Annotated in this window: 53 protein-coding genes (1 of these 53 running past the window's edge); 31 read left to right on the top strand and 22 right to left on the bottom strand. The window is 64.7% G+C overall.

Features of this window, described 5'->3' with window-relative positions; translation table 11 throughout:
- Positions 1-39, bottom strand: partial view of a hypothetical protein gene (locus BMY71_RS21625; RefSeq protein ID WP_092686119.1) — the 5' portion only. It extends 585 nt beyond the left edge of the window; the window shows 39 of its 624 coding nt (coding positions 1-39); the start codon lies at positions 37-39; its stop codon lies off the left edge, out of view.
- Between the two features lie 381 nt (positions 40-420).
- Here BMY71_RS21625 and BMY71_RS21620 point away from each other — a divergent pair, with 381 nt between their 5' ends.
- From BMY71_RS21620 to BMY71_RS21605, 5 genes are all read left to right on the top strand, one after another.
- Complete coding sequence (locus BMY71_RS21620) at positions 421-1,515, top strand: cyclic nucleotide-gated ion channel (protein ID WP_175557749.1); 1,095 nt, start codon at positions 421-423, stop codon at positions 1,513-1,515.
- A 41-nt stretch (positions 1,516-1,556) separates the two neighbouring features.
- On the top strand, positions 1,557-2,576 hold the full coding sequence (locus BMY71_RS21615) for a CBS domain-containing protein (protein WP_092686117.1): 1,020 nt from the start codon (positions 1,557-1,559) through the stop codon (positions 2,574-2,576).
- Positions 2,577-3,248: 672 nt separating this feature from the next.
- A complete protein-coding gene (locus BMY71_RS24570) occupies positions 3,249-3,524 on the top strand; it encodes a hypothetical protein (RefSeq protein ID WP_139202708.1) in 276 nt (91 codons plus the stop codon).
- Between the two features lie 228 nt (positions 3,525-3,752).
- Positions 3,753-4,418, top strand: a complete 666-nt coding sequence (locus BMY71_RS21610) for a hypothetical protein (protein ID WP_092686116.1) — start codon at positions 3,753-3,755, stop codon at positions 4,416-4,418.
- 87 nt (positions 4,419-4,505) lie between these two features.
- A complete protein-coding gene (locus BMY71_RS21605; protein ID WP_175557750.1) occupies positions 4,506-6,602 on the top strand; it encodes an adenylate/guanylate cyclase domain-containing protein in 2,097 nt (698 codons plus the stop codon).
- A 21-nt stretch (positions 6,603-6,623) separates the two neighbouring features.
- On the opposite strand, the gene BMY71_RS21600 is transcribed toward BMY71_RS21605, so the two are convergent.
- The 3 genes from BMY71_RS21600 to BMY71_RS21590 all read right to left on the bottom strand — a co-directional run bounded on the left by BMY71_RS21600 (position 6,624) and on the right by BMY71_RS21590 (position 8,806).
- On the bottom strand, positions 6,624-7,412 hold the full coding sequence (locus BMY71_RS21600; protein WP_041806116.1) for a hypothetical protein: 789 nt from the start codon (positions 7,410-7,412) through the stop codon (positions 6,624-6,626).
- A gap of 28 nt (positions 7,413-7,440) precedes the next feature.
- Positions 7,441-8,343 (bottom strand): CHAD domain-containing protein, encoded by a 903-nt coding sequence (locus BMY71_RS21595; protein WP_244526133.1) that lies wholly within the window; start codon positions 8,341-8,343, stop codon positions 7,441-7,443.
- A gap of 196 nt (positions 8,344-8,539) precedes the next feature.
- Positions 8,540-8,806: a hypothetical protein gene (locus BMY71_RS21590; protein ID WP_011504394.1), complete on the bottom strand. Its 267-nt coding sequence runs from the start codon at positions 8,804-8,806 to the stop codon at positions 8,540-8,542.
- A gap of 263 nt (positions 8,807-9,069) precedes the next feature.
- Here BMY71_RS21590 and iorA point away from each other — a divergent pair, with 263 nt between their 5' ends.
- The 6 genes from iorA to BMY71_RS21560 are packed head-to-tail and all read left to right on the top strand — an operon-like array spanning position 9,070 to position 15,751.
- Positions 9,070-10,893, top strand: a complete 1,824-nt coding sequence (gene iorA, locus BMY71_RS21585; RefSeq protein ID WP_011504393.1) for an indolepyruvate ferredoxin oxidoreductase subunit alpha — start codon at positions 9,070-9,072, stop codon at positions 10,891-10,893.
- Complete coding sequence (locus BMY71_RS21580; RefSeq protein ID WP_011504392.1) at positions 10,890-11,837, top strand: 2-oxoacid:acceptor oxidoreductase family protein; 948 nt, start codon at positions 10,890-10,892, stop codon at positions 11,835-11,837. Before iorA ends, BMY71_RS21580 begins: the two co-directional genes overlap by 4 nt.
- On the top strand, positions 11,834-12,994 hold the full coding sequence (locus BMY71_RS21575; RefSeq protein ID WP_092686115.1) for a 2-oxoacid:acceptor oxidoreductase subunit alpha: 1,161 nt from the start codon (positions 11,834-11,836) through the stop codon (positions 12,992-12,994). Before BMY71_RS21580 ends, BMY71_RS21575 begins: the two co-directional genes overlap by 4 nt.
- The gene (locus tag BMY71_RS21570) at positions 12,994-13,824 is read left to right on the top strand and encodes a thiamine pyrophosphate-dependent enzyme (RefSeq protein WP_011504390.1); all 831 of its coding nucleotides are present in this window, start codon (positions 12,994-12,996) and stop codon (positions 13,822-13,824) included. The genes BMY71_RS21575 and BMY71_RS21570 overlap by 1 nt, the downstream gene beginning before the upstream one ends.
- Positions 13,825-13,838: 14 nt before the next feature.
- A complete protein-coding gene (locus tag BMY71_RS21565) occupies positions 13,839-14,396 on the top strand; it encodes a 2-oxoacid:acceptor oxidoreductase family protein (protein ID WP_092686114.1) in 558 nt (185 codons plus the stop codon).
- A gap of 20 nt (positions 14,397-14,416) precedes the next feature.
- Positions 14,417-15,751, top strand: a complete 1,335-nt coding sequence (locus BMY71_RS21560) for a phenylacetate--CoA ligase family protein (protein ID WP_092686113.1) — start codon at positions 14,417-14,419, stop codon at positions 15,749-15,751.
- Positions 15,752-15,949: 198 nt separating this feature from the next.
- On the opposite strand, the gene BMY71_RS21555 is transcribed toward BMY71_RS21560, so the two are convergent.
- Genes BMY71_RS21555 through BMY71_RS21545 form a run of 3 tightly spaced genes read right to left on the bottom strand, consistent with a single transcriptional unit; the run spans position 15,950 to position 19,156 of the window.
- Positions 15,950-17,146 carry an acyl-CoA dehydrogenase family protein gene (locus BMY71_RS21555; RefSeq protein ID WP_092686112.1) on the bottom strand — a complete coding sequence of 399 codons (1,197 nt, stop codon included), beginning with the start codon at positions 17,144-17,146 and terminating at the stop codon, positions 15,950-15,952.
- Between the two features lie 15 nt (positions 17,147-17,161).
- Positions 17,162-18,304, bottom strand: coding sequence for an acyl-CoA dehydrogenase family protein (locus BMY71_RS21550; RefSeq protein ID WP_092686111.1), 1,143 nt, complete (start codon positions 18,302-18,304; stop codon positions 17,162-17,164).
- Positions 18,305-18,307: 3 nt separating this feature from the next.
- Complete coding sequence (locus BMY71_RS21545; RefSeq protein WP_092686110.1) at positions 18,308-19,156, bottom strand: enoyl-CoA hydratase; 849 nt, start codon at positions 19,154-19,156, stop codon at positions 18,308-18,310.
- A gap of 615 nt (positions 19,157-19,771) precedes the next feature.
- Between BMY71_RS21545 and exbB the strand changes: the two genes are divergently transcribed.
- The 6 genes from exbB to ychF all read left to right on the top strand — a co-directional run bounded on the left by exbB (position 19,772) and on the right by ychF (position 24,615).
- A complete protein-coding gene (gene exbB / locus BMY71_RS21540; protein WP_244526132.1) occupies positions 19,772-20,548 on the top strand; it encodes a tonB-system energizer ExbB in 777 nt (258 codons plus the stop codon).
- A 3-nt stretch (positions 20,549-20,551) separates the two neighbouring features.
- A complete protein-coding gene (gene exbD, locus BMY71_RS21535) occupies positions 20,552-20,989 on the top strand; it encodes a TonB system transport protein ExbD (protein WP_011504383.1) in 438 nt (145 codons plus the stop codon).
- A complete protein-coding gene (locus BMY71_RS21530) occupies positions 20,986-21,864 on the top strand; it encodes an energy transducer TonB family protein (RefSeq protein ID WP_092686108.1) in 879 nt (292 codons plus the stop codon). The genes exbD and BMY71_RS21530 overlap by 4 nt, the downstream gene beginning before the upstream one ends.
- 177 nt (positions 21,865-22,041) lie before the next feature.
- Positions 22,042-22,746 (top strand): 50S ribosomal protein L25/general stress protein Ctc, encoded by a 705-nt coding sequence (locus tag BMY71_RS21525; protein WP_011504381.1) that lies wholly within the window; start codon positions 22,042-22,044, stop codon positions 22,744-22,746.
- Between the two features lie 18 nt (positions 22,747-22,764).
- A complete protein-coding gene (gene pth / locus BMY71_RS21520; RefSeq protein ID WP_092686107.1) occupies positions 22,765-23,388 on the top strand; it encodes an aminoacyl-tRNA hydrolase in 624 nt (207 codons plus the stop codon).
- Positions 23,389-23,517: 129 nt separating this feature from the next.
- On the top strand, positions 23,518-24,615 hold the full coding sequence (gene ychF, locus BMY71_RS21515; protein WP_011504379.1) for a redox-regulated ATPase YchF: 1,098 nt from the start codon (positions 23,518-23,520) through the stop codon (positions 24,613-24,615).
- A 195-nt stretch (positions 24,616-24,810) separates the two neighbouring features.
- On the opposite strand, the gene BMY71_RS21510 is transcribed toward ychF, so the two are convergent.
- A complete protein-coding gene (locus BMY71_RS21510; RefSeq protein WP_092686106.1) occupies positions 24,811-25,104 on the bottom strand; it encodes a DUF4282 domain-containing protein in 294 nt (97 codons plus the stop codon).
- Between the two features lie 82 nt (positions 25,105-25,186).
- Here BMY71_RS21510 and BMY71_RS21505 point away from each other — a divergent pair, with 82 nt between their 5' ends.
- From BMY71_RS21505 to BMY71_RS25055, 3 genes are all read left to right on the top strand, one after another.
- Complete coding sequence (locus BMY71_RS21505) at positions 25,187-25,654, top strand: MaoC family dehydratase (protein WP_092686105.1); 468 nt, start codon at positions 25,187-25,189, stop codon at positions 25,652-25,654.
- Between the two features lie 119 nt (positions 25,655-25,773).
- Complete coding sequence (locus BMY71_RS21500) at positions 25,774-26,256, top strand: MaoC family dehydratase (RefSeq protein ID WP_011504376.1); 483 nt, start codon at positions 25,774-25,776, stop codon at positions 26,254-26,256.
- A gap of 145 nt (positions 26,257-26,401) precedes the next feature.
- A complete protein-coding gene (locus BMY71_RS25055; RefSeq protein ID WP_011504375.1) occupies positions 26,402-26,554 on the top strand; it encodes a hypothetical protein in 153 nt (50 codons plus the stop codon).
- Positions 26,555-26,821: 267 nt separating this feature from the next.
- On the opposite strand, the gene BMY71_RS21490 is transcribed toward BMY71_RS25055, so the two are convergent.
- The 3 genes from BMY71_RS21490 to BMY71_RS21480 all read right to left on the bottom strand — a co-directional run bounded on the left by BMY71_RS21490 (position 26,822) and on the right by BMY71_RS21480 (position 28,757).
- Positions 26,822-27,271: a hypothetical protein gene (locus BMY71_RS21490; RefSeq protein WP_011504374.1), complete on the bottom strand. Its 450-nt coding sequence runs from the start codon at positions 27,269-27,271 to the stop codon at positions 26,822-26,824.
- Positions 27,272-27,451: 180 nt separating this feature from the next.
- Positions 27,452-27,883 (bottom strand): nuclear transport factor 2 family protein, encoded by a 432-nt coding sequence (locus BMY71_RS21485; RefSeq protein ID WP_011504373.1) that lies wholly within the window; start codon positions 27,881-27,883, stop codon positions 27,452-27,454.
- Between the two features lie 475 nt (positions 27,884-28,358).
- Positions 28,359-28,757, bottom strand: a complete 399-nt coding sequence (locus tag BMY71_RS21480; protein ID WP_092686103.1) for a hypothetical protein — start codon at positions 28,755-28,757, stop codon at positions 28,359-28,361.
- A gap of 168 nt (positions 28,758-28,925) precedes the next feature.
- Between BMY71_RS21480 and BMY71_RS21475 the strand changes: the two genes are divergently transcribed.
- Both BMY71_RS21475 and BMY71_RS21470 read left to right on the top strand, forming a co-directional pair.
- Complete coding sequence (locus BMY71_RS21475) at positions 28,926-30,179, top strand: acetyl-CoA C-acetyltransferase (RefSeq protein ID WP_092686102.1); 1,254 nt, start codon at positions 28,926-28,928, stop codon at positions 30,177-30,179.
- Between the two features lie 433 nt (positions 30,180-30,612).
- Positions 30,613-30,939, top strand: a complete 327-nt coding sequence (locus BMY71_RS21470; protein WP_175557748.1) for a (2Fe-2S) ferredoxin domain-containing protein — start codon at positions 30,613-30,615, stop codon at positions 30,937-30,939.
- Positions 30,940-30,967: 28 nt separating this feature from the next.
- Here BMY71_RS21470 and BMY71_RS21465 read toward each other — a convergent pair whose 3' ends face one another.
- The 4 genes from BMY71_RS21465 to carA all read right to left on the bottom strand — a co-directional run bounded on the left by BMY71_RS21465 (position 30,968) and on the right by carA (position 36,270).
- Entirely contained in the window at positions 30,968-31,279 is a 312-nt protein-coding gene (locus BMY71_RS21465; protein ID WP_092686100.1) for an addiction module antidote protein, read from the bottom strand.
- A 2-nt stretch (positions 31,280-31,281) separates the two neighbouring features.
- Complete coding sequence (locus tag BMY71_RS21460; protein ID WP_092686099.1) at positions 31,282-31,578, bottom strand: type II toxin-antitoxin system RelE/ParE family toxin; 297 nt, start codon at positions 31,576-31,578, stop codon at positions 31,282-31,284.
- A 54-nt stretch (positions 31,579-31,632) separates the two neighbouring features.
- Positions 31,633-34,776 carry an excinuclease ABC subunit UvrB gene (gene uvrB / locus BMY71_RS21455; RefSeq protein WP_092686098.1) on the bottom strand — a complete coding sequence of 1,048 codons (3,144 nt, stop codon included), beginning with the start codon at positions 34,774-34,776 and terminating at the stop codon, positions 31,633-31,635.
- Positions 34,777-35,076: 300 nt separating this feature from the next.
- Positions 35,077-36,270, bottom strand: a complete 1,194-nt coding sequence (gene carA, locus BMY71_RS21450; protein ID WP_092686097.1) for a glutamine-hydrolyzing carbamoyl-phosphate synthase small subunit — start codon at positions 36,268-36,270, stop codon at positions 35,077-35,079.
- A 434-nt stretch (positions 36,271-36,704) separates the two neighbouring features.
- On the opposite strand from carA, the gene BMY71_RS21440 reads away from it, so the two are divergent.
- From BMY71_RS21440 to BMY71_RS21425, 4 genes are all read left to right on the top strand, one after another.
- Entirely contained in the window at positions 36,705-37,160 is a 456-nt protein-coding gene (locus tag BMY71_RS21440; protein ID WP_011504365.1) for a GatB/YqeY domain-containing protein, read from the top strand.
- An 86-nt stretch (positions 37,161-37,246) separates the two neighbouring features.
- Complete coding sequence (locus tag BMY71_RS21435; protein WP_092686095.1) at positions 37,247-38,854, top strand: acyl-CoA synthetase; 1,608 nt, start codon at positions 37,247-37,249, stop codon at positions 38,852-38,854.
- A 407-nt stretch (positions 38,855-39,261) separates the two neighbouring features.
- Positions 39,262-40,110, top strand: a complete 849-nt coding sequence (locus BMY71_RS21430; RefSeq protein ID WP_011504363.1) for a DUF2189 domain-containing protein — start codon at positions 39,262-39,264, stop codon at positions 40,108-40,110.
- A gap of 110 nt (positions 40,111-40,220) precedes the next feature.
- Positions 40,221-40,838 (top strand): LysE family translocator, encoded by a 618-nt coding sequence (locus tag BMY71_RS21425; RefSeq protein ID WP_092686164.1) that lies wholly within the window; start codon positions 40,221-40,223, stop codon positions 40,836-40,838.
- Positions 40,839-40,974: 136 nt separating this feature from the next.
- Here BMY71_RS21425 and BMY71_RS21420 read toward each other — a convergent pair whose 3' ends face one another.
- Positions 40,975-41,769, bottom strand: coding sequence for an N-formylglutamate amidohydrolase (locus tag BMY71_RS21420; RefSeq protein WP_092686094.1), 795 nt, complete (start codon positions 41,767-41,769; stop codon positions 40,975-40,977).
- 87 nt (positions 41,770-41,856) lie between these two features.
- On the opposite strand from BMY71_RS21420, the gene BMY71_RS21415 reads away from it, so the two are divergent.
- Together BMY71_RS21415 and BMY71_RS21410 are read left to right on the top strand one after the other, a co-directional pair.
- Positions 41,857-42,771 (top strand): transglutaminase family protein, encoded by a 915-nt coding sequence (locus BMY71_RS21415; protein WP_092686093.1) that lies wholly within the window; start codon positions 41,857-41,859, stop codon positions 42,769-42,771.
- A gap of 16 nt (positions 42,772-42,787) precedes the next feature.
- On the top strand, positions 42,788-43,195 hold the full coding sequence (locus BMY71_RS21410) for a gamma-glutamylcyclotransferase family protein (protein WP_092686092.1): 408 nt from the start codon (positions 42,788-42,790) through the stop codon (positions 43,193-43,195).
- 82 nt (positions 43,196-43,277) lie between these two features.
- Here BMY71_RS21410 and BMY71_RS21405 read toward each other — a convergent pair whose 3' ends face one another.
- Positions 43,278-43,520: a hypothetical protein gene (locus BMY71_RS21405; protein ID WP_011504356.1), complete on the bottom strand. Its 243-nt coding sequence runs from the start codon at positions 43,518-43,520 to the stop codon at positions 43,278-43,280.
- A gap of 431 nt (positions 43,521-43,951) precedes the next feature.
- Here BMY71_RS21405 and dnaG point away from each other — a divergent pair, with 431 nt between their 5' ends.
- Entirely contained in the window at positions 43,952-46,009 is a 2,058-nt protein-coding gene (dnaG, locus tag BMY71_RS21400; RefSeq protein ID WP_092686091.1) for a DNA primase, read from the top strand.
- 258 nt (positions 46,010-46,267) lie between these two features.
- Positions 46,268-48,403 carry an RNA polymerase sigma factor RpoD gene (gene rpoD / locus BMY71_RS21395; protein WP_092686090.1) on the top strand — a complete coding sequence of 712 codons (2,136 nt, stop codon included), beginning with the start codon at positions 46,268-46,270 and terminating at the stop codon, positions 48,401-48,403.
- Positions 48,404-49,559: 1,156 nt separating this feature from the next.
- Here the strand turns inward: rpoD and BMY71_RS25115 are convergent.
- The 5 genes from BMY71_RS25115 to BMY71_RS21370 all read right to left on the bottom strand — a co-directional run bounded on the left by BMY71_RS25115 (position 49,560) and on the right by BMY71_RS21370 (position 55,468).
- Entirely contained in the window at positions 49,560-49,865 is a 306-nt protein-coding gene (locus BMY71_RS25115; RefSeq protein ID WP_210185070.1) for a hypothetical protein, read from the bottom strand.
- Positions 49,862-50,101, bottom strand: a complete 240-nt coding sequence (locus BMY71_RS21385) for a hypothetical protein (RefSeq protein ID WP_049760784.1) — start codon at positions 50,099-50,101, stop codon at positions 49,862-49,864. Before BMY71_RS21385 ends, BMY71_RS25115 begins: the two co-directional genes overlap by 4 nt.
- 956 nt (positions 50,102-51,057) lie before the next feature.
- Positions 51,058-52,545 carry a hypothetical protein gene (locus tag BMY71_RS21380; protein ID WP_175557747.1) on the bottom strand — a complete coding sequence of 496 codons (1,488 nt, stop codon included), beginning with the start codon at positions 52,543-52,545 and terminating at the stop codon, positions 51,058-51,060.
- A gap of 147 nt (positions 52,546-52,692) precedes the next feature.
- Positions 52,693-53,496: a TIGR02391 family protein gene (locus BMY71_RS21375; protein WP_092686089.1), complete on the bottom strand. Its 804-nt coding sequence runs from the start codon at positions 53,494-53,496 to the stop codon at positions 52,693-52,695.
- Between the two features lie 856 nt (positions 53,497-54,352).
- Positions 54,353-55,468, bottom strand: a complete 1,116-nt coding sequence (locus BMY71_RS21370; RefSeq protein ID WP_092686088.1) for a beta-ketoacyl-ACP synthase III — start codon at positions 55,466-55,468, stop codon at positions 54,353-54,355.
- A gap of 250 nt (positions 55,469-55,718) precedes the next feature.
- Between BMY71_RS21370 and BMY71_RS21365 the strand changes: the two genes are divergently transcribed.
- Positions 55,719-56,045: a cupin domain-containing protein gene (locus BMY71_RS21365; RefSeq protein WP_092686087.1), complete on the top strand. Its 327-nt coding sequence runs from the start codon at positions 55,719-55,721 to the stop codon at positions 56,043-56,045.
- The last annotated feature ends 177 nt before the right edge of the window (positions 56,046-56,222 follow it).

Here is a 56,222-nt window from a genome sequence, read left to right as displayed (position 1 = left end):
AAGTATCAGAAGCGGCCCGATCGCGGAGAGATACTCCATGTCAATGTCTTTCCATCCGTACCATGCGCGGCGCGCGTGTATAGTGGGCGCTCGCAGCAAACTGCATTGTCGAAAATCAAAAGAACACGTAACTGTCAGTCAGCGTTGAGGTAAATCAAAACCGTTCCCTAACTGACGAGTGATATGTAGCATAAGCAATCCCCTTTCGTCATCGCACGCCGGCGCCGCACGAGCGGGTATGGTTTATGCTCCCTCCCATCGCGCTCCGCGCGCCCGCGCTCAGTCGATGATGATCGATCCCACGTCACCCGGGCTTGGTTCCGGCGGCGTGATCCAGATCAAGGGATACTGCGCCGCAGAGAGGTTAACGTTCCCTCACAAGCCACAACGGCATGGGCCTCGACCGCCCCGATGACATCGATGAATTCGATCCGATCCCGCCGCTGGCGATGGTTGTCGTGGCTGCTGCCGAATACGCTCACTACGGTCGGCGTACTGGCCATGGTGCTGGGCACATCGCCGGGCGTCGATGCTCAATTCGACGGCATCCTGCTCGCCATTGTCATCGCCGTCGCCGCTGCCCTCGCGATCGAGTTCCTGGTCTGCCTGTGGATCGCCCCGTCGCGGCGCGGCCGGCGCGCTTATCTGTCGTCGAGCAAGGGAATGGTCGACCTCGCCTGCGCGTTGGCGCTGCCGCTCGGATGGTTGCTGGCGCCGGATGTGCACGACGCGCGGCTGTTCGCGCTGGTCTGGACGCTGCGCTATATCAGCCATTCCACCGGGCTGACGCTGATCTGGCGGGTGATGATTCGCAGTCGCGTCGCGCTGCTCAGCATCGCCGGCCTGTTCCTGGTCGTCACGCTGACCGGCGCCACGCTGGCGCATGTGTTCGAGCGCGAGACTCAGCCGCAAATGTTCGGCAGCGTCGGCCGGGCGTTGTGGTGGGCGATCGTGACGCTCACCACCACCGGCTATGGCGATGTGGTGCCGACCACGATCTGGGGCCGTCTGCTGGCCGGCTGGGTGATGGTCGGTGGCATCGTGATGTTCGCGCTGCAGGCCGGCATCATCGCCACCGCTTTTGCCGAAGAGCTGCAGCGGCGGCACTTTCTGCGCACCTGGGAGCTGGTCATCAGCGTGCCGTTCTTTCGCGATCTCGGCGCCGCGGCGGTCGCCGATATCGTACGGCTGCTGCAGGCGCGCGACGTCAATGCCGGTACGGTCGTAGTCCGTGAGGGCGAGCCGGGCGATGCGATGTACTTCATCGTCTCCGGCGAGGCGACCGTCCGCGTCGCGCCGAAGCCGGTGGTGCTCGGCCCCGGCAGTTTCTTCGGCGAAATGGCGTTGCTGTTCAACACGCCGCGCTCCGCCACCGTGGTCGCGACCCAGCCCAGCGTGCTGCTGGTGCTGGATATCGCCGATTTCCACCAACTCGCCGGCCGCCGGCCGGAATTCGTCAATCTGATCGAAACGGAAGGTAGACTGCGGCGCGATCAGAACGTCACAGCGGGATGACGTTGGGTACGCTCACGGTGAATCGATAGCGGGGAATGAGCATGAATGCAGCAGACGTGATGACCACCAACGTCGTGACGGTTCGGCCGGATGCGCCGGTACGGGCGGTTGCAGAGACGCTGTTGAAGCACGGCGTCAGCGCGGTGCCGGTGGTCGACGAGCACGGAGCGCCGCTCGGCGTCATCAGCGAAGGCGATCTGATGCCGCGCAATGAGACCGCCCGCGAAGCGCGCCGCGACTGGTGGCTGCAGCTCCTGTCCCAAGGCGGCGAGGTGCATCCCGACTATCTCCAGTTTCTGAAGTCCGATCATCGTACCGCGGGGCAGATCATGGTGTCGCCGGTCGTGACCGTTGATGAAGCCGTCCCGCTCGCGGAAATCGCCGACATCCTGTTCGAGAACAAGATCAAGCGCGTGCCGGTGCTGCGTGAGGGTCGGGTGGTCGGCATCGTCAGCCGAGCCGATCTGCTCAAGACCCTCGTGAAGCCGGGCCACGTCCATGCGCGGGATCCGGTCCATGACGACGGCAGCGCGATTCCGATTGCGTCCGCCGAGCTCGAGGCGTTGACCCATCGGCGCCAGGACGCCCTCCCGCTGTCGCACGATCCCGCGGCCGATGAACTATCGGCATCGGCGTTCCTGGCGCTCGGCGTCGAGCACGAGCAACATGAAGAGGAGCAGCGCCGCGAGGCGAAGCGCATCGCCGACGAGAAGCATCACCGCCAGGCCAGTCAGATGCTGGCGTCGCATCTGACCGACGACTCCTGGGAGCAAATGATGCGCAACGCCCGCGCCACCGCAAAGAAGGGCGAGGAAGATCACCTGTTGCTCCGCTTCCCCGCGGAGCTGTGCAGCGATCATGGCCGCGCGGTGAACGCGCCGGACCCGGAATGGCCGTCGACATTACGCGGCATGGCCGCCGATATCTATCTGCGCTGGAAGGCCGAGCTGCGGCCGCACGGCTTCATGCTACATGCCCGCGTGGTGGAGTTTCCGGACGGCATTCCCGGCGATATCGGCCTGTATCTGAGCTGGGGCAAGCACGACGCCGCCGCGCACTGACTCCGCACCGCCCGGAAGTCGGTCGCTTCTGGTCCGATGACTTTCAGGTGGTTTCCTCCGCATCGACGTGAGTCTCGGATTTCGCTGCGCGCCGTCCGGCCTAGCTTGCAGCAGCTCCTGCCCAAGGCAGTGAGGTGCACCCGGACGACCTCCAGTTTCTGAAGTCCGACCATCGTGCCGCGGCGCAGATCATGATGTTATTGTCCGACATCGCAGTATTTCTAGCTGTGGCTATTTGTTTACGATGCGGGAAAGCTTGATGTTTGTAGCAATATGAATTTCACAACGATCTCATCATAGTCTTTCCCGAAAGCGACCCATTTGGCGAGCTATCTGCAAAGAAGGCGCAACTTGGATGACGTTTAGAAAACGATTAGATGCCGTTTCGACAGACCTCAGATTTTTCATATTTCCTGTTTTTTCGAATGGCGCTGCTAGCAAGAACGGGGGATTCGCCAATAATTTCGGCCATAGATTGGACTCTTGTTTTTGTCGGTTCGATGATTGTTTTGAATTTTGTGTTTGAGCGAGAGCGACCATCTGAATAAAAGAACGCTATGCATTCTTGCACTCACAAATTGACAGGCGGGTCAAGCAAGGTTTTGCGTCCCCGGAGAGTATCTGGCACGGCCTCGCTATGAGTCGGCCCCGGAAATCTGCACAGGACGATAAGTGGATTTCCAAGTGTTGGCGCGCTTCGACCTTGGAGATGGCGACCCAGGCCCGTTTCCGATTTATCAGAACGATCTCAAGACGCCAATCGAAGGCAGGCTCTATTACCTGAATTCGAGCGCCGGAAAACGAACCATCGTTCCAAACGAAAGCAGGAATGTTGAGTTGGTCGCATCGAATAGCGCTGCCGGTGTCGTGATCTGGAAAGTGAACCCCCGGACCGAGAACGGCGATGTCGCTCTTTCCGCCTCGGCTTTGGCCGGAGCGGACCTATGAGTCGAGGAGATCTTCCGCGACGGGCGTTTCTCGAGCGAGGCGTTGGTCACCGCGCTACGTGAAGCGAAGGTGAAGATTGATTTCGGCCCTAAAGAATGTCGTATTCTGGGGGATGCGGTGAGGCTGTGTGATCCAGGTCGCATTCCCGGATCGCCGAGGCGTGTTTGAGCCGACATGCTGCGACCCGCAGGCAACTCGCCGGCGGGCGATGATCAAAGGAGTGATCCCATGCGAACCTTGATAGTGGCGGCGATCGGTTGCGTCGCGCTGGCGTCGCCGGCGGCGGCTCAGCTCTCCGCCCCGGCGGCGATCGTCGAAGAGGTCAAGGGTGACGTCCCGGGCATCGAATTCATGGACTACGTGCTGCCGGGCAAGGTGATCAAGCTCGGCGCCAACGGTGCGATCGTGCTGAACTATCTGCAGTCCTGCATCCGCGAGACCATCACCGGAGGCGTCGTGGTGGTGGGGACCGATCAGAGCAAGGTTTCGCTCGCCGATATTCAGACCGCCAAGGTCGATTGCGCCGCGTCGAAAGCGCAACTCTCTGAATCCGAGGCGAGCCAGAGTGCGGCGACCGCGTTCCGGAGCATCAATCAGACCGGGCCTGCGCCGAAGATCGCATCGGTCTATGGCGTGTCCCCGGTGTTCGATGTCGCGGGCAGCGGAAAGCTTATCATTGAGCGCTCCGACGTCGCCGGCGACCGACGGGAGGTCACGGTCGACAAGAAAACCCTGATCAAGGGCCGGTTCTACGATATGGCCAAGGCCGGCACCGCGCTGATGCCCGGCGCCTCCTACGCCGCGACCTTCGGCGCCCGCAAGATCGCGTTCCGGGTCGACCCAGCGGCGCGGCCGGGGGATGTTCCGGTGGTCAGCCGCTTGCTGCGGTTCTGATCCGCACCGCGTCCGCGAGCCGCATTGAAACACCACATCACCAGAGCCGACGCTCTCGCAGCCCTGGTGATCGCGGTCGTGGCCGGTATGCTCGCGGCCTGGCCGGCGTTGGATATCGCGCGCGGACTATCACTCGACATTCTCACCGCGACGCGCTGGCAGGCGTTCGGACCGCGCTCCGACGCGTTGGCGCGGCCGGCCGTGGTGGTTGCAATCGACGAGGAGAGTTACCAGACGCCGCCCTTCAAGGGCTCGCCGACGCTGACCTGGACGCGCGAGATCGGACGTGTGGTGACCGCGATCCTCGACGGCGGCGCCAAGGTGGTCGGCTTCGACATCGTGTTCCCGACCTCGATCGAGCAGTCGCAGATCCCGTTCGGCGATGAGCCGCTCGGTGCGCGGATGCGCGGTTTTGATCGCGATTTCCTGCGCGCGCTGGCGGCCGGCGCCGCGTCCGGCAAGGTGGTGCTCGGAGAGATCGGCCAGCGCGGCGAAGCGATCGGGCCGTCGCCGGCGCAGCGCGTCGCGGTGCGCCAGCAGAGCAACATTCGCGCGCTCAACGTCTATCTCGACCGCGACGACGTGGTGCGGCGGTTACCGCTGTCGTTCGCGTCCGAGTCCGGGACGCTGCCGTCGCTGGCCGTCGAACTCGCCGCGCGGGCCCGCGGCGTCACGCCGACGTTCAAGGACGGCCGTCTCGACTTCGACGGCCACACTGTTGCGGGCAGTGTGCCGAACACATTGACGCTGAATTTCGATGGCGGCGCCGACGATATCGCAACCTACTCGTTGGCCGATCTGCGCGCCTGCGTGGAGGCTGGCGACCGCGATTTCTTCGCGCGGCAATTCGACGGCAAGGTCGTGTTGCTCGGCACGGTGCTGAATGTCGAAGACAGAAAACTGACCTCGAAGCGGTTCGCGACCGGGCTCGAGGGCGCGCGCGGGCCGCGCTGCGCGCTGCCGCGGCCGGCGGCGTCGGCCGATCAGTTCAAACGCAGCAGCATCGCCGGGGTCTATATCCACGCCACGGCGGTCAACAATCTGCTCGAGGACGAGCCGCTGGTGGAATTCGATCGCTGGACGGTGACTGCGACGGCGGTCGGCTTCGCGGCGCTGGTGGCGTTCGCGGCGCTACTGCTGAGCCCGCTCGCGGCGGCCTTCGCCTATCTCGGGCTGGTGGCCGCGCTGCTGGCGGTCGCGACGATCGCGTTCGCCCGATCGATCGCGCTGCCGCTGAGCGAACCCGCGGTGGCCGGATTCGCGGCCCTGGTGCTGATGGTCGGCTATCGCTTCGTCGTCGTCGACAAGGCCGAGCGGTTCCTGCGCGCGAGCTTCGGCCTGTATCTCGCGCCGCAGGTGATCGACCAGATGTTGAATGCGCGGAAGCTACCGAAGCTCGGCGGCGAAATGCGCCACGTCACCGTGTTCTTCTCCGACGTCGCCGGTTTCTCGACCATCGCCGAGCAGCTCGCGCCAGATGCGTTGGTCGAACTGACGAACGAATATCTGTCGGCGATGACCGACATCATCGAGCGATACGGCGGCTATGTCGACAAATACATCGGCGACTCGATCGTCGCGGTGTTCGGCGCGCCGGTCGACGACCCCGATCATGCCGTCCACGCGGTGCGTGCGGCGCTGTCGTGCCGCGAGCGTCTCGAACAGCTCAACACCAGCGCCGCAGCCTTCCGCGGCCACAGGTTGAGCCACCGCATTGGCCTCAACTCCGGCGAGGCGCTGGTCGGCAATATCGGCTCGCGCCGCCGCTTCAATTACACGGTGATGAGCGACACCGTGAACCTCGCCTCGCGGCTCGAAGGCGCCAACAAATATTTCGCGACGTCGATCCTGGCGTCGGAGACGACGATGTCGCTGACCGGCGCCGCGTTCGACTGGCGCGAACTGGATGCGATCCGGGTCAAGGGACGGTTGCAGCCGGTCGAGATCTACGAACCGATCGCCGAGGCCGGCCGAACGACGCCGGAGCAGGCGCAGATCGCGAAGATCTATGCGGAGGGGCTGACGTGCTGGCGGGCGCGCGATTTCGAAGCGGCCGCACGGGCCTTCGCCGAGATCGCGCCGCGCGATCCGCCCGCGGCGCTGTTTCACGAGCGCGCCGGCCGCCACGTCCAGCATCCGCCGGGTGAGGCCTGGGAGCCGGTGCATACGCTCGAAGGCAAATGAAGCGAGCGGGCGCGGCGGCGCTCAGATCTTGAGATTGCGATACACCGAGACTTCGCGCTCGCGCGCCAGCCGGGCGTCGTCGCCGGCGCGGATGCCGCGCCAGCCGTCGAAGAACATCACGATGGTGGTCACCAGCCCGGTGATCTTGCCGATCAGGAATCCGAACGGAAAGATCAGACGCTCCGGCGGCAGGATGAATTGCGAGCCGAGGAAGATCGCCGCGGCGTTGAAGAAATACGCGCTGCGATACAGCGTCATTTCCTTCCACGCGCTGCGCGCATAGGGCTTCGAGCTCTTCTTCACCGCCTTGTTGTAGCGCGGGTTCGACAACAGCCCCCACATCCGCCGCTTCTTCGGCAGCGCGCGCGGACCGGCGAGCAACGCGCGAAAATTCTCGCGCATCTGCAGATGTGCCACCAGCGCCAGCAGCAGATTGAGCGCCACCAGCGCCAGTTTCAGTTCGGTCAGCGACAGCAACAGCTGCGCCGCGAGGTCGACGAACAGCAGATGCGTGACGGCGTTCAGCGCGAAAGCCGAGCGGTGGAACGCAGCGCGGTTGATGTTGGCGACCTTCTCGTCGATGAAGGCCGCGCCGGGTTTGGTGGCGCCGAGCTGCAGCAGCGCGGCGCGGTGCTCCGCGGTCAGTTCCCAGCTCTTGCCGAGTTCCTCGATCGTCACCGCCGGCGGCCCGCGCTTGATCCGGAACGTCGCCTTCGCCGACCAGCCGGAGACGCGCGCCAGCCATCGCCGGGTGACGGCGAAACGCGAGGTCGTCGCGGCGTCGACGAGGGGGTGCGGGTCTGGCTGCATCGGCTCCATCAGCGTTGTCGCTGCGTGGTCAATCACCGAAACGCGGGGCGTCCGCAAGCCTGCTGGCGGCCTTGACTGCGGCTTTCAGCTGTTTCCGGGTCGCCGCGTCGTCGACGGTCACCAGTTCCTTCGCGGCCGCGGCGCTGGCCGCCTTGTGTTGCGAATGGCTCGCGATTCGGGCGGCCAGTTCGCGCTGCACCGCAGCGTCGTTGAGGGCGCCCAGCGCGTCGAGCAGTTCCTTCAATTGCGTGCGGAAGCTGGTCAGCCGCTTGCCGCTGCGGGGGCCGGTGAACAGGCTCTCGAAGAAGCCCGCAGCGTAGTACAGTTTCTTGGCGGCGATCCGAACCCGGTGGCGCTGCTCGTCGTCCAGCTCGTCCAGTCTGTCGAGCTTCTTGATCAGTCTGTTCGCGCGATTGGCCAGCGTTTGTTTGGCGAATGTCTTGGCGGACTCGGGAATGTCTTTCGAAGTCTGCCCCCAGTCGCCTGCCGCGATCCAGGATCGCAGGTCGTCGAGCAGCTTTTCGAAACGCTTGTAGGCGACGGTCCGGCTCGCAATGTCGAAAGCGCGGCTGCGATCGGCCGCCACCTGCTTGCGCAACGTGTCCGAGCCGCCCTTGCTCGTCTCCTGCAGCCTTAAATCCATCAGATGCAGGTCGCGGGCCGGACCCAATCGTCCGGTGAGCCACTTCAATTGCCGCTTGATGCGCTCGGCCTCGGGGCCGTCGACCAGATCGGCGAAAACCGAGATCGCGGCGCGCGTTCGGCGCAGCGCGATCCGCATCTGGTGGACGCCCGTGGGATCGCGCTTCGACACGGCGGCTCGTTGGGCTTCGATCAGCCCGACCAGTGTGCCGGCGATTGTCTTGAACGCGTCGGTTGTGCTGATGCCCGGCGCGAGCACGATATCGTCCGTCGCGGGAGCTTTACGCACAGCCGGAGCAGCACGAGGCGCAGCCGTCTTGCGCTCCGCAACACCCGGCGCGGCCACAGTATTTCCGAGAACTCGACGCATGTTGTCCCGCAGCGGCGTCCATCCGCCCGGACATTGTAGCAGCATTCTGGCCGAAATGGGCCCTGCGGCCGAGGCTGCGCAGCCGTGAAAAATCGTCGCGCGGCGCGGACCGCTGTTACGCGCGCTTGAGAACTTGTAGCGGATAGCCGATCAGCTTCGCTGCGGCGAAGGCGATCGCCATGCCGATCAGCGCCGCGATCGCCTGTCCGCCGAAGAACCAGGCGGCCGACTCCGGATCGGGATTGATCCGGACCGCGAGATCGAGACACCACAGGATGGCCACGACGCCGACCACGACCACGATGACGAGTTGCATACGCTGCACCGCCGCTTCGATCCGGGCCATCCGCGCTTCGACATGCTTGTCCGGAGTCGTTGTCATTTCGTCCTCATTCTAAGTCTAAAGTTCAACTAATCTGCGACCGCGTTGCGATCCATTCCCGCGTAGCTGTAGCTCGCACGGCACTGCACTGAATTGACTCAGCACAAAACCCCGCCATCAGCCGATTAGTCCGGTCGTCGTAGTCATGATGACGATCTGCCGCACCCGTTGACTTATCGCAAATACGAGGGGTGGTAAAACTGGGAAACAGGGCCCCTTGAAAGCTAATCGCCGGAGTGGCGTGCGCTTGGGGGGAGCTCATCATGCACACACCATGGCAAGCCGCTGCGGCGCTGAAAAGCGACGCGAAGGAGCTTCGCCCGCTGACTGGAAACGAAGCGATCGCGCGCGCCGCCTGGGAGGCGGGGGTGCGGGTCGCCGCCGCCTATCCGGGCACGCCGAGCACCGAAATTCTCGAGAATCTCGCGAACTATCCAGCCGAAGATATTCATGCGCAGTGGTCGACCAACGAAAAGGTCGCGCTCGACGTTGCGATCGGCGCATCGTTCGCAGGTAGCCGCGCGCTGTGCGCGATGAAACATGTCGGCCTCAACGTCGCCGCCGACGCGCTGATGTCGTTTACTTACATCGGGGTCAATGGCGGGCTGGTGCTGATCGTCTGCGACGATCCCGGTATCCATTCGTCTCAGAACGAGCAGGACAGCCGGATCTACGCACAGCTTGCGACCTTGCCGGTCCTCGAGCCGAGCGATGCGCAGGAGGCCTACGATCTCACCAGGCTGGCGTTCGAGATTTCCGAACAGTTCGACACGCCGGTGATCGTGCGCAGCACGACGCGGTTGTCGCATACCCGCAGCACCGTCACGGTCGGCGTCCGCGAGGAGGTCGCCTCGCGCGGCTTTCTGGAGAAGCCGTCGAAGAACGTGATGATCCCGGCCCATGCCCGCGGCCGCCATCTCGTGCTGCTGGAGCGCGAGGGCAAGCTGAAGGACTATTTGGCGGAGTCGCCGATCACCCAATGGGAAAAGGGTAACACCAGCTTCGGCATCGTCACCGCCGGCACCTGCTACCCTTACGTCCGCGAGGTGCTGCCGAACGCCACCGTGCTGAAGCTCGGCGCATCGTGGCCGCTGCCGGAGCAGTTGCTGCGAGATTTCTGCGCCTCGGTTGATCGCGTCTTCGTGGTCGAGGAGCTGGAGCCGATCATCGAGAAGGAGATCGCAGCGCTCGGCATCAAGGTCGACGGCAAGCGGTTCTTCCCGCGCGCCGGCGAGTTTTCGCCGGAGGTGGTGCGCGCCGGTCTGGTGCAGGCCGGCATTCTTCCCGCGCCGGTGCAGCACAATGCCTGGACGCCGGAGCCGGTGGTGCGTCCGCCGGTGCTATGCGCCGGCTGCCCCCATACCTCGACCTTCATGGCGGTGCGCGCCTCCGGCGCCCGCGTCGCCGGCGACATCGGCTGCTACACGCTAGCCTGCCTCGATCCGTTGCGCGGTCTCGACACCTGCGTGTCGATGGGCTCCTCGATCGGCAATGCGGTGGGCATGGCGAAAGCCGGCGAGACGAAACCGATCGTCGCGACGATCGGCGACAGCACCTTCCTGCATGCCGGCCTGCCGGCCTTGATCGACGCCGTCTACAACCAGGCCAACATCGCGGTGCTGTTGCTCGACAACCACATCACCGCCATGACCGGCGGTCAGGAGCATCCGGGCACGGGCAAGACGCTACGCGGCGAGCCGGCGCCGCAGGTCGACTACGAGGCGCTGGCGCGCGCTTGCGGCGTCCAATGGATCAAGAAGGTGGATTCCTACGATCTCGCGGCGGTGCATCAGTTGCTGCGCGAGGCGATCGCCTATCGGGGCGTCGCGATGCTGATCTCGAACCGGCCCTGCGTGCTCGATCCGATCAAGATCAAGGGGCCGCCGCTTCAGATCAACGCCAGCCAGTGCACCGCCTGTCAGTCCTGCATGAATCTCGGCTGCCCGGCGCTGACCTGGAGCGACGAATGGTTCGAAGGCCGCCACCGGGTCAAGATCGATCCGGCGTCGTGCATCGGCTGCACGCTGTGCGCCCAGGTCTGCACCATCGATTGCATCAAGATCGCAACGCCCCCGGTGACGCAATGAACGAGCAGAGCAAGGTCACCGCCCTCAACGCGGACAGCGAGCCGGTCGCCTTCAACGCGGCGCTGGCCGAGCCCACCAACGTGCTGATCGTCGGCGTCGGCGGCCAGGGCGTGATCATGGTCTCGAAGGTGCTGGCGTCGCTGGCGCAGGCGCACGGCTTCGAGGTCAAGCAGAGCGAAGTTCACGGCATGGCGAAGCGCGGCGGCGCGGTGTTCAGCCACGTCCGCTTCGGTCAACGGGTGTGGTCGCCGACCATCGCCAAGGGTGAAGCCGACGTGCTGATCGCGCTGGAATGGGCCGAGGGCCTGCGCTGGCTGCCGCATCTGAAGCGCGACACCGGCGTGTTCATCTGCGACACCAAGCGGATCGTGCCGCCCTTCGCCTGCCTCAACCGCCGCCTCGGCGCGCCGTTGCGCTATTCGACCGAGACCGCCGAACAGGTGTCGGCCTACGTCTCCGAAGCCTATGCGATCGACGCGACACGGATGGCGGAAGACCTCGGCAACGAACGCGCCGCCAATGTCGTGCTGCTCGGGGCGCTGTCGACGGTGCTCGAATTCTCGCTGCCGGAGTGGGAGAAGACCGTCACCAGCTTCGTGCCGAAAAAGACCATCGCGGTGAACACCGCGGCGTTCGAACTCGGCCGCAACTGGATTTCGGAGGCCAAGAGCCCGCCGCCCGCCGCCGACGAAGCCGCCAGGCCGGCTTCGACACACGCGCATTATTCGGCGCGGCTCGAGATCACCGACGCCTGGTGCAAGAGCTGCGAGATCTGCGTCAAGCTCTGCCCCGAGCGCTGTCTCACGCTCAACGCCGAACGCATCGTCGAAATGACCGCGCCGGAGAAATGCACCGGATGCCGGCTGTGCGAATGGCTCTGTCCGGATTTCGCCATCCGCGTCCATCTGGATGCCGAGCAGCCCGCGATGGAGGCGGTGCGATGAATGTGATCGACCGATCGCACGCCAAGCCCGCGGCGAAACTTCTTTCCGGTAACGCCGCCTGCGCGCAGGGCGCCATCGACGCCGGCTGCACCTTCTTCGCCGGCTATCCGATCACGCCGTCCTCGGAGATCGCCGAGCGGCTGTCGACCATGCTGCCGCGGGCCGGCGGCGTGTTCATTCAGATGGAAGACGAGATCGCGGCGATGGCCGCGGTGATCGGCGCCTCGATGGGCGGCGTCAAGGCGCTGACCGCGACGTCGGGTCCCGGCTTCTCGCTGAAACAGGAGAACATCGGCTACGCCGCGGGCGCGGAGATTCCCTGCGTCATCGTCAATGTGATGCGCGGCGGCCCCTCGACCGGAATGCCGACGCGGCCGTCTCAGGCCGACATCATGCAGAGCCGCTACGGTAGCCACGGCGACTATCCGATGATCGTGCTGGCGCCGGCCTCCGCGCGGGAGATCTATGACGAGACCATCCGCGCCTTCGATCTTGCCGAGATCTGCCGCACGCCGGTCGTGCTGCTGTACGATCAGGTGATCGCGCAGTCTTCGGAGACGGTCTCGCTCGGCGGTCGTCCGCCGGCGCATGCGACGCGCAAATGGGCCAGCGGTCCGCGCGAGAGCTACAAGCCGTTCGCCGTCGGCGACGATCTGGTGCCGCCGATGGCGCGGCCCGGCGACGGCTATCGCATCCACACCACCGGCCTGACCCACAGCGAGAGCGGCTTCCCGAGCCAGGATCCGGAGACGGTCAACCGCAATCTCGGCCGGCTGTTCGCCAAGCTCGATCAGCATCGCGACCTGATCGACAGTTTCGAGGCGGTGCGCTGCGAGGACGCCGAGGTGGTGATCGTCGCGATCGGCATCAGCGCCCGCGCCGCCCGCCGCGCGGTCGATCTGTGCCGCGCGCATGGCAAGAAGGTCGGCCTGTTCCGTCCGATCACGCTGTGGCCGTTCCCGGAGATCGCGCTACGCGAAGCCACCAAGAACGCCCGCGCCATCCTGGTGCCCGAACTCAACATCGGCCAGCTCCGGCTTGAGATCGAACGCCAACTGCGCGACCGCCGCGTCGAAGGCCTGCATCTGATCAGCGGCGAGCCGATCACGCCGGCGCAGATCGCCAGCGCCGCAACCAAACTCGCTTCGGAGGTCTGATGTTCAGGGACGCGCCGCATTTCGACGTCCGCGATTATCTCCGCAAGGAGATGATGCCGCATTTCCTCTGCCCCGGCTGCGGCCACGGCATGGCGCTGCGCGCGCTGCTGTGGGCGCTGCACGAATTGCAGATCGACCGCGACAGGCTGGCGGTCGTCTCCGGCATCGGCTGCGCCGGACGGCTGTCGGCCTATATCGACGCCAATACCTTCCACACCACCCACGGTCGGCCGCTGGCCTACGCCACCGGTCTGGCGCTGGCGCGGCCGGATCTGCACGTCGTGGTCATCACCGGCGACGGCGACTGTCTGGCGATCGGCGGCAATCATCTGATCCACGCCTGCCGGCGCAACCTCAAGCTGACCTGCCTGATGCTCAACAACGAGATCTACGGCATGACCGGCGGCCAGGTGTCGCCGACCACTTCGGAGACGCGGCTGACCACCACCACGCCGCACGGCAACACCGAGCCGAATTTCGACGCCTGCGCGCTGGCGACCGCCGCCGGCGCCGGCTTCGTCGGCCGCGAGATGACGCGCCACGTCCCGAAGATGAAAGAGCTGCTGAAGGAAGGCCTGCAACATCCCGGCTTCGCCTTCATCGAGGTACTGTCCGACTGCACCGAGGTCTATGGCCGCAAGAACGACATGGGCTCGTCGTCCGAAATGGTGATGCGGCAGAAGAGCGAGATCCGGCCGTCCGCCTATCGCGACAGCGTCGACGAGCCGTTCCGCTCGACCGATCTGCCGACCGGCATTCTCGCCCGCAACAACCGGCCGGAATACGGCGCGGCCTTGCGCGCCGCCGCCGCCGCGCGCGCCGGCAAGTAACAGGGAGCGAGACCATGCCGAAATCCCGGATCGAACTGCGTTTCGGCGGCACCGGCGGGCAGGGGCTCCTGCTCAGCGCCAAGCTGCTCGCGGATGCGCTGGCGCTCGAAGGCCGCCACGTCGCGCAATCGCAAACCTACGAGCCGACCTCGCGCGGCGGTTTCTGCAACGCCGATCTGGTGGTGGCCAGCGGCGAGGTCGACTATCCGCTGCCGATGGAATTCGATCATCTGGTGCTACTCGACAAGATCGCGATCAAGCCGTCCTGGCCGCGGCTGAAGGCCGGCGCGCTGGTGATCGCCGATACGCGGCTGTGCCCGGAGCTGCCGGAGGGCGCGGGCCAGCGGCATCAGCTTCCGCTCAGCCGCACCGCGATCGAACTCGGTAGCGAACGCGTCACCAACATCGTCGCCCTCGCTGTGCTGGTCGCGATGACCGACATCTGCAAGCGCAAATCGGTCGAGCAGGTGATCCGCGCTTCGTCGCCGCGCGGCTTCCTCGATCTCAACATGGACGCGCTGGCCGCCGGCTATGCGCTGGCGTCGGCGCCCGCCGTTCTCGCCGCGTCCTGATACTTCAAAGGATCATCGTCATGGGTGCGCAGACCGCTCTCCGCGAAACGCCGATTTATATGCACGACCGTGCCATCGAGACGATGCCGCGGCCGCAGCTCGCGGCGTTGCAGCTCGAGCGGCTGCGCAAAATCGTCGAGCGCGCCTATCGCGACGTCCCGCATTATCGCCGGACGTTCGACGCCGCCGGCGTCAAGCCGTCCGAGCTGACGTCGCTCGCCGATCTCGCGAAGTTTCCGTTCACCAAGAAGACCGATCTGCGCGACAATTATCCGTTCGACATGTTCGCGGTGCCGCGCAATCAGTTGCCGCGAATTCACGCATCATCCGGCACCACCGGAAAGCCGACCGTGGTCGGCTACACCCGGAACGATCTCGATAATTGGGCCGACCTGATGGCGCGGTCGCTGGTCAGCGCCGGCGCCTCGCCGGACGACATCGTTCACAACGCCTATGGCTACGGCCTGTTCACCGGCGGTCTCGGCGCGCATTACGGTGCCGAGCGGCTCGGCTGCACGGTGGTGCCGATCTCCGGCGGCGGCACCGAGCGTCAGGTCACGCTGATGATGGATTTCGGCGCCGACGTGCTGTGCAGCACGCCGTCCTACGCCCTCAACATCGCCGAAGTCGCCGAGCAGATGGGCGTCGATCTGCGCAAGGCGCCGCTGCGCGTCGGGCTGTTCGGCGCCGAGCCGTGGAGCGACGCGATGCGGCGCGACCTCGAGGCGCGGCTCGGCATCAAGGCGATCGACATCTACGGCCTGTCGGAGATCATGGGCCCCGGCGTCGCCTGCGAATGCCACGTCGCGCAGAACGGCCTGCACGGCTGGGAGGATCACTTCCTGTTCGAGACCATCGATCCGGAAACGCTGCAGCCGCTGCCGCTCGGCTCGACCGGCGAACTGGTGATCACCACGCTCACCAAGGAAGCGCTGCCGATGATCCGGTATCGCACCCGCGACATCACCAGCCTCTCGACCGAGCCCTGCGCCTGCGGTCGCACCCATCTGCGGATCATGCGCGTCACCGGCCGCGACGACGACATGCTGATCATCCGCGGCGTCAACGTCTATCCGTCGCAGGTGGAGTCGGTGCTGGTCGGCTTCCCCGGCATCGCGCCGCACTACCAGATCGTGCTGACCCGCGACAAGGCGCTCGACGCCATGACCGTCGAAGTCGAGATCGCCCCGGATGCGCCGCGCGACGACGCCTCGCTGGCGTACAAGGCCGCCGAGGTCACGCATCACATCAAGTCGCTGATCGGCGTCACCTGCAAGGTCACCGTCAAGGCGCCCGGCGAAGTGCCTCGCTCGCAGGGCAAGGCGGTGCGGGTGAAGGATCAGCGGAATATTTGAGGCAACCACAGTGAGTTGCTTCGTGTCCCGGGCGCGGTGCAGCACGCAGTGTTGCTCCGCAGACCCGGGACCCGGTTGACCCGGGGCCGCCAATAACCGGGGCCCCGGATCAGCAGCGCACCACGCCGCAGGGTGGCGGGCTGCGCAGCATCCGGGGTAGGCAGTCCTGGCTTTCGTGTCGGGCGAGGCGGATGCCGCCTACAGCCCCAGCACCAGCTTGCTGATGATGTCGCGCTGGATTTCCGAGGTGCCGCCGAAGATGGTGTAGGCGCGGCCGTTGAGATGCGTCGGCATCACGGCGAGTTCGTCCTCGGGAATCGCCGGCGGGGCGTTGAGCCGGTGCAGCGGGCGGGTCGGTTCGACATAGAGGCCATCGTTGCCGATGACGTCGACGCCGAGCCGGCTCACCGCCTGGTAGATCTCGCTGGTGCGCAGCTTCAGGATCGACGACACCGCGCCGGGGTTCTGGCCGTTCTGCAGGGCGGAGAGCACCCGCAGCTCGGTCATTTCCAGCGCATCGATATCGACCTCGGCCTCCGACATCCGGATCGCAATGTCCGGATCCTCGATCGCCCGGCCGGTCGCGTCCGACTCGGCGAGCGCCGCCGTTCTGTGCAGCGCCTTGCGGAGCTTCGCCGAGGCAATGCCGGAGCCGCGCTCGAATTCCAGGAGATACTTGCCGTAGGTCCAGCCCTTGCCTTCCTCGCCGACCAGGTTGGACGCCGGAATCCGGACGTCGTCGAAGAACACCTGGTTGACCTCGTGGTCGCCGCCGATCGTGAGAATCGGGCGGATGGTGATACCGGGGCTCTTCATGTCGATCAGCACGAAGCTGATGCCGTCCTGCTGCCGCGGCTCATCGCTGGTGCGCACCAGCGCGAACATCATGTTGGCGTTGTGCGCGTGGGTGGTCCAGATCTTGGTGCCGTTGATGACGTACTCGTCGCCGTCGCGGACCGCGCGGGTCTTCAGCGACGACAGGTCCGAGCCCGAGCCGGGCTCCGAATAGCCCTGGCACCAATAATCCTCGCAGGACAGAATCCGCGGCAGGAAGTAGTTCTTCTGCTCCGGCGAACCGAAGCCGATGATCACCGGCCCGACCATCTTGACGCCCATCGGCGTCGGGGAGGGCACGCCCGCATGGGCGCATTCGGTCTCGAAGATCCAGCGCTGCGCTGGCGTCCAGCCGGTGCCGCCATATTCGACCGGCCAGCCCGGTGCGCCCCAGCCCTTGGCGTTGAGCGCGCGCTGCCACGGCACGCCGGTCTCCGGCTCGGAGAACACCGAGGCGTTGAGCGACTCCGCCCGCTTCATGTCGGGCGTGAGATTGGCCGCGATGAAGTCGCAGACCTCTTGCTGGAAGGCGAGTTCGGCGTCGCCGAAGGTCATGTCCATGTCGATGCCTCGCTGCTAGGCGTTGACGAGCCGGCCGCTGAGCGCGGCGTGGCGGCGATAATGGTGCGTGCTGCCGCCGAACAGCGTCTCGAACGCCAGCAGGCGTTTGAAGTACGCGCCGACGTCGAGTTCCTCGGTGACGCCCATGCCGCCGTGCAACTGCACGGATTGCTCGGCGACGAACTGCGCGCCCTTGCCGATCTTGGCCTTGGCGCCGGAGGCGGCGCGGCCGCGTTCGGCGGCGTCGGCGTCGGCCTTCAGCGCGGCCCGCAGCGCCATCGACCGCGCTTCATCGACCTGCACCGACATGTCGGTGAGGCGATGCCGGATCACCTGATTGGCAGCGAGCGGCTTGCCGAACTGCTTGCGCACCTTGGTGTAGTCCAACGTCTTGTCGGTCAGCGTCTGCATCATCCCGACGGCTTCGGCCGACATCGCAGCGAGCGCGCGATCGACCACGGCTTCAACCGCCGGATAGGCATCGCCGTCAGCGCCGAGCATCGCGTCGGCCGGCACCCGCACGCTTTGCAGCGTCAGATTGCAAGCGCGTCCGCCGCCGAGCCGCGGATAGTCGGCGAGCGTCAGGCCGTCCGCGCCGCGCGGCACCAGGAACAGCCGCAACGAGCCGCTGCCGTTGTTCGCCAGCCGCGCCGAGACGATCAGCTGATCTGCCGACGCGCCGTCCAGCACCGCGACTTTGGCGCCATCGAGCACATAGCCATCGCCGTCCTTCCGGGCGCTGGTGTCGACGCGCGACAGGTTTGCGCGGGCCGCGCGTTCGGCATGCCCGAAAGCCAGCCGCAGCGTGCCTTCCGCGATCTGCGGCAGAAGCGCCGCCTTCTGTTCGTCGCGGCCGTGTTCGGCGACGAGGCCGGCGCCGAGCACGACGGTCGACAGATACGGCTCGCTGACGAGACCGCGGCCGAACGCTTCCATCAGGATACCGACTTCGATCGCGCCGCCGCCGATGCCGCCATGCTGTTCGGGCAGCGGCAGCGCCAGCCATCCGAGATCGGCGAACTGCTTCCAGATCGCCTCGCTGAAGCCGAACGGCTCCCTGGCGTTGTGCTCGCGCAGCTTCGTCGTGTAGGTCTCGGCGATGAAGCGGTCGGCGCTTTCGCGCAGCAGCCGCTGTTCGTCACTGGGCGTGAGATCCATCGCTTACACCTTCACCTGTTTGCGTACCGACGGATGCAGTCCCGACGGATCGACGATCATTCCAAACTCCTGCAGATTGTGAGCGTGACAAAGTTGATGCAGCGCGAACGCCTGGTCGATCGCTGCCGGCTGGCCCTGGATGTCGACCGAGCGGTTGACTGCCTCCTTGGTCATCTTCAGCGCAAAACTCGGCTTGGCGGCGATGCGCTGGGCGAGCGCCAGGGTGAAGGCGGATAGTTCGGCGGCCGGCACCACGTGATTGACCATGCCGAGCTGATAGCCGTCTTGCGCGCTCCAGCTGTCGGCGGTGAACAGCAGCTCCTTGGCCTTGCGCGGACCGAGCTCCCACGGATGCACGAACCATTCGACGCCGCACACACCCATCGTCACCACCGGATCGCAGAATTCGGCGCTGTCGGCGGCGACGATCAGGTCGCAGGCCCAGGCCAGCATCAGCCCGCCGGCAATGCATTTGCCGTGCACCTCGGCGATCATCGGCTTGGCGAGGTTGCGCCAGCGCCGCGTGATCTGCAGATAGATCTCCTGCTCGCGCGCCATCCGCCCATGCGCGCCCGGCTCGCGAAAGCCGCCCCAGTTGCCGATCGGCGGAAAGTCGATGCCGGCTTCGTTCTTGCTGGTGGCGCGCAGATCGTGCCCGGCGGAAAAATGCGGGCCGTTGCCGGCCAGAATGATGACCTTGACGCTGTCGTCCTGCACCGCGTCGTCGAACGCGGCGTTGAGGTCGTAGGTCATTTGCAGATTCTGTGCGTTGCGCGCCTCCGGCCGGTTCATCACGATCCGCGCGACGGCGGGATCGGGGCGTTCGACCAGGATGGTCTCGGTGGCGCTCATTCATCCTCCCGTTTCTTCTTGTCCCGGAGCTGCGCCGGTTTGCTGTTGCGCGTAGTCTGGCAGGTCGCCGCCGTGACCGCAAACCTCATCTGGGGACTACGGCGCGCGCGATATTCCGTCGCGCGGTGTTCGCGATGTCCGACACCATTCGAAAACGTCCCGAGGATCTGCGCAGCGCGCGCCGGTTCGCGCCCGGCGATCTGCGCGCCTTCGGGCATCGCTCGCGCGCGATGCTACGCGCCTGAAGAGTGGAAGGGCCGTGGTCTACAACGACGATGTGATCCGCCCGCTCGAGGATCCGATTTATGCCGAAGGCACGCCGCGGCGCTGCGCGGCAATCTCGCGCCGGACGGCTGCGACTTCGATTTTCGGGACCGGGTTCGGCTCTCCGGTCGGCGCACCCGCGTTTTTTTAGAGACAATCCAGCCGGTTCCGCGAGCTTTGAGGCAAAACAAACCGCAATCCGTGCGATTATGCGATGGGCGTGGGTCGACGCGATCAACCCCTAGCCGTATTTGAGTTCTTGGCCGCGGCGATCCATGCGATAGGTCGCGGCCGCCGCGCCCTTTTCCCTGCCGCTGAAAGTGAATGATGCAGCAGTATTCGACCGCATCGATGCTCCGGAACGTTGCGCGCGCAGGCGTGCTGGCGGCGGTTGCGTTGCTGCTGCTGTGCGGGCCGGGCTTCGCCGCTGCGGATGGCGGACTGCTGCCGCGCGACCTGTCGCCCTGGGGCATGTTCAAGAACGCCGACATCGTCGTGAAAATCGTGATGACCGGCCTCGCTGTTGCGTCGCTTGCGACCTGGACGGTGTGGCTCTCGAAGACCATCGAGCTACGCCACGAAACCGCCCGCGCCCGCGATGGTCTGGCGAAGCTCGAGGCCGACACCACGCTCGCCGAGCTGCGCAGCGCCGACGAGGCGCACGACGCGGTTGCGCAACTGGTGCAGACCGCGGCGCGCGAAGCGAGCCTCTCCGGCTGGACCTTCGACGACGACTTCAAGGATCGCGTCGGGCTTCGGCTCGAGCGCGTCGAGGCGGCGATGTCGCGACGGATCGCGCGCGGCACCGGCATTCTGGCGACGATCGGCGCGGTGGCGCCGTTCGTCGGGCTGTTCGGCACCGTCTGGGGCATCATGAACGCCTTCATCGGCATTTCGGAGGCGCATACCACCAACCTCGCGGTGGTCGCGCCCGGTATTGCCGAAGCACTGCTCGCCACCGCGCTCGGCCTCGTCGCCGCGGTGCCGGCGGTGGTGATCTACAATTATCTGGTCCGGCAGATCGCCAATTATCGCGCGTTGCTCGGCGACGCATCGGCACAGGTACTGCTGCTGGTCAGCCGCGATCGCGGCCGCTCGGCGCGACTGATGGCGCGGGCCGCGGAGTAGGCGATGGGCGTGCGGCTCGGCGGACGACGGCGCGCTATCGAGGACGATCTCGCCGTCGCGCATGAGATCAACGTCACGCCGTTCATCGATGTCATGCTGGTGCTGCTGATCATCTTCATGGTCGCAGCCCCGCTCGCCACCGTCGATCTCGGCGTCGATCTGCCGGCCAGCACCGCGGCGCCGCAGCCGCGGCCGGACAAGCCAGTCTACCTCACGGTGCAGCAGGATCTCACGCTCGCGATCGGCGAAACCGTGGTCGCCCGCGAGGCGCTCGACGGCACGCTGCAAAGCGCGACCCGTGGCAACAAGGACGAGCGCATCTTCGTGCGCGCCGACAAGGCGGTCAGCTACGGCGACCTGATGGCGGTAATGAATCTGCTGCGCAACGCCGGCTATCTCAAGATCGCATTGGTCGGCCTCGATGGCCGGGACGCGCCATGAACGCGTTCGCGTTGCACGAGCCGGCGGGCAAAGGCCGCGCCTCGCAATGGACGCTGTCGGCGGCGGCGATCGTCGCCGCGCATCTCGGGCTGATCGTCGCGGCGGTCGCCTGGTATCAGCAGACATCGCCGCCGGGCGTCGAGATTCCGGCGATCATGGTCGACATGGCGCCTGCGCCCGCCGCGCCTGCGGTGCAGCCTCAGGACCTCGCGCCGGGTCCGCAGATGCAGGAGGCGCACGCCGCGCCTGAAGCGCTCAAGCAAGACGGGCCGACGCGCGAGCTGTCGCCGCCGGAGCCGATCAAGCCGGTCGCCGTGCAACAGACCGAACCGGTCCCGGTCGCGCCGACGCCTGACGTCGTGGCGCCGACGCCGGCCAGGGAGCCGCCGAAACCGGAAGTGGCCAGGCCGGAGCTGAAGAAGGCCGAGCGGGTGAAACGCGAAGAGGCGAAACGCAGGCCGGAGCGGGTCGAGCCGAAACCGGTGTCGCGCGAGCCGCCGGCGCCGCGCACCACGGCCGCGCCGAAGGCCGATCGCCAGGCCTCCCTGCAGTCGTCGCCGAATGCCGGCCGCGCCGCGGCTGCCGCGGCGCTACCGCCCTATCGCGACCAGCTCGCCGCCCATCTGGCGCGCTTCAAGCAATATCCCTCGTCGTCGAAGGCCGCGGGCGAGCAGGGCACCGCGATGCTGAGCTTCACGGTCGGTCGCGGCGGCCAGGTGCTCGGCAGCCGGCTGACGCGCTCGTCGGGCCATGCCGCGCTCGACGCCGAGACCCTGGCGATGGTCCGCCGCGCCCAGCCGCTGCCGTCGTTCCCGCCGGAGATGACGCAGTCCTCGCTCGGCTTCACCGTCCCGGTGAATTTCTCGCTGCGCTGACTTGAGGCTGCCCGACCGCCCGCAATCCCCAGCGAATGCGCGATTTCCTTGTCATTTGCGCCGGTTGCCGCTAAAAACCCGGCACGACCGCGGCCCCCGCACCCCTGGAGGCTTGCTGCGGCGTTCCCATGGGCCGCGTTGCGGCCTTTAACTTTTTGAAAATCAAGGACTAAAACGATGGCGACCGTCATGGAATTGAAGGCGACCGCGCGTCCGAAGAGCGGCAAGGGGGCCGCCCGGGCAGAGCGTCGCGCCGGCCGAGTGCCCGGAGTGATCTACGGAGACAACCAGCCCCCGCTGCCGATTTCGGTCGAAGACAAGGAATTGCGCCTGCGCATCCTGGCCGGCCGGTTCCTGACCACGGTTTTCGACGTCGTCCTCGACGGCAAGAAGCACCGCGTCATTCCGCGCGACTATCACCTCGACCCGGTCAAGGATTTCCCGATCCATGTCGACTTCCTGCGGCTCGGCGCGGGCGCGACCATCCGCGTCAGCGTTCCGCTGCATCTGAAGGGTCTGGAAAGCGCGCCGGGCGTGAAGCGTGGCGGCACTTTCAACATCGTCACCCACACCGTCGACCTCGAAGCCCCGGCCGAGAGCATTCCGCAGTTCATCGAAGCCGACGTGTCGACGCTGGACATCGGCGTGTCGCTGCATCTGTCGGACATCGCACTGCCGAACGGCGTGAAGTCGGTGTCGCGTGAAGACGTCACGCTGGTCACCATCGTGCCGCCGTCGGGCTTCAATGAAGAGCAGAAGGCGGCTGCGGCCGGCGCTGCGGCTCCTGCCGCCGCTGCGGCTCCTGCGGCCAAGGCTGGCGCCGCCAAGGCTCCGGCGGCTGCGGCCAAGGCCCCGGCGGCTCCGGCGGCCAAGAAGAAGTAATCCGCGGGACGCCGCGGCATGCGCTTGTTTGTTGGGTTGGGCAATCCCGGGTCGAAGTACCAGGACAACCGGCACAACATCGGGTTCATTGTCATCGACGAGATCGCACGGCGTCATGGCTTCTCGCCATGGCGCCGTCGCTTTCAGGGCGAGACCGCCGACGGCTCGCTGGACGGCGAGCGGATCACGCTGTTGAAGCCGCTCACCTACATGAACGAGTCCGGTCGCGCCGTGCAGGAAGCCGTGAGCTTCTACAAGATCGGGCACGGTGAGGTCGCGGTGTTTCACGACGAGATCGAACTGCCGCCGGCGAAGCTGCGGGTCAAGGTCGGCGGCGGCATCGCCGGGCACAACGGCCTGCGCTCGATCTCGGCGCATATCGGCAACGACTATCTGCGGGTGCGGCTCGGCGTCGGCCATCCGGGCGTCAAGGAACTGGTGCACGGCCATGTACTCGGCGACTTCGCCAAAAGCGAGCGGCCATGGGTCGCGGCGCTGGCCGAAGCCGTCGCGGACAATGCCGGGCTGATCGCGAAGGGCCGCGAGGCGACCTTCGCCAACAAGGTACATCTGGCGCTACAGGCCAGGGGATTTTTGGACGACAACGCCAAGAAGTCTGGCGCCGACAAGGCCGCCAAGTAACACGCGTCATCGCTGGGCTTGACCCGGTGATCCATCCTCATCGAAGAAGATGGATACGCGGGTCAAGCCCGCGTATGACGGCCTCCATTCGTCGCGCCGCGAACGCGCAGCAGAGTCGGAAAGCAGATTATGGGATTCAAATGCGGGATCGTCGGACTGCCGAATGTCGGCAAGTCGACGCTGTTCAATGCGCTGACCGAGACCGCGGCGGCGCAGGCGGCCAACTATCCGTTCTGCACCATCGAGCCGAATGTCGGCGAGGTCGCGGTGCCGGATCCGCGGCTCGACAAGCTCGCCGAGGTCGGCAAGTCGCAGCAGATCATTCCGACGCGGCTGACCTTCGTCGACATCGCCGGTCTGGTGAAGGGCGCCTCCAAGGGTGAGGGCCTCGGCAACCAGTTCCTCGCCACCATCCGCGAGGTCGACGCGATCGCCCATGTGGTGCGCTGCTTCGAAGACGGCGACATCACCCATGTCGAAGGCCGGGTCGCGCCGATCGCCGACATCGAGACGATCGAGACCGAGCTGATGCTCGCCGATCTCGACAGCCTCGAGAAGCGCGTCGACAATCTGACCAAGAAGGCCAAGGGCAACGACAAGGACGCCAAGGAGCAGCTCGAGCTGGTCAACCGCGCGCTGACGCTGCTGCGCGAGGGCAAGCCGGCGCGCTTCCTCGAGCGCAAGCCGGAGGAGGAACGCGCGTTCCGGATGCTCGGTCTGCTGACCTCGAAGCCGGTTCTGTACGTCTGCAACGTCGAGGAAGGCTCAGCCGCCGAGGGCAACAGCTTCTCGGAGCAGGTGATGGCGCGCGCCAAGGAAGAAGGCGCGGTCGCGGTGGTGATCTCGGCCAAGATCGAATCCGAGATCGCGACGCTGTCGCGCGAGGAGCGCGTCGATTTTCTCGACACCCTCGGGCTGCACGAGGCCGGACTCGACCGGCTGATCCGCGCCGGCTACGAGCTGTTGCACCTGATCACCTATTTCACGGTCGGCCCGAAGGAAGCCCGCGCCTGGACCATCACCAAGGGAACCAAGGCGCCGCAGGCCGCCGCGGTGATCCACACCGATTTCGAGAAGGGCTTCATCCGCGCCGAGACGATCGCCTATGACGACTATGTCACGCTCGGCGGCGAAGCCGGCGCCCGCGACGGCGGCAAGCTGCGGCTCGAAGGCAAGGAATACGTCGTCGCCGACGGCGACGTGATGCATTTCCGGTTCAATACGTGAGATTGGAAAGCGATTGAGCTCGTCATTCCGGGGCTCGCGAAGCGAGAACCCGGAATCCATACGCCGCAGCGCTGCTGTGACGCATGGTCGACGTGTCGGGCCGTCGTGCCGGACATTGATACAGGGGATATGGATTCCGGGTTCGCCGCTACGCGGCGCCCCGGAATGACGAACGTTGAGGCTGGCGCTTGGCAGCTATCGAAACCCCTGCTGGTCCCGGATCGCGCCGAGATGTTCGTTGATGCGGAACACGATCAGGACGAATTCGGCGACGATACGCGAGGCGACGATGCCGACCAGGACCGTGGCGAGGCTCGACAGCACCAGGATGAACCCGCCGAAAGGGCTCACGGCCATCGCCGCCAGGCCGGAGAACACCCCCGAGATTCCGAACAGAACGGTCAGCGCGATCACCAGCCAGTAGAATGTCTTGATGATGGTCGGCGTAATGAAACGGTCCCATTGAAACAGGTCCCGAAAATCGAACATGGTCTCTCCCCCAGCAATCCGGATCGCGGCTTGTGATTGCCTTCAATAACGGCCACAATCGGGCCTCCCGCCAGCAAATGCCATGACCCTCCTCACCTTCGAAGATTTTCCCCCTGGTCACTTCGGCCACTATGGACCTCGCCGCGTAACGCGCGAGGAAATCACCGCGTTTGCCGCCGAATTCGATCCGCAGCCGATGCATCTCGATGAACGCGCGGCCGCGTCGTCGATGCTGAAGGGGCTGTCGGGATCGGGTTGGCATCTGTGCTCGATCATGATGCGCATGATGTATGACGGCTACATCAAGAATACCGCGTCGCTCGGCTCGCCCGGCGTTAACGAGATGCGCTGGATGGCGCCGTTCCGCCCTGGCGACGATCTCACCATCGACGTCGAGGTGGTCGAGGCGCGGGTGTCGAACAGCCGGCCCGACACCGGCATCGTCACCTTCAAATGCTACGTCCGCAACGGCCGGGGCCAGATGCTGTGCGAGATGGTGTCGCCGATCATCATCCGCCGCCGCGAGGCGGTCGCGAACGAATCCAATTAGCGCATGATCCCGAGAATTGGAGACCGGTTTGAGAAGATCATGCCCAACAACAAGCTGGAGCTGGATGGCGATTCGAAGATGAGTCGTCCAGCTCTCGCCAGAATTATCGAGACCACTTGATGCGTTTTCTCGAAGACCTGCAGGTCGGCCAGCGCCGCGAGCTCGGCTCCTACACTTTCACAGCGGAAAAGATCATCGCGTTCGCGACGCAGTTCGATCCGCAACCGTTTCATCTCGACGAGGAGGCCGGCCGCCAATCGCTGTTCGGCGGGCTGGCGGCGTCGGGCTGGCATATCGCCTCGGCGTGCATGAGGCTGCTGGTTCTCGAGCGCCAGCAGGAGGCAATCGAGGAAGCGGCGCGCGGCGAGCCGGTCGCGGTGTGGGGGCCGTCGCCGGGCTTCCGGGATCTGCGCTGGATCAAGCCGGTGCTCGCAGGCGACACCGTTGTTTATGCTAATGTGGTCGAGTCGGTGCGGCCGTCTGATTCGCGACCGGAGTGGGGAATCGTTCAGGCCCGCAACACCGGATGCAATCAGCGCGGCGAGCTGGTGTTCTCATTCCTCGCCACCGCCTTCGTGCCGCGGCGTTCGCAGGGCGAGTGAGGCTGTCGCGCAACAGCCTTTCGGAATTTAACCAAATGCGATCGTTTTGGGCGAGACTGCCGCGGAACGGCCGTTCTATTAAGACGTTGTGAACCCTGCACGGGCATTGCTCGACAGGCCGGCAGGGCAAGGGGACTTGAGATCGATGGCGGACCAAGCGGGACTTAAATGGGTGGGCTTTATCTTCGCCACCATCACCTTGGCCGTCATGATCACCACCGGCATGGTGGTGAAGGGCAATGCCGACGGCGCTTACTTGCTCGATCCTGCCGCTGTTTCGTCGGGCGCCAGCCGCTGACGATCAGCCTCTGACGATCAGCCTCCGATCATCTCCAAGTGACGAACAGCAAGTGACGACCAGCCGCCGACCCGCCAGTCATTGAGCTGCCGCTTCTTCACGCCGCCTCTCGCTGAACTGATTCTGCAGAACGACCGGGCGGTGCACTATTGCGCCATCGCCGATCTTAACGTTTCGTTCACCATCCGAATCGCAACAAAAAAATGCAGCCATCTCGCGACGGCTGCATTCGATGTCTTGCGGCGCTTTCAGCGGGCGCGAACGGACTCAGCCGTTGCGCAAAGTGTCTGCGGCGCGCTTCCACTGCGAGACGTTGTCCGCGATCATGCGGGTCGATTTCATCGCCTGCTGGCTGAGCTGGGCGTAGCCCGAAATCTCGCGCTGAACCCGTTGACCTTCGGCATGCAGAAGGTCGCGCAGCGCCTCCAGTTCGCCGATCAGGTTTTCGATTTCGGCGAGCGACGTGCCGGCGACGCGCTGGATCAGCGAGTTGACGCTGGAGACGGTCGCCTCGGCGCTGGCCTCGAGCGGCTGTGCGGCCGAAGACGACGCCAGAGCCGAACTGTCTGCGCTGTTCAGCGTGCCCGGTGACGGCCGGCGTAGATAAGCGATATCGTTGCGAACGAAGTCGCGGATGCCCGCTTCGACTTCGGAAACCACGGCGAGGTTCTCGTCGGTCTCGGGCGTATCAGTCTTCTCGGATGGAATGGCATTCATCGGCTGTTCCCCTTGAGTGAGCGTCGAGCAGCGCGGTGGTCCCCCGCCCGCCAATACCAACGCATCAAATGCAGTCCAATTTGACCGCATCGCGGCCAATCTGAGGCGGCAGTCCGGTGTTTCGACAAAATCACTAACCAAATGCTAACGACGTCGCGCCGTTGGTTCCACTACGCGCGCTCAGGCGATCCGCGGCAGATCGATCGGATGGCCGATCGCCTGTTCGACCAGATCGAACGTGTCGATCAGAATCCGCATACTCACCAACTTTCCGGCCTTGAACTGCGTGAACTGCGCCATCCGCAGGCTGATCGGCTTGTTGGAATCGAGCGCTGTGAGCGAATAGCGGATCATCGAGGCGGAGGTGTCGACGCCGAGCATGATCGCCTCGCGATCGAAGCGATGGATGCGGACGTTGTCGGCGATCTGCCGGCAGACCTCGAGCACCGCCGCCTTGCCGTGGCGCGCGCCGAAAAACGGAAACATGTCGATCGGACCGTAGATCGCCCAATCGATATCCTCGTCGATCATGTTGCTCAGGTCTTCGTGTTGGCGTTCGTTAAGCGCGCGATGCAAAGCCCGCGAGAAACGCCAGAGGCAGTGCTCTGTCATGAACCATTCCGGGTTTTGAAAAACGGGATTGTCGATTCAGCCAGCGGCACCCTGGCGACATCTGTGTCGCCGTGCCCTTTGCAATTTGCTGCGCCAATGCGAACGAGTTAGAAGCGTTCGCGTCGAATTGCAACGACTTTTTGTGCATTGCACAAAATGTAGCACGATAGCTTTAGAGCTTGCGGCATAGGCAAAACTCGCAATTACTGGTAGTAAATCTTTCCGTTAGTATCCAAAAGTACGCTGTTTATGGGCCAATCAACGCGTATCTGAGACAATTGCGGGGCCGCCAGGAGCGGCGCGGCCCGCCGTGCTGCACGCCTCCGCTGACTCATGCGGAATCAGTACGCAGCTATGCGGCGCATGACTAATTGTTCCCGATCGTGCGCGCGGCGATATCGCCGTCGGCTCGGATCAAGCAGATATAGTTGATCACCCGATCACGCGCGCATGACGCGGACCTTCGCGCGCGCGATCAGGCCTTCGCCTTGCCCGCTTTCTTCTTTGCTTTCTTCTTCGCTGGCTTCTTGGCGGGCTTCGGCTTGTCCGCCGCCGCCTTCTTCGCTGCCGTCTTAGCTGGCGCCGTAGCGGCGGCCGTGGCGGCGGCGGCCGCGGTCTCGGCCGCCTTGCGCATCGCCCGCGCATAGGAGTCCGCCGCATTGTCGGCGGCGACCTGCAGCCGTTTCGCCGCGGCGAGGCCTTGCTCCATCGCCGCCTTGGCCAGCTCCTTGGCGCGCGCCTTGCCGGTCGCGTCCTTGGCCTTGGCGGCGAGGCCGAGATAGTGATCGCGCCGCGCCTTCGCCGCGCCGGTCAGGGTCTTGTTCTGCTGCTTCGCGAGCTGCCGGATGATGCCATCCAGATCGGCGTCGGCCATTCCTGTAGTCCCCCAGTCAACGAACATTCGTTGCCGCGGAATATGCGTGCGCGCGCCGCGAATGGCAATTCGCCGCCGCGGGTGATCGGCGCGCGCCGGCCTTGACTTCGCGGGCGTCTCGGACAATCTCGCCGCCAATAAATCTCAAGAACCAGGGAGAACAAGAAAATGGCCGACGCCTACATCATCGACGCCGTCCGCACCCCGCGCGGGATCGGCAAGGTCGGCAAGGGCAAACTGGCGGAGATGCATCCGCAACATCTCGCCGCCGCCGTGCTCAAGGCGATCGCCGACCGCAACAAGCTCAACACCGCCGACGTCGATGATATCATCTGGTCGACCTCGACCCAGCGCGGCAAGCAGGGCGGCGACCTCGGCCGGATGGCGGCGCTCGACGCCGGCTACGACATCAAGGCCTCCGGCACCACGCTCGACCGCTTCTGCGGCGGCGGCATCACCGCGGTGAACTTCGCCGCGGCGCAGATCATGGCCGGCATGGAGGACGTGGTGATCGCCGGCGGCACCGAGATGATGTCGCTGACCGCGTCGATGGCCGCCGAGGACATGGCGGCCGGCAAGCCGCCGCTCGGCATGGGTTCGGGCAATGCGCGGCTCGCCAAGGTGCATCCGCAGTCGCATCAGGGCATCTGCGGCGACGCCATCGCCTCGATGGAAGGAATCAGCCGCGAGGCGCTCGACGCGCTCGGGCTGGAGAGCCAGCGCCGCGCCGCGATCGCCATCAAGGAAGGCCGCTTCGACAAGAGCATTGTTCCGGTCAAGGACGACGACGGCAACGTCGTGCTGGCGAAGGACGAATATCCGCGCCCGGAGACCACGGCGGAAGGCCTCGCGGCGCTGAAGCCGGCCTTCACCGCGATGGCGGACTATCCGCTCGACGAGCAGGGCACCACCTATCGCAAGCTGATCAACCAGAAATATCCCGACCTCGAGATCAAGCACGTCCACCACGCCGGCAATTCCTCGGGCGTGGTCGACGGCGCCGCGGCGCTGCTCTTGACCTCGAAGTCCTACGCCGACGCCCACGGCCTCAAGCCGCGCGCCAGGATCGTGGCGATGGCCAATATCGGCGACGACCCGACCTTGATGCTGAACGCCCCGGTGCCGGCGGCGAACAAGGTGCTGGCGAAGGCCGGGCTCACCAAGGACGACATCGACCTGTGGGAGATCAACGAGGCGTTCGCGGTGGTCGCCGAGAAGTTCATCCGCGACCTCGATCTCGACCGCGACAAGGTCAACGTCAACGGCGGCGCGATCGCGCTCGGCCATCCGATCGGCGCCACCGGCGCGATCCTGATCGGCACCGTGCTCGACGAACTTGAACGCCGCGGCCTGAAGCGCGGCCTGGTGACGATGTGCGCCGCCGGCGGCATGGCGCCTGCGATCATCATCGAGCGGGTGTGAGGCGAAGAGCGGTTTCGCACGCCTGCGGCGGCATCGAGTGGTCCACGCGGCGTTGAGGAGCTGAACTGACTGAAAAGGGCGGTGCTATGCGCCGCCCTTTTTGTTGTGGCCGAACCTCTCTACTCGTCATCGCCGGGCCTGACCCGGTCGGTCGTGGGACATGCGATAAGGCCCGTGCGCGCGACGAGCGCTCCGGACAATTCAGCCGCCGCATTCGCGACGAGTCGTTCCCGCGCAGGCGGGAACCCATAGCCCCTGGCTTCTCGGCTGAAGGAAGTCCCTTTCGCATTGCCTCGATCGAGAGGCTGCGGCGTATGGGTCCCCGCCTGCGCGGGGACGACTGGCTGAGAGGCAATCTCTGGAGTGCGGACGAGCGTGCGGGACCACGGCTGACATGCCTGCGCCCCATCCTCCGCGCGCCGATCGTCCCTATATGACGATCATGCCCTCAAAATCCTCTTCCACCATCGCCCGCCCCAAGCGGCCGCCGCCAGTGCTGATCTGCGGCAAATGCCTGTCCCGCATCGACGGCGGCAAGAAGCTCAAGCAGGCGCTGAAGGCCGAACTGAAGCAGCGCGCCGTCGCGCACGGCGGCAAGCGCGCCAAGCTCGTCACCACCGGCTGCCTCGGCATCTGCCCCAAGCGCGCGGTGGTCACCGCCAGCGCGGCGACGTTGGGACGAGGGGAGTATGTGCTGATGGAGGATCGAAAGGATGTGGCCGATGCAATGGCAGCGTTGATGCCGGAGGAGGAGGCGTAGGCGTTTCTTTCCAGCAACGCCGGGGTTGTCATGCCCGGGGCAGTTGAACCCTTATTGCCGCGCGTGGCTGCGCCACCAGACTGATCCCCAGGGCGTGCAGCACCCTCAGCACGGTCGCAAACTCGGGTTTCGTGTCTCCGCCAAGCGCGCGATATAGGTTCTCCCGCGACAAGCCGGTGTCTTCCGCCACAATGCTCATGCCTTTGGCGCGCGCGACAGTTCCGATCGCCTTGGTGATCAGCGCCGGGTCCTCGGACTCGAAAGCTTCGGTCAGATACTCTGCGATCATCTCTGGGCTGTCGAGGTAATCAGCCGCATCGAACGTTGTGGTGCGCACCATGCTTAATCCTCCAAATCCTCGGCGAGTTGTTTTGCGCTGGCAATGTCGGCAGCTTGTGAACTCTTGTCGCCGCCACACAGCAGAATGACCAATTCTGTTCCGCGCCGGACGAAGTACACGCGATAGCCTGGCCCGTAGTGGATACGGAGTTCGCTCACTCCGTCACCTACGGGCGCCACGTCACCTGGGTTTCCAAGTTCAAGCCTGTCGATCCGCAACAGAATTTTCACGCGAGCCCGGGTGTCTCGCAGATTTCGTAGCCAGCGCTCGAATTCTGGCGTCTTCCGGATCGTCGGCATCGGTCGCCTCGACTGTAGCGTAAGCGCTACAGTCGATCTTGGCAAGTGGGTCCGCTACCTCTTCTTCCACCCGCCCCGATGCCCCGGCGCGCCGCCGCTGCTGCGCGGCGCGGGACCGAATTCCGGCCCGGACTCGCGGCTGTTGGTCGGCTGATAGATCTTGCTCTCCGCACCCGGGCCCATCTCGTCGAGGGTCGGTTTGCGCGGCTTGGGCCGTTGCACCTTCTTGATCTCGTGCCAGCCGGCGATGCCCATTTCGTCGAGATCGGGCTTGTGCACCTTGCTGCGCGGGGTGTTGTTGCCGCCGCGTTCGGTCGACAGCTTCGGCAGATTGGCCGAGGCGCCGAATTGTTTGTCGCCCTTGTAGCTCCCGGCTTTCGCCGCGACGCCGCGTTGCTTGACGGTGGGGTCGTCGATCACCGCGAGTTCGGTGGCGCGCAGGCGTTTGACTTCGTCACGCAGCCTTGCGGCTTCCTCGAAGTTCAGATCGGCCGCCGCCTCGCGCATCCTGGTTTCGAGGTCGGCCAGCACCGCGCCGAAATTATGCCCGATCACCGCGGCGTCGTCGGTGAAGCCCGAGCCCTTGCCGTCGCCGATCTCCACCAGCACATGGTCGCGCTCGTAAACCGAGCCCAGGATATCGCCGATCGATTTCTTGATGCTCTCCGGCGTGATGCCGTGCGCGGTGTTGTATTCGATCTGCTTCTCACGACGGCGACCGGTCTCGTCCATCGCCCGCTGCATCGAGCCGGTGACGTGATCGGCATAGAGGATCACCTTGCCGTCGACATTTCGCGCGGCTCTGCCGATCGTTTGGATCAGCGACGTCTCGCTGCGCAAAAAGCCTTCCTTGTCGGCGTCGAGGATCGCCACCAGCGCGCATTCCGGAATGTCGAGGCCCTCGCGCAACAGATTGATGCCGACCAGCGCGTCGAACGCGCCTAAGCGAAGATCGCGGATGATCTCGATGCGCTCGATGGTGTCGATGTCGGAATGCATGTAGCGCACGCGGATTCCCTGCTCGTGCAGAAACTCCGTGAGGTCCTCCGCCATCCGCTTGGTCAGCACGGTGATCAGCGAGCGATAGCCGGCGTTGGCGGTGGCGCGGACTTCGCCGACCAGATCGTCGACCTGGGTGCGCGCCGGGCGGATGTCGACCGGCGGGTCGATCAGCCCGGTCGGGCGGATCACCTGCTCGACGAACACGCCGCCGCTTTCGTTCAGCTCCCACGCCGCCGGCGTCGCCGACACCGCGACCGATTGCGGGCGCATCATGTCCCATTCTTCAAAGCGTAGCGGCCGGTTGTCCATGCAGGACGGCAGCCGGAAGCCGTATTCGGCCAGCGTCGCCTTGCGCCGGAAGTCGCCTTTGAACATGCCGCCGATCTGCGGCACGGTGACGTGGCTCTCGTCGGCGAACACCAGCGCATTGTCCGGCACGTATTCGAACAGCGTCGGCGGCGGCTCGCCGGGGCGGCGGCCGGTGAGATAGCGCGAGTAGTTCTCGATGCCGGCGCAAGAGCCGGTCGCTTCCATCATCTCGATGTCGAAGGTGGTGCGCTGCTCCAGCCGCTGCGCTTCCAGCAGGCGGCCCTGCGCGTGCAACTGATCGAGCCGCCATTTCAGCTCGGATTTGATCGACTTGATCGCCTGGATCAGCGTCGGCCGCGGCGTCACATAGTGCGAATTGGCGTAGATCTTGACGAATTCCAGCTCGTCCTGCTTGTGCCCGGTGAGCGGGTCGAATTCCTCGATGGTCTCGACCGTGTCGCCGAACAGGCCGACGCGCCAGGCGCGGTCCTCGTAGTGCGCCGGGAAGATGTCGATGACGTCGCCGCGCACCCGGAAGGTGCCGCGGGTGAAGTCGGCCTGGGTGCGCTTGTATTGCAGCGCGACCAGATCGGCGATCAGCTGGCGCTGGTCGATCCGCTCGCCCTTCTTCAGCGCGAAGGTCATCGCCGTATAGGTCTCGACCGAGCCGATACCGTAGATGCACGACACCGAGGCGACGATGATGACGTCGTCGCGCTCCAAGAGGGCGCGCGTCGCCGAATGCCGCATCCGGTCGATCTGCTCGTTGATCGAGGAATCCTTCTCGATATAGGTGTCGGTGCGCGGAACGTAGGCTTCCGGCTGATAGTAGTCGTAATACGAGACGAAATACTCGACCGCGTTGTCCGGGAAGAAGCTCTTGAACTCGCCGTAGAGCTGCGCCGCCAGCGTCTTGTTCGGCGCCAGGATGATCGCCGGCCGCTGCGTCGCCTCGATCACCTTGGCCATGGTGTAGGTCTTGCCCGAGCCGGTGACGCCGAGCAGCACCTGCGTTCGGTCATTGCGGTCGATGCCTTCGACCAGTTCCTTGATCGCGGTCGGCTGGTCGCCCTTCGGCTCGTATTCCGACTTGATGACGAAGCGGACGCCGCCTTCGGATTTCTCCGGTCGCGGCGGGCGATGCGGCACCCACAGCTTGACGCCGCCATCGTCGCCCTTGAATTCCGGCCGGCCCTCGCGGATCAGATTCTCCAGCGCCTCGGCGGTGGCCTGCACGCCGAGCGCTTCCATCTTGTTGCGCGGCGGCCGCGCCATCGCGGCCTCATCGTCTTCCTCGGTCGGCAGCCCGAGCTGCCGCGCGAGCTCGGGATCGAGCGTCGGGATGGTGGCGGCGGTGCCGTAGGTGGCTTGGGGGGCTTCGTCGAAGCCTTGCGAGTCACGGCCCGCGGCGTCTCCACCCCGACCCTCCCCCGCAAGCGGGAGAGGGGACGATGGTTGCCCCTCCGCGAAATGATCGCTGACGTGTTCCCCCGACGCCTGCCGCGCGGAGCCCTCTCCCGCTTGCGGGGGAGGGTTGGGTGCGGGCACTTGCGATGCGGACGATCGCCCGCCGACCGGCTGCGGATTCGGCCGCAGCGGCATCGCGCGCGGCGCGGCCTCGTCGCCGAAAGCCTTGGGCGTCGAGGCCCGGCCGCGATGCATCGCGGCTTCGCCGCCGGTGCGGCGGTCGCGCGAATTGTCCGGCGGCGGCTGCAGCCCGGTGCCCGAGCCCATGCCGGCGTCGCCGCGATTGATCGCGGGATTGAGCAGTTCCGCCAGCGCCGGCCCGATCGGTTTGACGTCGGGCCGGTGGGCTTTGGAATTCGGCGCCTTGGATTTCGGCGCTTTCGATTTCGGCTGTGAGGGTTTGTCGGGAGTCTTCGCCATCCGGGCAATATGGGGCGGAGCGGCGGCTGAATAAAGGGTTTGCGTCTAAGCCGGCGCAGACCGCAACCGCCTCAGCGATCGGGGCAGCCGAGCCTCGATCGCGTGCAGGATGCGCGCCTCTTCGGCGCGCCTCGAAGGATGGGCCGCTGCGCAGCGGCCTCGACCTGTCTCCGCATCCTTCGAGGCGTGCAAGGGCGCGCGCCTCAGGATGACGGCATTGCAATCTGCGGCGCCCCAGTTGAACGCATGGCACGCCGCACGCGGGCAAGCCACCTCACGCGGACCCGACAATTGACTGCCTTACGCCGCGCTCTTGTTCGCCCGCATCAGGTCCGAGAAGCGGCGGAACAGATAATGCGAGTCTTGCGGGCCGGGCGAGGCCTCGGGGTGGTACTGCACCGAGAACACCGGCTTGTCCGCGAGCGCGATGCCGCAATTGCTGTCATCGAACAGCGAAATATGCGTCTGCGTGACGTTGTCCGGCAGGGTCGATTTGTCGACGGCGAAGCCGTGATTCATCGAGGTGATCTCGACCTTGCCGGTGGTGAGATCCTTGACCGGATGATTGGCGCCGTGATGGCCCTGATGCATCTTCACGGTCTTGCCGCCGAGCGCGAGGCCGAGCATCTGGTGACCGAGGCAGATGCCGAAGGTCGGCACGCCCGACGAGATCACCTCGCGGATCACCGGCACCGCGTATTTGCCGGTCGCGGCCGGATCGCCCGGGCCGTTCGACAGGAACACGCCGTCCGGCTTCATCGCCAGAATGTCGGCCGCCGAGGTGGTCGCCGGCACCACGGTCACCTTGCAGCCTTCGCCCGCGAGCAGCCGCAGGATATTGCGCTTGATGCCGTAATCGATCGCGACCACGTTGAATTCGGGCTTGTCCTGCCGGCCGAAGCCTTCGCCCCAGGCCCATGGCGTCTCGTCCCAAGTGAAGCGCTGCGCCGAGGTGACCATCGGCACCAGGTCCATGCCTTCGAGGCCGGGCCATTCGCGGGCTTCTTCCTTCAGCGCGTGCAGATCGAACTGGCCGCTGGGCGAATGCGCGATCACCGCATTGGGCATGCCCTTGCTGCGGATCAGCGCGGTCAGCGCCCGGGTGTCGATCCCCGACAGGCCGATGATGCCGCGCGCCTTCAGCCAGGCGTCGAGATGGCGCGACGAGCGATAGTTCGACGGCTCGGTGATCGCGCCGCGCAGGATCACGCCACGCGCGCCCGGCGTCGCCGCCATGTTCACCGTCTCGATATCCTCGTCATTGGCGCCGACATTGCCGATATGCGGGAAGGTGAAGGTGATGAGCTGTCCAGCATAGGACGGATCGGTGAGGATCTCCTCATAGCCGGTCATCGCGGTGTTGAAGCAGACCTCGCCGACGGCGTGGCCCTCCGCGCCGAGGCCGAAGCCTTCGAACACGGTGCCATCGGCGAGCACGAGCAGCGCGGTCGGTTGATGGTCCGGCCAGGCGGGATTGGATGCTGAATTGGTCATGAGCGCATGACATAGTACGGGCCATCGCCGTCGTCAAAGCGCCTTGCGCGGCAAATTGTGCGCATTTCGGCGATATTTGACTGCGAATTTCCGCTTTCGGGCTTCCGCCCCGGTGTTCCGGACGGATTCGTTCGCCGCGGGAGGCTCCATCGACACATCGTTGCCCGATCGTGCTGGTTCCGGGCTGGCTGGCTTCCGCGGATCGATGCACCGCAGCTCGGGCAGCCGCAGCCGCAGCCGACCGCCGAGGCGCTGGTCGGCTAGCTGCGGAACTGAGTTGTTTCAGGGCCGCGAAGGGCCTACATCAGGCGCAACACACGCCATTTGCCGTCATTGCGCGCGAAGCGAAGCAGTCCAGAGCGCCGAGCGCTGAGCCGTTGGATTGCTTCGTTGTTTCGTCTCCTCGCAATGACGCAGGATTGAAGGAGCTCGATATGCTGCGCGAAAACATCAACAACGCCGTCAAGGACGCGATGCGGGCCAAGGACGAGCGCAAGCTCTCGACGCTGCGGATGATGAATTCGTCGATCAAGAACGCCGACATCGAGGCGCGCGGTCAGGGCAAGCCGCCGCTCGCGGATGGCGATCTGCTCGGCCTGTTCCAGAAGATGATCAAGCAGCGCCAGGAATCGGTCGAGCTTTACGACAAAGGCGGCCGCGCCGAACTCGCCGATCAGGAGCGTGCCGAGATCGCGGTGATTCAGAACTATCTGCCGCAGCAGATGTCGGACGCCGACGTCGATGCGGCGATCGCCGCCATGATTGCGGAGACCAGCGCGGCCGGCATCAAGGACATGGGCAAGGTGATCGCCGCGCTGAAGGCGAAATACGCCGGCCAGATGGATTTCGGCAAGGCCAGCGGCCTGGTGAAGGCGGCGCTGACCGCGTGATCCATTTGCGCTCAGCCTCGCCCCGCGGCGACCAGCGGTCGAGGGGAGGGCGCGCACGACCGGCCCAGAACTGAAGCGAGCCGCGAATGCTCACCGAAACCTCCGACTACGACAGCCTCTACCGCGACTTCCGCTGGTCGGTTCCCGCCCGCTTCAACATCGCGACCGCAGCGTGCGATCGGCACGCGATCGGCGACAAGCCGGCGCTGATTTATGTCGACGAAGCCGGCGCGGTCACGCGGATGTCGTTCGCCGAGATCGCTAGCGCCTCGCGCCGCTTCGCCAATGTGCTGAAGGCCGCCGGCCTCGCGCGCGGCGACCGCGTCGCGGTGTTCCTGTCGCAATCGATCGAGCTGCCGATCGCGCATCTGGCGGCGTTTCGTTCGGGGCTCGTCTCGGTGCCGCTGTTCACGCTGTTCGGCGAGGACGCGCTGGAGTTTCGTCTGTCGAATTCCGGCGCCCGCGCGGTGGTCACCGACGAGAGCGGGCTGCCGAAGCTGCTCAAGATCCGCGACCGCCTCCCGGAGTTGCGGCAGATCTACGTCACCGGGGGCGCGGCGCCGTCCGGCATCGAGTTGTTCTGGTCCAAGCTCGATGCGGCGTCCGATGCGTTCGAGACGGTCGACACCTCCTGCGACGATCCCGCGATCATCATCTACACCTCGGGTACGACCGGTAACCCCAAAGGCGCGCTGCACGCCCATCGCGTGCTGCTCGGCCATCTGCCGAATGTCGAGATGGCGCACGACTTCTTTCCGAGGCCCGGCGACCTGATGTGGACGCCGGCGGATTGGGCGTGGATCGGCGGATTGTTCGATGCGCTGTTTCCGGCCTGGTATCATGGCGTCGCGATGCTTGGCCACCGCGCCAGAAAGTTCGAGCCGCAGGCCGCGATGCAGCTGATGGCCGATCACGGCGTCCGCAACGTGTTCCTGCCGCCGACTGCGCTGAAGCTGATGCGGCAGGCCGATGTGAAACATCCCGGCGTCAAGCTGCGCAGCATCTTCACCGGCGGCGAGTCGCTCGGCGGCGAATTGCTGGCCTGGGTGCGCGCCACTTTCGGCGTCGATGCGCACGAGATCTACGGCCAGACCGAATGCAATCTGGTGGTCGGCAACAACGCCCGGCTGTTTCCGATCCGTCCCGGCTCGATGGGCAAGGCGACGCCGGGTTTCGATGTCCGCATCGTCGATGAAGACGGCCGGGAATTGCCGTGCGGCGAGCGCGGCATCATCGGCGTGCGCCAGCCCAATCCCTGCACCATGCTGGAATATTGGAAGAACCCTGAGGCGACCGCGAAGAAATTCGCGGGCGGCTTCCTGCTCACCGGAGATCTGGCCAGGCAGGACGGCGACGGTTACTTCTGGTACGACAGCCGCGAGGACGATGTCATTACCTCGGCCGGCTATCGCATCGGCCCGTCGGAGATCGAGCACACGCTGTTGAAGCATCCGGCGGTAGCGTTCGCCGCGGTGGTCGGCGTGCCCGATCCGATCCGCACCGAAGCGATCAAGGCCTGGATCGTTCTCCGCCCGGGCTTCGCCAAGGGCGACGCGTTGGCGCGCGAGATCCAGAATTTCGTCAAGGTCCAGCTTGCCGCCCACGAATATCCCCGCCACGTCGAATTCACCGAGACGTTGCCGATGACCGCGACCGGCAAGGTGCTGCGCCGCGAGCTGCGGGCGAAGGGGTAGGGCGCTCAGGCCTTCGATCATTGTGGACCGTTGATCCGGATGCGGGCACGGCGCGCTCCCTCTCCCGCTTGCGGGAGAGGGTCGGGGTGAGGGCGAGCCGAGCACTGGCTCTCCGACTCGCCCAGACTCAGCTTCCCCCACGCTCCGCGATCCGACCTTCCCCGCAAGCAAGAGAGGTGCGCGCGTCGCGTATGGTGCACGACATCCGCGTTTGTTTTCGTCACTGAGTAATTGGTGCGCTGCAACTGATCGCTTTGCTTTGTGCATCGCAGCGTCGCAAGTAGCGTTTCGCCAACGAGTGATGAGCCGTTGCCGCGATTGGCAATTGACGCCGGCAGCAACGCGGCGCCTAATGCTCGCAACTAATAACGACGAGCATCGCAGCCGTTGACCAGGGAGGAGCGACCATGTCGATCTCCGGTAAGGTTGATCCCGTCGTGCGCCGGATCACGGTCGCCGATATTGCGGAAGCGTTCGGACAGGGCCTGCGCGATTTTCAGGCGGCGCCGCTGGTCGGCCTCGCCTTCGGCGCGTTCTATGCCGCGGGCGGCGTGCTGATCCTGCTCTGCCTCACTGCGCTTCAGATGGTGTATCTGGCCTATCCGCTCGCCGCCGGCTTCGCGCTGATCGGCCCGTTCGTCGCGCTCGGGCTGTACGAGGTCAGCCGGCAGCGCGAGGCGGGGCGCAAGCCGTCGCTGATGCAGATTGTCGGGCTGATCCGCACCCGCGGCGAACTCGGCTGGATGGCGTTCGTCACGCTGTTCCTGTTCGTGGTCTGGATGTATCAGGTCCGCCTGCTGATCGCGCTGCTGCTCGGCGTCAGCGCCTCGTTCGGCAGCCTGCAGGAGTTCATCTCGGTGGTGCTGACCACCAATGAGGGGCTGGTGTTCCTCGCGATCGGCAATTGCGTCGGCGCCGGCCTCGCGCTGGTGCTGTTCTCGCTGACCGTGGTGTCGTTCCCGCTGCTGCTCGACCGCGACGTCGATTTCGTCACCGCGATGGTGACCAGCATCCGCGCCGTGGTGATGAGCCCGCTGCCGATGATCGGCTGGGCCGCCACCATCGTGCTGCTGCTGGCGATCTCGGCATTGCCGTATTTCCTCGGGCTGGTGGTGACGCTGCCGATCCTCGGCCACACCACCTGGCATCTGTATCGCAAGATCGTCGCGCCGGTGGCCGCCGAGCAGCCGGAGACGATTCCGGTCGCCGGCGCCGACAATGTACTGGCGCTGCCGCGGACCGCGACGCGCAACTGACGCGTCGCCAGATCTCCCCGCGCTCCGGGGGCAACGATGGCGGATCGGCTCGCGCCGCCGCCGCACGGCTGCTATCGTCGCGACGAATCCGATCGCGAATGGGAATGCCGATGTCGTTGCAGCTCTATCTCACCTATCTCACCGCCTGCATCGTGCTGGCGCTGTTGCCCGGGCCGGTGGTGACGCTGGTGATCGCCAACGGGCTGCGCCACGGCACGCGCGCCGCGCTGTTGAACGTCGCCGGCGCGCAGCTCGGGCTCGGTCTCGTGATCGCGCTGGTCGCGGTCGGGCTGACATCGCTGATGGCGACGATGGGCTATTGGTTCGACTGGCTGCGTCTGCTCGGCGCCGCTTATCTGGTGTGGCTCGGCATCGGGCTGATCCGGTCGCCGGTCGAAGGCGTGGCAACCGACGCGCCGCCGCCGCCGCCGCGCGGCGGATTCTTCCTGCAGGGGCTGGTGGTGCTGCTCGCCAATCCGAAGGTGCTGGTGTTCTTCGGCGCGTTCATTCCGCAATTCGTCGACATGCAGCGCGATCACATCCCGCAGGTGGCGCTGCTTGGAGCCACCTTCATGGCGATCGTCGCCGTCACCGACGCGATCTACGCGTTGCTGGCGGGGCGGGCGCGCACGATGTTCTCGGCGCGCCGCACGCGGCTGATGTCGCGGATCTCCGGCGGCTTCATGATCGGCGGCGGCGTCTGGCTCGCGCTCAGCCGCGCGAAGTAGAACGACGTCATTCCGGGGCGCTCGCGACAGCGAGCGAACCCGGAGTCTCGAGGTTGCCCGGGGATCGGATTCCGGGTTCGCCGCTGCGCGGCGCCCCGGAATGACGGCGTGGAGAGGCAGCGGACGGAGCCTGAACCTACGCCAGCGCCTTGTCGCGCAGCGTCGCTTCGATCGCGGTGAGCACGCGCGCCAGTCGCTCCGCCCATTCGGCCTGTCCGGTCTCGTCGATGATCTGGTCCTGGCGGATCTCGATGCCGGAATTGATCAGGCCGCGCGCCTCGCCATGCACCGGGATTGAATAATCGGTGCCGTCGCTCACCGCATAAGGCTGGTTGTCGCCGACCACGAGGCCGCTCTCGCGGCGCAGCTCGGCGAGCAGCAGCGGCGGCAGCACGCGGTCGTGCTGATACAGCGTGCCGATGTGCCAGGGCCGCGCCATGCCGTGATACACCGGCGTGAACGAATGCAGCGCCAGCAGGACGGTCGGCCGGCCGGCGGCGAGCCGGGCGCTGATCGCCGCGTCGATGCGCGCATGGTAGGGATCGAAGATCAGCCGCCGGCGCTGCTCGGCCTCGGCGCGCGTCAGCCCGTCATTGCCGGGAATCGTGGTCGCTTCGCTGACCAGCGGAATCGAGCTCTCCGCGCCCGGCGGCCGGTTGCAGTCGATCACCAGCCGCGAATAGCGCTGCGCGATCAGATGCGCGTCGAGCGCGTCCGCGAGGCGCTCGGCGACGCCGGCGATGCCGACATCCCAGGCGATATGGCGGGCAAGCTCGGTTTCGGGCAGGCCGAGATCGCCGAGCTGCGGCGGGATCCGGCGGCCGTAATGGTCGCAAACCAGCAGAAACGGCGATGCTCCCGCCGTGTTACGCTCGATGACCGGAGCCTCTCCGGGCTCGAGGCGTAGGGATTCATCACGTGCGCCGTTCATTCGTGAAGTGCCTATCAAATCAGCAGCCCGCCCCGGACAACGCTGGTATCGTCTCAGCGTCGCAAAGTCGAGATCCATGCGTTCCCCATGCCGCTGCTGACGATCTATCATCGAACCGAATATCATTACGCCCACGCGGTCGCTTTCGGCGAACACCGGGTGATGCTGCGGCCGCGCGACAGCCACGATCTGCGGATGCTGCAGGGCGAGCTGGTGATCACGCCGCAGCCGGCGTCGCTGCGCTGGATCCATGACGTGTTCGGGAACAGCGTCGCGATCGCGACCTTCGATCAGCGCGCGACCCAGCTGACGTTCGATTCCACCGCGACCGTCGAGCATCATCCGAGCGAGGAATTCGCGCTGACGCCGGACGATCCCGCGTTCTTCTATCCGTTTTTCTACGACGAGGAGGAGTTCCCCGACCTCGAGCGGTTCATCCGCCCGCATTGCGGCGATCCGGACGGCGAGCTGGCGCGTTGGGCGCGCAGCTTTCTCGACGCCCAGGGCTCGACGCCGACGTTCAAGATTCTCAGCGGGCTCACTCACGGCATTCGCGCGGCGTTCAGCTATCGCAAGCGCCACGCCCACGGCACCCAGCATCCGCTCGATACGCTGCAGACCGGCTCCGGCAGTTGCCGCGATTTCGCGCTGCTGATGATCGAGGCGCTGCGCCGGCTCGGCATCGCCGCGCGGTTCGTCTCCGGCTATCTGTTCGTGCATGGCGACCGCGCGCACGGCTATGTCGGCGGCGGCTCGACCCACGCCTGGGTGCAGGTCTATCTGCCGAGCGCCGGCTGGATCGAGTTCGATCCGACCAACGGCATCATCGGCAATCGCGATCTGGTGCGGGTGGCGGTGGCGCGCGATCCGTATCAGGCGATCCCGCTGCACGGCAGCTATTTCGGTGGCGCCGACGCGTTTCTGCGGATGGACGTCAGCATCAACGTGGTCTCGGCCGGGGACGCCGCCGCGCGGGAATTGACACCCGCGGCCACGGACTGATTTGCGGGGGGACGTGATGCTCGATCGCCTGTTCGTCTACGGCACGCTGATGCGCGGCTTCGACAATCCGATGGCGCGGCTGCTGTCGTCCGACGCGGACTATCTCGGCCCGGCGACGATGCCCGGCCGGCTCTATCGGGTGCGGCACTATCCTGGGCTGATCGCAGCCGACGATCCGGCCGACATCGTGTTCGGCGAATTGTTCAGGCTGCGCCGGCCGCACGAAACTCTCCCGCGGCTCGACGATTACGAAGGCTGCGGCGAAGGCGTCGCCGAGCCTGCGCAGTACCGGCGCGAGGTGGCGCGCGTCACGCTGCAGGACGGCGGGGCGGTCGAGGCCTTCGTCTACATCTACAACTGGCCGGTCGCGGGGAAGCCGCACATCGTCTCCGGCCGCTTTCAGCCGGAGGATTCACCCGGCTGAAGCCGCGGCCGCGCGCGACCTCGGTGGTCTAGCTGATCGTGATCTGAGCCGAAAACCGCTGTCCGCTTTTCGGCGTCACGCGCTAACGGTTCAAATGCAGCTCGATATGCGCATTGGCCGCGAGCGGCAGCAGCGTCAGCCAGTTCGGATCGCCGGGTTCGGTCAGGCAGAAGCTGGGGAAGTCGTAAGCGTCGACCGCAGCGGTGGCGATGTCGAGCGCGTTCCCGCAGTCGTCGCATTTCCAGGAGTGGATCACATAGACGTCGTCGACGGTCTCCACGCCGAGTGACGTCATCTCCACATTGCAACGGTTACAATTTGCCATGGTTCTGGCTCCTACTTGTTCGATCGCGCCGGTTCCGTTGCGGGGACGACGCACATGAGCCCTGGACCTTGGTCGATCGTTCTCCCCCGACTCCCGCGGCATCGCGTGGGTGCGTCACTGAAAGCCCGCTTATGCGGTGCAGCAATGAGGCAGATCAAACCTGCCGCAATTGCGAATTGGCGTTGATTTAGCGATGGATTTCCATCCCGCAATGCGGAATGTCCCGAGGACTGGTATGCATTCGCAGCGTTGATTCAATCCGAGGTCGTGGAATTGGCGAATCGCAATCGATATTGCGCCAGGCGCGCCGTTCTGGTCGATGAGCCTGTGAATAGCCGGGAGAACTCGGCGGCCCTACGCCTCTGCCTCGATCAAGCCTATATCTCTCATCGGTTGGCGCCGCCGCGTCCCGAGCTTGAGCCCCGCACTCCATGCGCTTCACGCCGCAATTCCTCGACGAGTTGAAAGCCCGGCTTCTGGTGTCGGAGGTGGTCGGCCGTCGTGTGAAGCTGAAGAAGGCCGGGCGGGAGTGGAAGGGGCTGTCGCCGTTCCAGCAGGAGAAGACGCCGTCGTTCTTCGTCAATGACGAGAAGCAGGCGTGGTTCGACTTCTCCTCCGGCAAGAACGGCTCGATCTTCGACTTCATCATGCAGACCGACGGGGTGGATTTCCCCGAAGCGGTCGAGCGGCTCGCGGCGATGGCCGGCCTTGCGCTGCCGGCCGCGACGCCCGACGCCGCGCGCCAGGAGCAGCGCCGCCGCTCGCTCTACGATGTGATGGAGCTGGCGGCGACCTACTTCGCCGACAATCTCGCCTCGCGCGCCGGGGCCCGCGCCCGCGGCTATCTCGCAGATCGCGGCATCCTGCCGTCGACCCAGGTCAAGTTCCGGATCGGCTTCGCAGCGAACGAGCGCTACGCGCTGAAGGAGCATCTCGGCAGTCACGGCGTGCCGGTCGGCGACATGATCGAGGCCGGGCTGCTGTCGGCGGGCGACGACATCCCGGTGCCGTTCGACAAGTTTCGCGACAGGGTGATGTTTCCGATCACCGACATCCGCGGCCGGGTGATCGCCTTCGGCGGCCGGGCGCTGGAGAAGGACGTTGCGGCGAAGTATCTGAACTCGCCGGAAACGCCGCTGTTTCACAAGGGCGACAATCTCTACAACCTCGCCACGGCCCGCAAGGCGGCGCATGACGCGGCCGGCAAGTCGACGCCGAACAGCGCCGCGGCGGTGATCGTGGTCGAAGGCTACATCGACGTCATCGCCATGGTCACCGCGGGGTTTGCCGCGACCGTCGCGCCGCTCGGCACCGCGCTGACCGAGAACCAGCTTCAACTGCTGTGGAAGATGGCGGATGAGCCGATCCTGTGTTTCGACGGCGACCGCGCCGGCCAGAAGGCGGCGTTTCGCGCCGCCGATCTGGCGCTGCCGCATCTGAAGCCCGGCAAGAGCCTGCGTTTCGCGCTGCTGCCCGAGGGCCAGGACCCCGACGATCTCGCCCGCGCCGGCGGTCGCCTCGCGATCGAGGAGGTGATCGGCGCGGCGCGGCCGCTCGCCGATCTGTTGTGGTCGCGCGAGTCCGAAGGCGGCAGCTTCGCCACGCCCGAGCGCCGGGCGGCGCTGGAGGCGCGGATCAACGAACTTTCGGGCGGCATCCGCGACGAGGTGGTGCGGCGCTATTATCGCCAGGACTGGGCCGAGCGGCTGCGCGCGGCGTTCGCGCCGCAAGGCGGTTTCGGAGGAGGCTTTGGAGGCGGGTTCGGCGGCGGCTTCCGCGGCGGCGCTGGGCGCGGCGGTGATTCGCGGCGCGGATTTCCGCCGCGCGGGGGTTTTCCACAGGGGGGCGGCCGTTTTGCGCCGCGCGGCCAGCCGTCCGGCCTCAGCTCTCCACCGTTCGGCCGGGGCGCGTATCAGGTCGCCAGCCCTGACCTCGCATCCAGTCCGATCATGCGCGGCCAGCGCAGCGCGATGTCCCGCCGCGAGGCGCTGATCCTGCAATCGCTGCTGCACCACCCCTGGCTGCTGCACGACCACCTCGAGGAGATAGCGGCGCTGGAATTCGCCCATCCGGAGGCGCACCGGCTGCGGGCCGCGATCATCGCCGCCTTCGCCCAGGACCATCATCACGGCGACGATCCGGCGGGGCACGCCGAAAAGCTTCGCGCCGATTTGGTTAAGGCCGGATTATCCGAGCAATTGCAACGCGTTGAGCGCGCAATCACGACTTCCGCGGTGTGGGGCGCGGGATCCGGCGCCGCCCGCGAGGATGTACTTTCGACGTGGCAGCAACTGGTTGCCTTGCATCGACAATCGCACTCCTTACTTAGGGAATTGAAGGACGCCGAGCTGGCCCTGGGCGAAGATGGCAGCGAGGCCAACAATGCGTGGTTGAACGACGTCAAGGCGCGGCTCTCGGAAGTGGAAGGCACTGAGGCGCTGATCGAGGGATTCGGCGAATCATCCGGCCGGTTCCATCGGAGCGTCTGACGGGTATTCGAGGCGGGCCATGCGGCGGGATCCGCGAAATGACTCGCCAAACCCCCGCATTGGCTGCAAAAACAGGGTTAGTAAGGGCTTAACGGCATTCCGGTAGAAGGCCTTCGGGCGACCATTTTGGGAAACCATCAAGCGGGATCGTGTCGGGTGGCGCAGGCTGGCGCCGCCCTTTGCGCGTCTCACCCGGCAAGGCAAGTTTTCATGACGGCGCGGCGACGCGCCCTTCATGCGCGCGTTCAGGAGCAGTGAATGGCCAGCAAGGCGAAGACGGTTCAGTTGAAAGACAAGGAAAAGGACGACAAGGCCGACGCGCCGGAGAAGGACTCCGCCGACGCTCCCTCGCCGTTGCTCGACCTGTCGGACGCGGCCGTCAAGAAGATGATCAAGCAGGCCAAGAAGCGCGGCTTCGTGACCTTCGATCAGCTCAACGAAGTGCTGCCCTCCGACACCACGTCGCCGGAGCAGATCGAGGACATCATGTCGATGCTGTCCGATATGGGCATCAACGTGTCCGAGGCCGAGGAAAGCGACAGCGAGGACGAAGAGTCCAAGGACGAGGCCGAGGAAGAGCCCGATAACGACCTCGTCGAGGTCACCCAAAAGGCCGTCACCGAGACCAAGAAGTCCGAGCCCGGCGAGCGCACCGACGATCCCGTCCGGATGTATCTGCGCGAGATGGGCACCGTCGAGCTGTTGTCGCGCGAGGGCGAAATCGCCATCGCGAAACGGATCGAGGCCGGGCGCGAGGCGATGATCGCCGGGCTGTGCGAAAGCCCGCTGACCTTCCAGGCGATCATCATCTGGCGCGACGAGCTCAACGAAGGAAAGATCTTCCTTCGCGACATCATCGATCTCGAAGCGACCTATGCGGGTCCCGACGCCAAGAACAACATGAACCCGGCGATGGCCGGCGAGGGCGGCGAAGAAGCTGCGGCCGAAGGCGAGGGCGGAGCGCCCGCGCATCTCGCGCCGCCGGCCGCGCCGCCGTCGGCGACGCCGTTCCGCCCCGCGCAGCAGCGCGCCGCGCCGTCTCAGGCCCCCGCCGGAGAAGGCGGAGGTGAAGGCGCCGCCGAAGGCGACATGGACGACGACGAGTTCGAAAACCAGATGTCGCTCGCGGCGATCGAGGCCGAACTCAAGCCGAAGGTGGTCGAGACCTTCGACAAGATCGCCGACAACTACAAGAAGCTCCGCAAGCTGCAGGAGCAGGACATCGCCAACCAGCTCGAGAGCGCGTCGCAGGGACCATCGCTGTCGCCGTCGCAGGAGCGCAAGTACAAGAAGCTCAAGGACGAAATCATCGTCGAGGTGAAGTCGCTGCGGCTCAATCAGGCCCGTATCGATTCGCTTGTCGAGCAGCTCTACGACATCAACAAGAAGCTGGTGTCGTTCGAAGGCCGGCTGCTGCGGCTCGGCGACAGCCACGGCGTCGCGCGCGAAGACTTCCTGCGCAACTATCAGGGCTCCGAGCTCGATCCGCGCTGGCTCAACCGCGTCTCGAAACTGAGCGCCAAAGGCTGGAAGAACTTCGTCCACCACGAGAAGGACCGGATCAAGGAATTGCGCCAGGAGATCCAGTCGATGGCCGCATTGACCGGCCTCGAGATCGGCGAATTCCGCAAGATCGTGCACTCGGTGCAGAAGGGCGAGCGCGAAGCCCGCCAGGCCAAGAAGGAAATGGTCGAGGCCAATCTGCGTCTCGTGATCTCGATCGCCAAGAAATACACCAATCGCGGCCTGCAGTTCCTCGATCTCATTCAAGAGGGCAATATCGGCCTGATGAAGGCGGTCGACAAATTCGAATATCGCCGCGGCTACAAATTCTCGACCTACGCGACGTGGTGGATCCGGCAGGCGATCACGCGCAGCATTGCAGACCAAGCCCGCACCATTCGCATCCCGGTGCACATGATCGAGACGATCAACAAGATCGTGCGCACCTCGCGGCAGATGCTCAACGAGATCGGCCGCGAACCGACCCCGGAGGAGCTTGCCGAAAAGCTCGGCATGCCGCTGGAGAAGGTGCGTAAGGTTCTCAAGATCGCCAAGGAGCCGCTGTCGCTCGAAACCCCGGTGGGTGACGAAGAGGACAGCCATCTCGGCGACTTCATCGAGGACAAGAACGCGGTGCTGCCGATCGACGCCGCGATCCAGTCGAACCTGCGCGAGACCACCACGCGCGTGCTCGCCTCGCTGACGCCCCGCGAAGAACGCGTACTCCGGATGCGCTTCGGCATCGGCATGAACACCGACCACACGCTGGAGGAAGTCGGCCAGCAGTTCTCGGTGACCCGCGAACGTATCCGTCAGATCGAAGCCAAGGCGCTGCGCAAGCTGAAGCATCCGTCACGGTCGCGGAAGCTGCGGAGCTTCCTGGATAACTGACGTTGACAGTGAACCGGCGGGTTGCCTGTCGGCACCTCTGCTTTCATCGTCTTCCAAATGCCCGGCCCGCGCCGGGCATTTTCATATCCGAGGTGAAGGGATGCGCGCCGTCATCGGCAGCGCGCTCCCTCTCCCGCTTGCGGGGGAGGGCCGGGGTGGGGGCGCAACGCGGACGGACGATCAGTTCGGCACGTTTCCTTCGGCATTCAGATAGCGCACACCCATCAATCGAAGCATCGATTTGCATCGCGGCTCGACAGCGACGTCGTGCCTGTGGCGGCCCCCACCCCAACCCTCCCCCGCAAGCGGGAGAGGGAGTCCGGCTGCCGTTGTGGAAGCGCATTGGACCATTTGCAGCAGAGTGCGCGGTTGTGGCCCGGGGTGAGCCCAAACGCAGGGCGGTGGGCGAAGCCGTAACCCGCCGTCTTGAGCGCGGTGGATGACGCCTTCGGCGCATCCGCCCGATGGGCTGTTGTCGTGCTGCGGAAGTTGAAGCATCCGTCAAGGTCACGGAAGCTGCGGAGCTTCCTGGATAACTAAGCGCCCGTCCCGCGTCATCCTGAGGACCCGGCGCAGCCGGGCGTCTCGAAGGACGACGCGGCCACAGACAGTGTTGCTGCAATGGCCGGGCTCACCCCCGGCCATTTTTGTTTGCTCGGCCGCGATGGAGCGAGGCGCAGCCCAGCCGCTGCCTGCTCCCTCTCCCGCTTGCGGGAGAGGGTTGGGGTGAGGGCGCCACGAGTCGCAGTCTCACTGTCCGGCCCTCTGAACGGCTTTGAGGGCTGTAGGGTGGGTTAGGCGAAGCCGTAACCCACCACTCCGATTGCGGCGGATGACGCCTTCGGCTCATCCCCCCTACGGGCTACGATCCTGCAGATACCCGATCACGCTGAACTGGTTCTTGGCATGCGGGTTGCCGCTGCGTCCGAACATCCGCTTCAGTCTTTCCGACGCGTCATTCTGTGATGTTCATATCGAGCGCGTAACTCGGGGTCGGAATTGTTGCCCAAGACGATGTTCGCGTCCCCCAAGACACCAGCAAGGCCGGGCGTCTGAAGTACCATGTCTCCGAGGCGTTCGTATGCGATCGGCCTTGCTGTGAATGGCTGCAGGTAGCGGTCGAGAATGCCCTTGGCTGGCGTATCGAGTTCTCTGGTCAAGGCGAGCAGGTATTCGGTCTTGTCGGTCCGTGCCCGCCTGCCTTGCTGACGGCAAGATCGGGCGCCGTCTGGGTGCGATCCTGTCCAGCCCAGGGATAGATCGCATCGAACAAAATACGATGGGTCTCCAGAACATGATCGTATCGAATGACATCGACGTCGGCGAGCCGCGCGAACGCTTCGGGCAGACCGCTCGCAAATGAAGTGTGTTCCAGTCTGCGAACAATTTCGAGGTCCTTCTCATTCGCGAAATTGCGCAGGTAGCCTTGCGTCTCGAAATCGCCGAAAGGATCGAAAGTCACGGTCTGGATTCGCGCAAGTAGCGCGCTTGTAGTTCCACCATGGCGCGCCGGCTTAAATGTCCTGCGCGCTGCAGTGACAACAATGTCCGCTCGATATCGTCCAACACGACGACGTCGTCCGCCAGCCGGGTCATATGATGCGCGAGGACATTGGCCTCTGTTTCGGACAGTTGGACCTGATGTTGCCGCGCCAAGTCGGCAATCAAAACGGCAGTCACATTTTGCTGGCCGGACATGAGGACTTCCTCCTCTTTCCTTATAGCATCTAAGCGACTGAAAATCCACACAAAGCCCTCGTCCGCGCCGCGTGCCGCAGATGCACGGCGGAGGCTGCTACGCTGATCAGATCACAGCCGATCGCTCGTTCATGCCGCAGGATTCACCACCCGCCACTCGATGCTGAGGCCGGCGGCTGGGTTAGGCAAAGCCGTAACCCCACCACTCCGATCGCGGCGGATGACGCCTTCGGCTACGGGCTCACCCCGGCCATTTTTGTTTGCCCGGCCGCGATGGAGCAAGGCGCAGCCCAGCCGCGGCGCGCTCCCTCTCCCGCTTGCGGGAGAGGGTTGGGGTGAGGGCGACACGGGCGCTGTGCGTCGTGCGTAGCCCGGATGAGCGAAGCGACATCCGGGACCACGCTTGCTGATGCAATCAGCCTTGGTGATCCAAAGATCTCACGACCCGGACAGCCTCATGGTGAGGAGGCGCGCAGTGCCGTCTCGAACCATGCGCCGCAGGCCCCCGTGGCCTCATCCTTCGAGACGCCCGGCTTCGCCCTGCGGGCTTCGCCGGGCTCCCCAGGATGAGGAGGCCGCGCCAAATCCAGGGCCGTTGCCATCAGGCGGAGATCCGTAGGGTGGGTTAGGCGCAGCCGTAACCCACCATCTCAGCCGCGGCGGATTACGCCTTCGGCTAATCCGCCCTACGGGCTCTGGAACAAGCCGCACAAGATCCCATAGCGACCAGCGCAGCATGGCTCACCCACCCGACGAGCGACATTCGCTCCGCGCCCGCTACCTGCCGCAGCGCGCCCCTCTCCCGCTTGCGGGAGAGGGCCGGGGTGAGGGCGACACGAACACTGACTTGGCAAGTCTGGGTGCAGCCGCAGCCGCAGCGCATAGCTTTGGAGTAAGCGGCGTAGCGTCGTAGGGTGGGTTAGGCGAAGCCATAAGCCACCATCTGCTGCTGCGGATCACGCCTTCTGCTGATCCGCCCTGCGAGGCTCGTGGCTTTCGATCAAATTCCTTTGGTCAACTTGAGTAATGGTCTCTGTATCTAAATCCGCGGGCGGGGCGGGCATTGTTACTAAGCCATTTCCAGAAATTAGCGAATCCCTACAGCTTTTAGCGAATGCGGGATCGTCGCTGTTGGAAAGATACCGAGCGACACTAAAAATCTCTGAAGTCGAAATAAGTGCTGTGCCCGATGATGCCGCTGCGGTAATGCACTTTTGTGTAAACTGTGTCTCGCGAGAGGCCGGCGGCAATAGTCGAAACCCGTTTCCGAACAGGACCCCTTTAGCAGGAGAGCTAACTTCGTCTCGAAGTAAATCTTCGTGGATGTTCATTGCGAGCTGCCGTAGCTTATCAATGTTGATTGCTTTATTGTCTTTCCCCTCAGCTTCACCGAGCAGTCTGCCCTCATCGCTTTCGAAGATAACGTCAAATTCTGATGAGCCTTCCTTGTATGAGGTGGCTCGAAAGCCAAGAATTTCTAGCGCCTCAATTAGAGCTCGCTCCAAAGGCCTTCCTTTCTCGTACAGCAGCGCCCGTAGCCTGCCCGCACCACTCAGTCGATCCTTGGCGTCTTCTTTTCGCTTTTGAGCCGCCTCTACTTCTCGCTCCGCATCCAAAAGTTCTCGTAGGAAAGTCTCTTCCTTCTTTAGCGCGAAAACGGAATCAGTTGCCCAGGCCGGTTCCGGCGTTATCTCAGCGGATGAATGTAGTGATTTGTCCAAAGCTACGAGTGAACCAATGATTTTTGCTGCAAACCTTTCCCCTTCTGGAGTCCAGGGGGATTCATCTTCACCGACTTCATCAAGATAGAATTCATCTCGATCGAATTGTATGTCGGGTAACAACACGAGCGAGCCAGTTGAAGTCTTGCTTCTAAGAACTGCGCCAACGGGCTTGTCTCCAATTTTTGTTGTGAGAGTTGTTCCCGTGGTCTCGCTGGGCAGTAGCACCTTAAACTCAGATAGGTCTGCAAATTCAGCCCAATAGAATCCGAGCAGCTCCTGCCCCAAAGTTGTTAACTTGATGCTCGTGCCGCTGGCTAGAACGGGGCTATAAGAGATCGGAATGGCATTGTAGTTCGAATAAAAATCGACGATGCGTGTGGTCTTCTGATTTCGACCGGTCCCCGAATATTCACGCTTGCCGGTGTCAATAAAAACTTCGTCTATTGGCGGGAGGAAGACGATTATCGTTCTTCCATTGTCAAAGGCTTGTTTGATTTCTCGGCGCCAATGTTCACACGACTCCTTAAGGGAGAACGAAGAGCTTTCGCTGAGACTTGCCTTTCCTTGAAAGGTCTGAATCGAGTCGTATTTAAACTTGTCAATTACCGGCCTGAACAACACAATGTCCCAATCGAGAAGAGAAATTCTGTCTTCAAAGTCGCGGCCTTCGACGTTCGGAGAGGCAAGTTCGATTCCAATCGTGAGGATTCGTTTGGCCATGTGATCTTATCCGAGTAGCAATTTCGTATTTGGAGAAAATTGCAATTTATATCCGTTTCAAGCAACAGAAGTGTATCTTTTGGATGTTGGTTTCTTCCACGTTGTGCTCATTCTATTCCTCCGACTCTCTTCGAAAAATGCCGAAGATTATACCCTTGGTGGCATCCGGGATGAGTCGATGCGTTTGTGAACAAGCGAAAGCAACGTAAAGACCTCTTCTGCATCTTCCTTGTTGATTGCCCAAGATATCCGCGGTGTGTGTGCTGTCGTATTGCGGAACATGCCAAACAGCCCTTTCACTAGATTGCAGAATCCGCGCTGCTCTGACTTGTCGCTCTCCGTGCTCCATTCATTGATGGCGAGAAGTGGTGGATTGCCAGACAGGGTTCGATCAACGAGTGTGGCGCCATCATCCAGAAGGCCAGACCGCTCGCGTAGCTTATCGGCGACGCCCTTTGCTGCTTCGAGGATCGCATGAAAATAGTTCTCAGCTAGCAGCTCCTCCCGGCAAAAGCGCAATACGTCGGGATGTACGCTTCTCATCTCAAGGTCGCCGCGGAGATCGGATGCTCGTCGCTTTGCCTCTGATAGTGTTTCCGCTTCCCCAACGCTTACCAATTCTCCTGATTCTCTAACCGCCAAGCCTGAAAATGCCAGCGCAACATTTAAATGTCTTCGCATGGGCTCGTAACGGCCCTGTTGCCGAATGAATCTTGCCGGCTTCATTGCGTGCCTAATGAATGCGAGGATCGGAACGCGATCCTGTTTCGCATTCTGGATGTGGGCGAAGGCGTTGTAGAGACGGTGTCGTTTCGTCACGGTGGGCGCAACGTCGTCGATCCTACAGGTGCTTAACAGGTGAGCGATTTCCGACCCAGTGAGCCCGATCTCCGTATCTCCTAATGCGTCGGCGATCGCCTGCAGATGGGCTTGCTCAAACATTTTGGACATCGATATTCTCTGAATTATATCCGCGGACTCGTACTGGAAAGCATGGGTTGAACGCTCTTGAGAAGCAAGACGTTGCATTCGGTTGAACGTACTTCGTGTCGCCTTGACAAAAGTCCTATATCGTATATATTCCTATCCATCCCGCTCCAATACCGAGGGGCGGCTCGCGATCGTCACTAGTCGCGGGGCGGGGTGCGGTGGCCGCGGCAGCGTCGGGCGCGGAGGGAAGGTGGTTGGGGGCCGCGAGGCAGGGGGTCCGCAGGGCTTGGCCTTAATGTCTATGGAGCCGCCGACCTGAAGCGCATGACGACGACGCTGTGCGATGCAGGCCGGGGCGGAGATGCGCCCCATCTGCATCGCCTTTGCGCGCCGGCCCAAAGCGTGTGGTCCGGACGCCCGTCGCTGGCGTCACGGGATGGACCGCCTGCCGGCCGACTGGCCGCAGGAAACCACTGGTTCAGACACTGTCTTCTGAAAAGCACAGCGTCTTCCGAACAGCTCAGTCCCGACGGTGACGAACCCAAGCGCATCAATCGCCACCGCGGAGAGCACGAAGCAAGCCGGAAGCCTCACCGCGTGCGGAACGCCTGACGTGTCGGTGCTTTCGTGGTGACTCACTCATGCGCTTTTTGCCCTGCGCATGAGGCTGCGGACGCATCGCGCGTCCGGCGTTCCGCGCGCCCTCGTTTCGGGCGCGGCGAAGGTGCAGGCACCCCATTCGCGCAAAACCACCTGCCCGCGCCGTCCAAACAACAGGGGCGATGACTCCTGTCTGCGCAAAGCCGGAATCACCAACGCCGCTTCCGGTGCCTGTTGCCCGCCGTGCCGATACGACGGTCCGCGCGGATGGCGGCCCTCAGCGCTTCTTCACAAACACCGTGCCGGCCGAATACCCCGCGCCGAAGCTGCAGATCAGGCCGAGATCGTCTTGCACGAGATCGTCTGAATTCTTGTGAAAGGCGATGATCGAGCCCGCCGACGAGGTGTTGGCGTAGGTGTCGAGGATGATCACGTTTTCTTCGCGCGAAGGCTCTCGGCCGAGCACCTTGCGGCCGATGATCTCGTTCATGTTGATGTTGGCCTGATGCAGCCACATCCGCTTCAACGCGTGCGGGTCGATGCCGAGTTCGCCGGCGTGGTCGATGATCATGTCGGAGACCATCGGCACCACTTCCTTGAACACTTTGCGGCCCTGCTGCACGAACAGCTTGTCCGCGAGGTCGCGGCCCTCGGGCCAGGCGCGGTTGAGGAAGCCTGAATTGTTGCGGATGTTGTTGGAGAACTGCGTCTTCAGCCGGGTGCCGAGGATCGCCCAGCCGTCTTTGGCTTCATCCGCGCGCTCGACGATCACCGCGGTGGCGACGTCGCCGAAGATGAAATGACTGTCGCGGTCGCGAAAATTGAGATGTCCCGAGCAGATTTCCGGATTGACCATCAGCACCGCGTCGGCCGAGCCGGTGGCGACGAAGTCCGCCGCGGTCTTGATGCCGAAGGTGGCGGACGAGCAGGCGACGTTGATGTCGAAGCCGAAGCCGCCGATGCCGAGCGCATTCTGCACCTCGACCGCCATCGCCGGATAGGCGCGCTGCATGTTGGAGCAGGCGCACAGCACCGCGCCGATCCGCTCGCGCGGCTTGCCCCAGCGCTGCAGCGCCTGTTCGGCCGCCTTCACGGCGATCTCGGCGAGCAGCGAGATCTGTTCGTTCGGCCGCTCCGGGATCACCGGCCGCATCAGCTCGGGATCGAGGATGCCCGGCTTCGCCACCACGTAGCGCGACTTGATGCCGGACGCCTTCTCGATGAATTCCGCGGACGACGGCTGCAGCGGCTCGATCTGCCCTGCTGCGATTGCGGCGGCGTTGGCTTGATTGAAGTTCGCGACGTAGCTGTTGAAGGCCTCGACCAGCTCGGCATTCGAAATGCTGTCGGGCGGGGTATAGAGGCCGGTCGCGGCAATAACGGCAGGGCGCACGGAAAGCTCCGGTCACGATGGGCTGAGTGAGGACCGCCGGCCGTTGGCGATCCGCCGCGCCCCACGGTATCCGACGCCCATTGGCCATCGTCTGCTTTGACGTCGGACAAAGAGCGGGAGGCGGCCAGGTCGTCCCTTGGTCGGAGTGTCGAACCGCCTTCGCGAGACGCGTCGGCAAGCGGCCGGCACGGACGAATGCGGTATGAAACGGGTCGTGGCAAAACACAAGGACCATCGAGGGATCTCGCACATGCACACCGGACATCTGCTGCAGCCGCTGCCACAACCGGCCCCCGACGAGGCGCTCGACACCTTGCTGGCCCGCGGCGGGGTCCGCATCGAGCGGATCGTGTCGTTCGGCCAGGCGAGCCCGGAAGGCTTCTGGTACGACCAGTCCGAAGACGAATTCGTCGTGCTGCTGTCCGGCGCCGCGACGCTGCGCTTCGCCGATGGCCGCGACGTGCCGCTCACGCCGGGCGCCTGGGTCGACATCCCGGCGCATTGCCGCCACCGCGTCGAGGCGACGGCGGCGGGCGAGGCGACGGTGTGGCTGGCGGTGTTCTGGCCGGCCGCGTAGTCCGTCGTCCGACGTGATGAAATACAAACGCGCCGCCCGCCGGACGCCCCTTGACAAAATTCCTATAGGATCATATACCCATCGCATCCCGCCCCGATGAGAGGGGCGTTTCGCGATCGTCACGATCCGCGGGGCGGGAGGCGGTGGACGGCGGCGCGCCAGGCGCGGACGCCGGTG

This window comes from Rhodopseudomonas pseudopalustris, from assembly GCF_900110435.1.
GTDB classification, from domain to species: domain Bacteria; phylum Pseudomonadota; class Alphaproteobacteria; order Rhizobiales; family Xanthobacteraceae; genus Rhodopseudomonas; species Rhodopseudomonas pseudopalustris.
This window is presented reverse-complemented; position numbering and strand designations above follow the sequence as displayed.

Excerpts from the sequence above, each read along its gene's own strand:
- BMY71_RS21510 (WP_092686106.1), bottom strand. The coding sequence starts at position 25,104 with ATGTTCGATTTTCGGGACCTGTTTCAATGGGACCGTTTCATTACGCCG.
- BMY71_RS21555 (WP_092686112.1), bottom strand. The coding sequence starts at position 17,146 with ATGGACATGACCTTCGGCGACGCCGAACTCGCCTTCCAGCAAGAGGTC.
- BMY71_RS21525 (WP_011504381.1), top strand. The coding sequence starts at position 22,042 with ATGGCGACCGTCATGGAATTGAAGGCGACCGCGCGTCCGAAGAGCGGC.
- BMY71_RS21480 (WP_092686103.1), bottom strand. The coding sequence starts at position 28,757 with ATGGCCGACGCCGATCTGGATGGCATCATCCGGCAGCTCGCGAAGCAG.
- BMY71_RS21410 (WP_092686092.1), top strand. The coding sequence starts at position 42,788 with ATGCTCGATCGCCTGTTCGTCTACGGCACGCTGATGCGCGGCTTCGAC.
- BMY71_RS21405 (WP_011504356.1), bottom strand. The coding sequence starts at position 43,520 with ATGGCAAATTGTAACCGTTGCAATGTGGAGATGACGTCACTCGGCGTG.
- BMY71_RS21545 (WP_092686110.1), bottom strand. The coding sequence starts at position 19,156 with ATGAGCGCCACCGAGACCATCCTGGTCGAACGCCCCGATCCCGCCGTC.
- BMY71_RS21475 (WP_092686102.1), top strand. The coding sequence starts at position 28,926 with ATGGCCGACGCCTACATCATCGACGCCGTCCGCACCCCGCGCGGGATC.
- BMY71_RS21570 (WP_011504390.1), top strand. The coding sequence starts at position 12,994 with ATGTTCAGGGACGCGCCGCATTTCGACGTCCGCGATTATCTCCGCAAG.
- BMY71_RS21615 (WP_092686117.1), top strand. The coding sequence starts at position 1,557 with ATGAATGCAGCAGACGTGATGACCACCAACGTCGTGACGGTTCGGCCG.
- BMY71_RS21580 (WP_011504392.1), top strand. The coding sequence starts at position 10,890 with ATGAACGAGCAGAGCAAGGTCACCGCCCTCAACGCGGACAGCGAGCCG.
- ychF (WP_011504379.1), top strand. The coding sequence starts at position 23,518 with ATGGGATTCAAATGCGGGATCGTCGGACTGCCGAATGTCGGCAAGTCG.
- BMY71_RS21470 (WP_175557748.1), top strand. The coding sequence starts at position 30,613 with ATGACGATCATGCCCTCAAAATCCTCTTCCACCATCGCCCGCCCCAAG.
- BMY71_RS21425 (WP_092686164.1), top strand. The coding sequence starts at position 40,221 with ATGTCGTTGCAGCTCTATCTCACCTATCTCACCGCCTGCATCGTGCTG.
- BMY71_RS21435 (WP_092686095.1), top strand. The coding sequence starts at position 37,247 with ATGCTCACCGAAACCTCCGACTACGACAGCCTCTACCGCGACTTCCGC.
- BMY71_RS21490 (WP_011504374.1), bottom strand. The coding sequence starts at position 27,271 with ATGAATGCCATTCCATCCGAGAAGACTGATACGCCCGAGACCGACGAG.
- BMY71_RS21565 (WP_092686114.1), top strand. The coding sequence starts at position 13,839 with ATGCCGAAATCCCGGATCGAACTGCGTTTCGGCGGCACCGGCGGGCAG.
- pth (WP_092686107.1), top strand. The coding sequence starts at position 22,765 with ATGCGCTTGTTTGTTGGGTTGGGCAATCCCGGGTCGAAGTACCAGGAC.
- BMY71_RS21465 (WP_092686100.1), bottom strand. The coding sequence starts at position 31,279 with ATGGTGCGCACCACAACGTTCGATGCGGCTGATTACCTCGACAGCCCA.
- BMY71_RS21575 (WP_092686115.1), top strand. The coding sequence starts at position 11,834 with ATGAATGTGATCGACCGATCGCACGCCAAGCCCGCGGCGAAACTTCTT.
- uvrB (WP_092686098.1), bottom strand. The coding sequence starts at position 34,776 with ATGGCGAAGACTCCCGACAAACCCTCACAGCCGAAATCGAAAGCGCCG.
- exbB (WP_244526132.1), top strand. The coding sequence starts at position 19,772 with ATGCTCCGGAACGTTGCGCGCGCAGGCGTGCTGGCGGCGGTTGCGTTG.
- BMY71_RS21415 (WP_092686093.1), top strand. The coding sequence starts at position 41,857 with ATGCCGCTGCTGACGATCTATCATCGAACCGAATATCATTACGCCCAC.
- BMY71_RS21500 (WP_011504376.1), top strand. The coding sequence starts at position 25,774 with ATGCGTTTTCTCGAAGACCTGCAGGTCGGCCAGCGCCGCGAGCTCGGC.
- BMY71_RS21460 (WP_092686099.1), bottom strand. The coding sequence starts at position 31,578 with ATGCCGACGATCCGGAAGACGCCAGAATTCGAGCGCTGGCTACGAAAT.
- BMY71_RS21610 (WP_092686116.1), top strand. The coding sequence starts at position 3,753 with ATGCGAACCTTGATAGTGGCGGCGATCGGTTGCGTCGCGCTGGCGTCG.
- BMY71_RS21550 (WP_092686111.1), bottom strand. The coding sequence starts at position 18,304 with ATGGATCTCACGCCCAGTGACGAACAGCGGCTGCTGCGCGAAAGCGCC.
- BMY71_RS21365 (WP_092686087.1), top strand. The coding sequence starts at position 55,719 with ATGCACACCGGACATCTGCTGCAGCCGCTGCCACAACCGGCCCCCGAC.
- dnaG (WP_092686091.1), top strand. The coding sequence starts at position 43,952 with ATGCGCTTCACGCCGCAATTCCTCGACGAGTTGAAAGCCCGGCTTCTG.
- BMY71_RS21440 (WP_011504365.1), top strand. The coding sequence starts at position 36,705 with ATGCTGCGCGAAAACATCAACAACGCCGTCAAGGACGCGATGCGGGCC.
- BMY71_RS21380 (WP_175557747.1), bottom strand. The coding sequence starts at position 52,545 with ATGGCCAAACGAATCCTCACGATTGGAATCGAACTTGCCTCTCCGAAC.
- BMY71_RS21375 (WP_092686089.1), bottom strand. The coding sequence starts at position 53,496 with ATGTCCAAAATGTTTGAGCAAGCCCATCTGCAGGCGATCGCCGACGCA.
- BMY71_RS21590 (WP_011504394.1), bottom strand. The coding sequence starts at position 8,806 with ATGACAACGACTCCGGACAAGCATGTCGAAGCGCGGATGGCCCGGATC.
- BMY71_RS21530 (WP_092686108.1), top strand. The coding sequence starts at position 20,986 with ATGAACGCGTTCGCGTTGCACGAGCCGGCGGGCAAAGGCCGCGCCTCG.
- BMY71_RS21485 (WP_011504373.1), bottom strand. The coding sequence starts at position 27,883 with ATGACAGAGCACTGCCTCTGGCGTTTCTCGCGGGCTTTGCATCGCGCG.
- BMY71_RS21600 (WP_041806116.1), bottom strand. The coding sequence starts at position 7,412 with ATGCAGCCAGACCCGCACCCCCTCGTCGACGCCGCGACGACCTCGCGT.
- BMY71_RS21420 (WP_092686094.1), bottom strand. The coding sequence starts at position 41,769 with ATGAACGGCGCACGTGATGAATCCCTACGCCTCGAGCCCGGAGAGGCT.
- BMY71_RS21385 (WP_049760784.1), bottom strand. The coding sequence starts at position 50,101 with ATGTCCGGCCAGCAAAATGTGACTGCCGTTTTGATTGCCGACTTGGCG.
- rpoD (WP_092686090.1), top strand. The coding sequence starts at position 46,268 with ATGGCCAGCAAGGCGAAGACGGTTCAGTTGAAAGACAAGGAAAAGGAC.
- iorA (WP_011504393.1), top strand. The coding sequence starts at position 9,070 with ATGCACACACCATGGCAAGCCGCTGCGGCGCTGAAAAGCGACGCGAAG.
- BMY71_RS21430 (WP_011504363.1), top strand. The coding sequence starts at position 39,262 with ATGTCGATCTCCGGTAAGGTTGATCCCGTCGTGCGCCGGATCACGGTC.
- BMY71_RS21505 (WP_092686105.1), top strand. The coding sequence starts at position 25,187 with ATGACCCTCCTCACCTTCGAAGATTTTCCCCCTGGTCACTTCGGCCAC.
- BMY71_RS21560 (WP_092686113.1), top strand. The coding sequence starts at position 14,417 with ATGGGTGCGCAGACCGCTCTCCGCGAAACGCCGATTTATATGCACGAC.
- BMY71_RS21605 (WP_175557750.1), top strand. The coding sequence starts at position 4,506 with ATGCTCGCGGCCTGGCCGGCGTTGGATATCGCGCGCGGACTATCACTC.
- carA (WP_092686097.1), bottom strand. The coding sequence starts at position 36,270 with ATGACCAATTCAGCATCCAATCCCGCCTGGCCGGACCATCAACCGACC.
- exbD (WP_011504383.1), top strand. The coding sequence starts at position 20,552 with ATGGGCGTGCGGCTCGGCGGACGACGGCGCGCTATCGAGGACGATCTC.
- BMY71_RS21620 (WP_175557749.1), top strand. The coding sequence starts at position 421 with ATGAATTCGATCCGATCCCGCCGCTGGCGATGGTTGTCGTGGCTGCTG.
- BMY71_RS25055 (WP_011504375.1), top strand. The coding sequence starts at position 26,402 with ATGGCGGACCAAGCGGGACTTAAATGGGTGGGCTTTATCTTCGCCACC.